This is a genomic window from Parvularcula dongshanensis (assembly GCF_014199615.1).
GTDB lineage: Bacteria > Pseudomonadota > Alphaproteobacteria > Caulobacterales > Parvularculaceae > Parvularcula > Parvularcula dongshanensis.
Genome location: NZ_JACHOB010000002.1, coordinates 164,640 through 218,985, shown reverse-complemented (window position 1 = coordinate 218,985; position 54,346 = coordinate 164,640). Strand labels below are relative to the sequence as shown.

Annotated in this window: 57 protein-coding genes, 1 tRNA gene and 1 pseudogene (2 of these 59 only partly in view); 34 read left to right on the top strand and 25 right to left on the bottom strand. The window is 69.7% G+C overall.

What is annotated here, in order from left to right; translation table 11 throughout:
- Positions 1 to 637, bottom strand: the 5' portion of a protein-coding gene (gene cysD, locus GGQ59_RS06750) for a sulfate adenylyltransferase subunit CysD (protein WP_183817020.1). The gene continues 269 nt to the left of window position 1, outside the view; 637 of the gene's 906 nt are visible here — the first part of the coding sequence; its start codon is at positions 635 to 637; its stop codon lies off the left edge, out of view.
- Positions 638 to 940: 303 nt separating this feature from the next.
- Between cysD and GGQ59_RS06745 the strand changes: the two genes are divergently transcribed.
- From GGQ59_RS06745 to GGQ59_RS06705, 9 genes are all read left to right on the top strand, one after another.
- Complete coding sequence (locus GGQ59_RS06745; RefSeq protein WP_183817019.1) at positions 941 to 1,675, top strand: helix-turn-helix domain-containing protein; 735 nt, start codon at positions 941 to 943, stop codon at positions 1,673 to 1,675.
- A 218-nt stretch (positions 1,676 to 1,893) separates the two neighbouring features.
- Entirely contained in the window at positions 1,894 to 2,652 is a 759-nt protein-coding gene (locus GGQ59_RS15405) for a response regulator (protein WP_183817018.1), read from the top strand.
- A gap of 75 nt (positions 2,653 to 2,727) precedes the next feature.
- Positions 2,728 to 2,934, top strand: coding sequence for a hypothetical protein (locus tag GGQ59_RS06735; RefSeq protein ID WP_183817017.1), 207 nt, complete (start codon positions 2,728 to 2,730; stop codon positions 2,932 to 2,934).
- Between the two features lie 4 nt (positions 2,935 to 2,938).
- Positions 2,939 to 4,099 carry an HWE histidine kinase domain-containing protein gene (locus GGQ59_RS06730; protein WP_183817016.1) on the top strand — a complete coding sequence of 387 codons (1,161 nt, stop codon included), beginning with the start codon at positions 2,939 to 2,941 and terminating at the stop codon, positions 4,097 to 4,099.
- A 29-nt stretch (positions 4,100 to 4,128) separates the two neighbouring features.
- A complete protein-coding gene (locus GGQ59_RS06725) occupies positions 4,129 to 4,467 on the top strand; it encodes an ElaB/YgaM/YqjD family protein (RefSeq protein ID WP_183817015.1) in 339 nt (112 codons plus the stop codon).
- Positions 4,468 to 4,473: 6 nt separating this feature from the next.
- Positions 4,474 to 4,941, top strand: a complete 468-nt coding sequence (locus GGQ59_RS06720) for a hypothetical protein (protein ID WP_183817014.1) — start codon at positions 4,474 to 4,476, stop codon at positions 4,939 to 4,941.
- 252 nt (positions 4,942 to 5,193) lie between these two features.
- Positions 5,194 to 5,712, top strand: a complete 519-nt coding sequence (locus GGQ59_RS06715; RefSeq protein ID WP_183817013.1) for an RNA polymerase sigma factor — start codon at positions 5,194 to 5,196, stop codon at positions 5,710 to 5,712.
- A 114-nt stretch (positions 5,713 to 5,826) separates the two neighbouring features.
- Entirely contained in the window at positions 5,827 to 6,108 is a 282-nt protein-coding gene (locus GGQ59_RS06710) for an anti-sigma factor (RefSeq protein ID WP_183817012.1), read from the top strand.
- An 89-nt stretch (positions 6,109 to 6,197) separates the two neighbouring features.
- A complete protein-coding gene (locus GGQ59_RS06705; RefSeq protein ID WP_183817011.1) occupies positions 6,198 to 6,905 on the top strand; it encodes an SIMPL domain-containing protein in 708 nt (235 codons plus the stop codon).
- 3 nt (positions 6,906 to 6,908) lie between these two features.
- On the opposite strand, the gene GGQ59_RS06700 is transcribed toward GGQ59_RS06705, so the two are convergent.
- A complete protein-coding gene (locus GGQ59_RS06700; protein WP_183817010.1) occupies positions 6,909 to 7,652 on the bottom strand; it encodes an enoyl-CoA hydratase-related protein in 744 nt (247 codons plus the stop codon).
- A 65-nt stretch (positions 7,653 to 7,717) separates the two neighbouring features.
- Between GGQ59_RS06700 and GGQ59_RS06695 the strand changes: the two genes are divergently transcribed.
- The 4 genes from GGQ59_RS06695 (at position 7,718) to galE (ending at position 11,668) form a co-directional block, all read left to right on the top strand.
- Positions 7,718 to 8,356, top strand: a complete 639-nt coding sequence (locus GGQ59_RS06695; RefSeq protein ID WP_183817009.1) for a glutathione S-transferase family protein — start codon at positions 7,718 to 7,720, stop codon at positions 8,354 to 8,356.
- A 22-nt stretch (positions 8,357 to 8,378) separates the two neighbouring features.
- Entirely contained in the window at positions 8,379 to 9,053 is a 675-nt protein-coding gene (locus GGQ59_RS06690; protein ID WP_183817008.1) for a DsbA family oxidoreductase, read from the top strand.
- 202 nt (positions 9,054 to 9,255) lie between these two features.
- Positions 9,256 to 10,617, top strand: coding sequence for an amino acid permease (locus GGQ59_RS06685; protein ID WP_343074297.1), 1,362 nt, complete (start codon positions 9,256 to 9,258; stop codon positions 10,615 to 10,617).
- A gap of 55 nt (positions 10,618 to 10,672) precedes the next feature.
- Positions 10,673 to 11,668, top strand: coding sequence for a UDP-glucose 4-epimerase GalE (gene galE, locus GGQ59_RS06680; RefSeq protein ID WP_183817007.1), 996 nt, complete (start codon positions 10,673 to 10,675; stop codon positions 11,666 to 11,668).
- A gap of 11 nt (positions 11,669 to 11,679) precedes the next feature.
- On the opposite strand, the pseudogene GGQ59_RS06675 reads toward galE, so the two are convergent.
- Both GGQ59_RS06675 and GGQ59_RS06670 read right to left on the bottom strand, forming a co-directional pair.
- A pseudogene (locus GGQ59_RS06675) lies at positions 11,680 to 12,729 on the bottom strand (homocysteine S-methyltransferase family protein); the annotation flags it as partial.
- Positions 12,730 to 12,789: 60 nt separating this feature from the next.
- Positions 12,790 to 13,404 carry a DUF4126 domain-containing protein gene (locus tag GGQ59_RS06670; protein ID WP_183817005.1) on the bottom strand — a complete coding sequence of 205 codons (615 nt, stop codon included), beginning with the start codon at positions 13,402 to 13,404 and terminating at the stop codon, positions 12,790 to 12,792.
- A 241-nt stretch (positions 13,405 to 13,645) separates the two neighbouring features.
- On the opposite strand from GGQ59_RS06670, the gene GGQ59_RS06665 reads away from it, so the two are divergent.
- The 9 genes from GGQ59_RS06665 to GGQ59_RS06625 all read left to right on the top strand — a co-directional run bounded on the left by GGQ59_RS06665 (position 13,646) and on the right by GGQ59_RS06625 (position 20,352).
- Positions 13,646 to 13,978: a hypothetical protein gene (locus GGQ59_RS06665; protein ID WP_183817004.1), complete on the top strand. Its 333-nt coding sequence runs from the start codon at positions 13,646 to 13,648 to the stop codon at positions 13,976 to 13,978.
- A 149-nt stretch (positions 13,979 to 14,127) separates the two neighbouring features.
- Positions 14,128 to 14,736 (top strand): superoxide dismutase, encoded by a 609-nt coding sequence (locus GGQ59_RS06660; RefSeq protein ID WP_183817003.1) that lies wholly within the window; start codon positions 14,128 to 14,130, stop codon positions 14,734 to 14,736.
- Between the two features lie 88 nt (positions 14,737 to 14,824).
- Positions 14,825 to 15,760: a hypothetical protein gene (locus GGQ59_RS06655; RefSeq protein WP_183817002.1), complete on the top strand. Its 936-nt coding sequence runs from the start codon at positions 14,825 to 14,827 to the stop codon at positions 15,758 to 15,760.
- Between the two features lie 10 nt (positions 15,761 to 15,770).
- The gene (locus GGQ59_RS06650; RefSeq protein ID WP_221400919.1) at positions 15,771 to 16,640 is read left to right on the top strand and encodes a glutaminyl-peptide cyclotransferase; all 870 of its coding nucleotides are present in this window, start codon (positions 15,771 to 15,773) and stop codon (positions 16,638 to 16,640) included.
- Positions 16,637 to 16,921, top strand: coding sequence for a hypothetical protein (locus tag GGQ59_RS06645; RefSeq protein ID WP_183817001.1), 285 nt, complete (start codon positions 16,637 to 16,639; stop codon positions 16,919 to 16,921). Before GGQ59_RS06650 ends, GGQ59_RS06645 begins: the two co-directional genes overlap by 4 nt.
- A 77-nt stretch (positions 16,922 to 16,998) precedes the next feature.
- Positions 16,999 to 18,414 carry an MATE family efflux transporter gene (locus tag GGQ59_RS06640; RefSeq protein WP_221400918.1) on the top strand — a complete coding sequence of 472 codons (1,416 nt, stop codon included), beginning with the start codon at positions 16,999 to 17,001 and terminating at the stop codon, positions 18,412 to 18,414.
- A tRNA-Gly gene (locus GGQ59_RS06635) sits at positions 18,405 to 18,479 on the top strand. The genes GGQ59_RS06640 and GGQ59_RS06635 overlap by 10 nt, the downstream gene beginning before the upstream one ends.
- 113 nt (positions 18,480 to 18,592) lie before the next feature.
- Positions 18,593 to 19,123, top strand: a complete 531-nt coding sequence (gene ppa / locus GGQ59_RS06630; RefSeq protein WP_183817000.1) for an inorganic diphosphatase — start codon at positions 18,593 to 18,595, stop codon at positions 19,121 to 19,123.
- Positions 19,120 to 20,352, top strand: a complete 1,233-nt coding sequence (locus GGQ59_RS06625) for a phospholipase D-like domain-containing protein (RefSeq protein WP_183816999.1) — start codon at positions 19,120 to 19,122, stop codon at positions 20,350 to 20,352. Before ppa ends, GGQ59_RS06625 begins: the two co-directional genes overlap by 4 nt.
- Positions 20,353 to 20,399: 47 nt before the next feature.
- Here the strand turns inward: GGQ59_RS06625 and GGQ59_RS06620 are convergent, their stop codons facing one another.
- Positions 20,400 to 21,029 carry a hypothetical protein gene (locus GGQ59_RS06620; RefSeq protein WP_183816998.1) on the bottom strand — a complete coding sequence of 210 codons (630 nt, stop codon included), beginning with the start codon at positions 21,027 to 21,029 and terminating at the stop codon, positions 20,400 to 20,402.
- Between the two features lie 209 nt (positions 21,030 to 21,238).
- On the opposite strand from GGQ59_RS06620, the gene gltX reads away from it, so the two are divergent.
- Positions 21,239 to 22,591, top strand: coding sequence for a glutamate--tRNA ligase (gene gltX / locus GGQ59_RS06615; protein WP_183816997.1), 1,353 nt, complete (start codon positions 21,239 to 21,241; stop codon positions 22,589 to 22,591).
- On the opposite strand, the gene mutL is transcribed toward gltX, so the two are convergent.
- From mutL to GGQ59_RS06580, 7 genes are all read right to left on the bottom strand, one after another.
- Positions 22,588 to 24,438: a DNA mismatch repair endonuclease MutL gene (gene mutL, locus GGQ59_RS06610; RefSeq protein ID WP_183816996.1), complete on the bottom strand. Its 1,851-nt coding sequence runs from the start codon at positions 24,436 to 24,438 to the stop codon at positions 22,588 to 22,590. The two genes, gltX and mutL, sit on opposite strands and share 4 nt — an antisense overlap.
- On the bottom strand, positions 24,438 to 24,998 hold the full coding sequence (locus GGQ59_RS06605; protein WP_183816995.1) for a DUF3035 domain-containing protein: 561 nt from the start codon (positions 24,996 to 24,998) through the stop codon (positions 24,438 to 24,440). The genes mutL and GGQ59_RS06605 overlap by 1 nt, the downstream gene beginning before the upstream one ends.
- Positions 24,999 to 25,050: 52 nt before the next feature.
- Complete coding sequence (gene lspA, locus GGQ59_RS06600; protein WP_343074282.1) at positions 25,051 to 25,599, bottom strand: signal peptidase II; 549 nt, start codon at positions 25,597 to 25,599, stop codon at positions 25,051 to 25,053.
- Positions 25,575 to 28,454 carry an isoleucine--tRNA ligase gene (ileS, locus tag GGQ59_RS06595; RefSeq protein WP_183816994.1) on the bottom strand — a complete coding sequence of 960 codons (2,880 nt, stop codon included), beginning with the start codon at positions 28,452 to 28,454 and terminating at the stop codon, positions 25,575 to 25,577. Before ileS ends, lspA begins: the two co-directional genes overlap by 25 nt.
- A gap of 82 nt (positions 28,455 to 28,536) precedes the next feature.
- Positions 28,537 to 28,893 (bottom strand): hypothetical protein, encoded by a 357-nt coding sequence (locus GGQ59_RS06590; protein WP_183816993.1) that lies wholly within the window; start codon positions 28,891 to 28,893, stop codon positions 28,537 to 28,539.
- Between the two features lie 73 nt (positions 28,894 to 28,966).
- Positions 28,967 to 29,914 carry a bifunctional riboflavin kinase/FAD synthetase gene (locus GGQ59_RS06585; RefSeq protein WP_221400917.1) on the bottom strand — a complete coding sequence of 316 codons (948 nt, stop codon included), beginning with the start codon at positions 29,912 to 29,914 and terminating at the stop codon, positions 28,967 to 28,969.
- Positions 29,911 to 30,768: a TIGR01459 family HAD-type hydrolase gene (locus GGQ59_RS06580; protein WP_183816992.1), complete on the bottom strand. Its 858-nt coding sequence runs from the start codon at positions 30,766 to 30,768 to the stop codon at positions 29,911 to 29,913. The genes GGQ59_RS06585 and GGQ59_RS06580 overlap by 4 nt, the downstream gene beginning before the upstream one ends.
- A 157-nt stretch (positions 30,769 to 30,925) precedes the next feature.
- Between GGQ59_RS06580 and GGQ59_RS06575 the strand changes: the two genes are divergently transcribed.
- The 3 genes from GGQ59_RS06575 to mtgA are packed head-to-tail and all read left to right on the top strand — an operon-like array spanning position 30,926 to position 33,295.
- Positions 30,926 to 31,615: a hypothetical protein gene (locus GGQ59_RS06575; RefSeq protein ID WP_183816991.1), complete on the top strand. Its 690-nt coding sequence runs from the start codon at positions 30,926 to 30,928 to the stop codon at positions 31,613 to 31,615.
- An 11-nt stretch (positions 31,616 to 31,626) separates the two neighbouring features.
- On the top strand, positions 31,627 to 32,562 hold the full coding sequence (locus GGQ59_RS06570) for a glycine--tRNA ligase subunit alpha (RefSeq protein WP_183816990.1): 936 nt from the start codon (positions 31,627 to 31,629) through the stop codon (positions 32,560 to 32,562).
- A gap of 4 nt (positions 32,563 to 32,566) precedes the next feature.
- The gene (gene mtgA / locus GGQ59_RS06565; RefSeq protein ID WP_246408512.1) at positions 32,567 to 33,295 is read left to right on the top strand and encodes a monofunctional biosynthetic peptidoglycan transglycosylase; all 729 of its coding nucleotides are present in this window, start codon (positions 32,567 to 32,569) and stop codon (positions 33,293 to 33,295) included.
- Here the strand turns inward: mtgA and GGQ59_RS06560 are convergent.
- The 9 genes from GGQ59_RS06560 to GGQ59_RS06520 all read right to left on the bottom strand — a co-directional run bounded on the left by GGQ59_RS06560 (position 33,284) and on the right by GGQ59_RS06520 (position 42,662).
- Positions 33,284 to 33,664, bottom strand: coding sequence for a response regulator (locus GGQ59_RS06560; protein ID WP_183816988.1), 381 nt, complete (start codon positions 33,662 to 33,664; stop codon positions 33,284 to 33,286). The two genes, mtgA and GGQ59_RS06560, sit on opposite strands and share 12 nt — an antisense overlap.
- Before the next feature lies 1 nt (position 33,665).
- On the bottom strand, positions 33,666 to 35,189 hold the full coding sequence (locus GGQ59_RS06555; protein WP_183816987.1) for a PAS domain-containing sensor histidine kinase: 1,524 nt from the start codon (positions 35,187 to 35,189) through the stop codon (positions 33,666 to 33,668).
- Positions 35,176 to 35,619 (bottom strand): MarR family transcriptional regulator, encoded by a 444-nt coding sequence (locus tag GGQ59_RS06550; protein ID WP_183816986.1) that lies wholly within the window; start codon positions 35,617 to 35,619, stop codon positions 35,176 to 35,178. Before GGQ59_RS06550 ends, GGQ59_RS06555 begins: the two co-directional genes overlap by 14 nt.
- A gap of 93 nt (positions 35,620 to 35,712) precedes the next feature.
- On the bottom strand, positions 35,713 to 37,578 hold the full coding sequence (gene mnmC2 / locus GGQ59_RS06545) for a tRNA (5-methylaminomethyl-2-thiouridine)(34)-methyltransferase MnmC2 (protein ID WP_183816985.1): 1,866 nt from the start codon (positions 37,576 to 37,578) through the stop codon (positions 35,713 to 35,715).
- Entirely contained in the window at positions 37,575 to 38,777 is a 1,203-nt protein-coding gene (locus GGQ59_RS06540) for a lytic murein transglycosylase (RefSeq protein ID WP_183816984.1), read from the bottom strand. Before GGQ59_RS06540 ends, mnmC2 begins: the two co-directional genes overlap by 4 nt.
- A 91-nt stretch (positions 38,778 to 38,868) precedes the next feature.
- Entirely contained in the window at positions 38,869 to 39,972 is a 1,104-nt protein-coding gene (locus GGQ59_RS06535; protein ID WP_183816983.1) for a serine hydrolase, read from the bottom strand.
- The gene (locus GGQ59_RS06530) at positions 39,969 to 41,453 is read right to left on the bottom strand and encodes an AMP nucleosidase (protein ID WP_183816982.1); all 1,485 of its coding nucleotides are present in this window, start codon (positions 41,451 to 41,453) and stop codon (positions 39,969 to 39,971) included. Before GGQ59_RS06530 ends, GGQ59_RS06535 begins: the two co-directional genes overlap by 4 nt.
- A 64-nt stretch (positions 41,454 to 41,517) precedes the next feature.
- Positions 41,518 to 41,685, bottom strand: coding sequence for a hypothetical protein (locus GGQ59_RS06525; protein ID WP_183816981.1), 168 nt, complete (start codon positions 41,683 to 41,685; stop codon positions 41,518 to 41,520).
- Positions 41,682 to 42,662, bottom strand: a complete 981-nt coding sequence (locus GGQ59_RS06520; protein ID WP_183816980.1) for an alpha/beta hydrolase — start codon at positions 42,660 to 42,662, stop codon at positions 41,682 to 41,684. Before GGQ59_RS06520 ends, GGQ59_RS06525 begins: the two co-directional genes overlap by 4 nt.
- A 124-nt stretch (positions 42,663 to 42,786) precedes the next feature.
- Between GGQ59_RS06520 and recQ the strand changes: the two genes are divergently transcribed.
- Positions 42,787 to 44,601 carry a DNA helicase RecQ gene (gene recQ, locus GGQ59_RS06515; protein WP_183816979.1) on the top strand — a complete coding sequence of 605 codons (1,815 nt, stop codon included), beginning with the start codon at positions 42,787 to 42,789 and terminating at the stop codon, positions 44,599 to 44,601.
- A gap of 62 nt (positions 44,602 to 44,663) precedes the next feature.
- The gene (locus GGQ59_RS06510) at positions 44,664 to 45,767 is read left to right on the top strand and encodes an ion channel (protein ID WP_183816978.1); all 1,104 of its coding nucleotides are present in this window, start codon (positions 44,664 to 44,666) and stop codon (positions 45,765 to 45,767) included.
- Between the two features lie 30 nt (positions 45,768 to 45,797).
- Here GGQ59_RS06510 and secA read toward each other — a convergent pair whose 3' ends face one another.
- On the bottom strand, positions 45,798 to 48,785 hold the full coding sequence (gene secA, locus GGQ59_RS06505; RefSeq protein WP_183816977.1) for a preprotein translocase subunit SecA: 2,988 nt from the start codon (positions 48,783 to 48,785) through the stop codon (positions 45,798 to 45,800).
- 246 nt (positions 48,786 to 49,031) lie between these two features.
- On the opposite strand from secA, the gene GGQ59_RS06500 reads away from it, so the two are divergent.
- On the top strand, positions 49,032 to 49,985 hold the full coding sequence (locus tag GGQ59_RS06500; RefSeq protein WP_183816976.1) for a peptidylprolyl isomerase: 954 nt from the start codon (positions 49,032 to 49,034) through the stop codon (positions 49,983 to 49,985).
- A complete protein-coding gene (locus GGQ59_RS06495) occupies positions 49,982 to 50,395 on the top strand; it encodes an NUDIX domain-containing protein (RefSeq protein ID WP_183816975.1) in 414 nt (137 codons plus the stop codon). The genes GGQ59_RS06500 and GGQ59_RS06495 overlap by 4 nt, the downstream gene beginning before the upstream one ends.
- Here GGQ59_RS06495 and GGQ59_RS06490 read toward each other — a convergent pair whose 3' ends face one another.
- Positions 50,396 to 51,154, bottom strand: coding sequence for a methyltransferase domain-containing protein (locus GGQ59_RS06490; RefSeq protein WP_221400916.1), 759 nt, complete (start codon positions 51,152 to 51,154; stop codon positions 50,396 to 50,398). It lies immediately after the preceding gene.
- Positions 51,155 to 51,221: 67 nt separating this feature from the next.
- Here GGQ59_RS06490 and GGQ59_RS06485 point away from each other — a divergent pair, with 67 nt between their 5' ends.
- From GGQ59_RS06485 to GGQ59_RS06470, 4 genes are read left to right on the top strand one after another with little or no spacing between them, the layout of a single operon-like run.
- The gene (locus GGQ59_RS06485) at positions 51,222 to 52,055 is read left to right on the top strand and encodes a ComF family protein (RefSeq protein ID WP_221400915.1); all 834 of its coding nucleotides are present in this window, start codon (positions 51,222 to 51,224) and stop codon (positions 52,053 to 52,055) included.
- A gap of 57 nt (positions 52,056 to 52,112) precedes the next feature.
- Entirely contained in the window at positions 52,113 to 52,370 is a 258-nt protein-coding gene (grxC, locus tag GGQ59_RS06480) for a glutaredoxin 3 (RefSeq protein ID WP_183816972.1), read from the top strand.
- A 3-nt stretch (positions 52,371 to 52,373) separates the two neighbouring features.
- Positions 52,374 to 53,207, top strand: coding sequence for a nitrilase-related carbon-nitrogen hydrolase (locus tag GGQ59_RS06475; protein WP_183816971.1), 834 nt, complete (start codon positions 52,374 to 52,376; stop codon positions 53,205 to 53,207).
- A complete protein-coding gene (locus GGQ59_RS06470) occupies positions 53,204 to 53,653 on the top strand; it encodes a DUF1178 family protein (RefSeq protein WP_183816970.1) in 450 nt (149 codons plus the stop codon). The genes GGQ59_RS06475 and GGQ59_RS06470 overlap by 4 nt, the downstream gene beginning before the upstream one ends.
- Before the next feature lie 12 nt (positions 53,654 to 53,665).
- On the opposite strand, the gene GGQ59_RS06465 is transcribed toward GGQ59_RS06470, so the two are convergent.
- Both GGQ59_RS06465 and GGQ59_RS06460 read right to left on the bottom strand, forming a co-directional pair.
- Positions 53,666 to 53,842, bottom strand: a complete 177-nt coding sequence (locus GGQ59_RS06465) for a DUF1328 domain-containing protein (protein WP_183816969.1) — start codon at positions 53,840 to 53,842, stop codon at positions 53,666 to 53,668.
- Positions 53,843 to 53,902: 60 nt separating this feature from the next.
- Positions 53,903 to 54,346, bottom strand: partial view of a serine hydrolase domain-containing protein gene (locus GGQ59_RS06460; RefSeq protein WP_183816968.1) — the final stretch only. The gene runs 810 nt beyond the window's last position; only the last 444 of its 1,254 coding nucleotides appear in the window; its start codon lies beyond the right edge, outside the window — the gene reads right to left on this strand; the stop codon is at positions 53,903 to 53,905.

Sequence of the window (54,346 nt, the reverse complement as noted above, 5' to 3'; positions counted from 1 at the left end):
CGGCCGCGAAGTAGAGGCCGGGGATCTCGATGTTCTCGCGGAAGATGTACTGCCAGATGTCGAGCTCGGTCCAGTTCGACAGCGGGAAGACCCGGATGGTCTCGCCCTTGTGGATCCGCGTGTTGTAGATGTTCCAGAGCTCGGGGCGCTGGTTCTTGGGATCCCAGCGGTGGCCGGGCGCGCGGAAGGAAAAGATGCGTTCCTTTGCGCGGGACTTCTCCTCGTCGCGCCGCGCGCCGCCGAAGGCCGCCTGGAAGCCGTGCTTGTCGAGCGCTTGCTTCAGCGCCTGCGTCTTCATGACGTCCGTGTGGTAGGCGGAGCCGTGCGTGAACGGGCCGACGCCTTGGCTCCGGCCCTCCTCGTTGATGTGCACGATCAGGTCGAGGCCGAGCTTCTTGGCCGTCTCGTCCCGGAACCGCACCATCTCCTGGAACTTCCAGGTCGTATCGACATGCATGAAGGGGAAGGGCGGCACGCTCGGATAGAACGCCTTGCGCGCGAGGTGCAGCATGACCGAGCTGTCCTTGCCGACCGAGTAGAGGAAGACGGGCTTGTCGACCTCTGCTGCGACCTCGCGGAAGATGTGGATGCTCTCCGCCTCCAGGCGGTCGAGGTGGGTCAGGGATCGATCCGACATAGTAAAGGGTCTCACGAGGGGAAGTTGATCGTAGGCTCACCCGACAGCATTCATGATGCGTGCCGCAAGCGCGAAGGCGAGGGCGCCTTAAGGCCTGCTCTCACGGCGTGACAAGGCGGCGCGCCGGGTAGGGTGGGCGCGGAACGCGGGATCGTGACCTGTGCCGTCGGGGCGCCGGACTCGCCAAAGACGGTCGGCGAGGGGGGCCAAGCTGTTGACGTAGAAGCGAGGTTCGGGGCAATTCGGCATTGCCCCGTTCGGGGCGGACCGCCTGCTTTCAGCCAATCGGAGCGAGGACGCCGCGTGAGCCCGACCGACGCTTTGTTCTCTCGCCTGGTCAGCGGCGCCTTGCTCGATGATGCGGCCGGCGCGGCGTTGGCCGGAATCGCCACGTCGGTGGAGCGTCACGAAGCCGGCGAGGTCGTGGTCGAGCGAGGGGCGCCGGCGCGCGGCGCCTTCGTCGTCGTCGATGGCTGGGCGAGCCGGTCGATCAGCCTGTCCGACGGCCGGCGGCAGATCGTCAACTTCATGCTGCCCGGCGACCTCTTCGACCTTCAAGTCTTCACCGGCCGCCCCGCCGACCATACGGTCACGGCGCTGACGCCGCTGACGACGGCGCAGCTAGACAAGACCGAGATGCTGAACCTCTTCCGAGGTGCCTCGCCGCTGGCGCTCGCCTTCTGGTGGGCCGCCGTGCAGGAGGAGGCGATCCTGCGAGAGCAGATCGTGCGCAACGGGCGGCGCTCGGCACGCGAACGGGTCGCCCACCTTCTTCTCGAGCTGTACGAGCGGCTGCGGGTCACGGGGCGGGCGAGCGACGATGCCTTCGTCCTGCCGATCGGCCAGTCCAGCCTCGCTGACGCGCTCGGCCTGTCCTACGTTCACGTCAGCAGGGTGCTCAGCCAACTCGAACGCAGCGGCCTCATCGAACGGCAGCGCATGCAGGTCAGGCTCGTCGACCGGCCGGCGTTGCAAGCACTGTGCGACTTTTCCACCCTCTACCTCGACGCGTGGGAACGGACAGCAAAACTTGGCTGAGGTGATCGAATCATGACGCCCTCGACTGTTCTTTTGAACAGGCACTTGTCGAGCCCACTCGACTCAGCGAAGTGAACTATGATGCTGAGTCGACAAGGACGCTGCGAGGGAAGGGGCGGAAGCCGTAGGCGGCTCTCTGCGCTGCCCCCTGTCAGCCGCATGTTTTGCTCTTTGAGCCGCGTGTCTATCTCAACTCGGCGACTAGAAGAGGCCCCCGCGTGAGCATCGCGACCCGCCCACCCCTCGGCGTTCTTCGCCAGTTCTCCCGTGCCGTGTTCGCGGACCGGCTGATCGGCGACGAGATGATGCGCCTCACCATGGCGCGGGTCGATGTCGATCCGCGCGCTTCGAGCGCCTCGGTCACCGACCTCATGAGCATCTTCCTCGCCGGTTGGCGGGCGCTCGCCCGCAAGGCCGCGGCGAGTGGCGGCCGTCCGTTCACCGACAGCGCGCTTCTGAACGCACTGCCGACGCCGCCGGACGACGACCGGCTCGTGCTGCTGCTCGTCGACGTCATGGGGTTCTCCGTGGCCGAGGCGGGACGCATCGTCGGCATCGCCGCGCCCGCCGAGGCGCTCCGCCGCGCGCGGGAGGCGCTCGTGGTGCACGGTGCGCCGAGGGCGGTAATCGTCGAGGACGAACCGCTCATCGCAGCCGATCTGCGCGGCATCCTGGAGCGGATGGGCGTCGATGTCGCGGGCGAAGCCAGGTCGGCGGACGAGGCGGTCCGGGCGGCGCGGGCAGCGCTCCCCGCCGTCATCCTCGCCGATTACAACCTCGACGGGCGGGCGACCGGCATCGATGCCGTGCTTCGAATCCACCAAGAACACGACTGCCCGGTCATCTTCATCACCGGCTATCCGGATCGCGTCCTCCAGGGCGAGGAAATCGAGCCGGACTTCGTTATTTCAAAGCCTTACACACCGGACAACGTTAGGGCTGCGGTCGTGCATTGCCTTGACGCCCGCCGGGCGTAGGAACACAAGCCGGGCCCTTAGCCGGTGCCCTGCGAACGGGCGGCAGGACAAGCAAGGACGGGATTAGAGCGCCTCATGGCATCGTCGAACGAGAAACGTCTCTCGAAGCTTCAGATCCTGGTCACGGATTCTGAGCTGACGAACATCGATGACTGGCGCTTCGACAACCGTGCGGACAACCGCTCCTCTGCCGTCCGCGAGTTGATCGCCCTCGGCCTCCTCTACTCCGAGCGGCACGCCGAGGACGCCTCCGAAGAGCTCGTGCGGCTTCGGACGGAGTAGGCGCATGGACGCCGCAGAGGGCCTCGGCTTCTCCGCGCTCGACACCGAGGGCGGGCGGACGGTTCTCCGTCCGGGGCTGCCGGGCCTGCCGGACCGCTTCGGCTTGCTGACCCTCATGCGCGGCCTCGAACCAGCCGCTCGGGCCTCCTTGGCCGTAGCCCTTCGAAGCCCCCGTCAGGGCCCCTTCGACGTTCGCTTCGTGCGGGCCGGAACGAGCTACGCCGCGCGGGTCGATCGTAAGGAGGGCGGTTTTCGGGGCGTGGCCTGGGTTGCGAACTCGGCCCTCCCGTCCTCGACCCTGCTCAGCCGCATGCCGCTGCCGATCGGCATCGCGGCTCGCGACGGCCGGATCCTGACGGCCGGGAAGGACGTCGTGCGCCGGCGCAACCTTCAGGCTATCTCTCCCGACTCGGCGCCGATGATCGAGGCGGCGTTGGGGACCGTCGATCAAGGACCGCAGACGGTCCGCCTGAGCGGCCATGACGAGCCGCGGCCCTGGCATGCGAGCTTGGTACTCGAGGCGCTTCCGGCGGAGCGGGTTCTCTTTTGTCTGATCGACGAGACGGCGCAGCGCGCGGCCTCGGATCGGGCCGATCAGGCGGTGAGGGAGCTCAACCACCGCATCCGCAACGCCATGTCGGTCATCACCGCGCTGATCAGCCTGTCCGCGCCTCACGCTGACAATGTGGGCGCGTTCGCCGCCGCGACGCTCGCGCGGATCGGCGCTCTCGACAAGGCCTACTCTTTGACCGGGGCCAACCCGCACGAACCTCACCGCTACCAGACGGAGGTATCGCTCGGCGCGCTTTGCCGCGCGATCGTCGGCGACGAGCAAGCCGGCGTGACGATCCACGACACCGACATCGCCGTCACGCCCGGTCAGGCGACCGCGATCGGGCTCATCCTGCACGAGCTCGCGACCAACGCGCGCCGCCACGGCACGCTGACCGCGCCCGGGGGCTGGTTGGAGGTCGCCTTCGACCGGACGGAGGACGGTTATCGCATTCGATGGACCGAGGGCGGCGCCAACCCGCCGGCAGAGGCGGAGGAGCGGTTCGGCCTGTCGATCGTGCGGGCCTTCTCGACCAACTACCTCAATGGCCGCACGGATTGGACTCCGACGGACGAAGGCCTCATCGTCACCATTCATGCAGCCGCGGACTAGCCTGCGAGCGCCAACCCAAGGAGCGACGGATGAGCACGACGAAGAAGGAACGCGAGGTCGACAACGAGGTCGCATCCGTTCTGCGCGAGCTGCGCCAGGACCTCGCCACGCTGAAGTCCGACGTGATGACGCTCAAATCGGATGGGGTCTCGCTGGGCCGCAGCTCGCTGCGGACGGCGCAGGAAACGGCGCAGGGCGCCGCTGACACGGCCCGGGACAGCTTCTCGCGGACCGTCCAGACGGTCGAGGACGACGTCGCCGCCATCGCGGCGGACCTGCAGGCACAGGTCCAGCGCAATCCCTACACGACGATCGGCATCGCCGTGCTGGGCGGCATGCTCCTCGGACACCTCTTCCGTCGCGACTGATCGGTGATGGGTCTTAGCGGCTTCGCGCTCCGCCTGCGTCTGATCTTGCGCCGGGCCGCTTTCGGCACGGCCGTCGGCCTCCTCTTCGGAGGGGCGCTCGCGCTGCTGATCGCGGCGGGGGTCGTGGCGGTTGCGGCCCGCTACGGCCTCGTCGCGGGTCTTCTTTCGGGCGCCGGCTTCCTCGTCTTTCTCGGCATCCTCGTTGCGATCGTGGGTCGCCCTCGGCGTGGGCTCGCGACCCCCGCCGCAGCTGTTGCCAGTGGTCCCGTGCCGCAGGCCCCGCCCGCGAGCCTCGCCGGCGGATTGTCAGCCGCTAGCGGCCTCCTGCCCAACGGCGCGAAGGAAGTCGTCGCGGGCGTCGTCGCGCGCCAGCTCACCATCAGACCGGGCCGCACCATCGGCGCCGCCCTGGCGGTCGGCGCCGCCATCACGCTGGTCGGCGCGATGCGTCGGCGCTCGCCGCCCCCTCGCTAACCTCCTCAAACTGCATTTTAGACGGATGCCACCGAGCGGCACGGGTGTGTCCTCGGCGACACACTCATGTCACTCCTATCCCTCCTCATAGGTATAGCAGTCATGAGTAGTTGGTAGAGTGATATAGTACTGTGGAGTAGATCGCGTAGGAACACGCTGATAACGGCATCGTTCCCAAGCTTCATACTAAAAACTTTGACCCTCTGTTTTTAGACGCTTAACGAAAGCGCACCGAACTCGACGGAGGATCATATGACCACCGGTGCGATCACGACGACCGAACTGAACGAGTGCTTGCCGGCACTTCACCGTTTCGCCTTCACGCTCACCCGTAACGAGGACCGTGCGAACGACCTCGTGCAAGACTGCGTCGAGCGCTGCCTGCGCAAGCAGCATCTGTTCGACGGCCAGAACCTCCGTTCCTGGATGTTCACGGTCTGCCGCCGCGTGTTCCTGAACCAAATTCGGCGCGACAAGGTCCGGGGCACGCCCGTGGACATGGACGACGCCCCCCAGGCCAAACTCTCGATCGACGCAGCACAGGAGGAAAAGATGCACTATCAGGATGTGGTCGAAGGCTTCCGTGACCTGCCGCACAACGACAAGGTCGTTCTCTCGCTCGTGGCGATCGAAGGCCTGAAGTACGAGGAGGCCGCCGAGCTTCTGGACGTGCCGGTCGGGACGGTCCGCTCGCGTCTTTCCAGGGCCCGCAGCCGCCTGCGCGAGGCGCTGGAACAAGGCGCCGTTCAGGAAGAGCGCCTGTCGGCCTGATCGCCGTGGCTCGGCCGACACAGGCCGGGTCCTTTCCGATCTCTTCCGCGCCGCAGCGATTGTGGCGCGGAACTCCTACGCCTCAGACGTGTCGGTTGGGACATGGAAGAGCGCATGGTTCATCTGATCACCGAGCAGGACATTCACGCCTATGTGGATGACGAGCTGACGCCCGCGCGTCGTCGCGCGGTCGAGGCTTTCCTTGCCGACCGCCACCTCTCTCTGGCTCAGGCGGTCACCTACCTCCGCACGACCTTCGACCTGCGCAGCCTGAAGCGGGAGATCTACGCCGACGACGCGCTTCGCGGCGAGGTCGAAGCCCTGCTGGCCCGTCGCCGGGCCAAGACGGGCGAAGAGGGCGCGGCGCCGCTGGAGAAGTCTCGCTCGTCGAGTTGATCGAGCGATGGCCTGCTGGCCTTGCCGTGGGCATTGCTCCCCCTCCGGCCGCTCGCCATTCTGCACCGGTTCGTCTCTGGAGCAGACTTATGAAGCGCGCGATTCCCCTCATTCCTTTGCTGCTATGCCTGCCGCTCGCCGCGCACGCGCAAGAGCCGGCACCGAGAACCCTCTCCGTTTCGGGCTTGGGCGAGGCGACGGGGACGCCGGACATGGCGACCTTGCGTTTCTCCGCGACGAGCAGGGCGGCCACCGCGGCGGAGGCACTCGCCGCCAACGCTCAGAAGATGACGGCGGTACGGGACCGTCTGCGGACCCTCAACATCGAGCCGCGCGACATGCAGACGTCCGGTCTGTCGCTGTCGCCCTACTACGAGCAGAACGACAATGGCCGCTTCGACCGCGCAGTGATCGCAGGCTATGAGGCGGCGAACGGTCTCACCATACGCCTTCGCGGGACGGAAGGGGCGGGCGATGTCATCGACGCCGCCGTACAGGCCGGTGCGAACGGGCTCGATTCCCTGTCCTTCGGCTTTCAGAACGCTGATTCGCTTCAGGACGACGCGCGGCGCGACGCCGTGCGCGACGCCCGCGCGAAGGCGGAGCTCCTCGCCGAGGAGGCGGGCGTCTCGCTGGGCCGCGTGCTGACGCTGACCGAGGCGGGGGGCGGGGGCGGGCCGCAGCCCTACTATGACGGGCGGATGATGCGCATGCAGGCCGAAGCTGCGCCGACACCGGTCGAGGCGGGCGAGCAGGCGGTGACCGCGAGCGTCCAGATCACCTACGAGCTGCGCTGAGCGTCAGCCTTTCGCCCCGGTCATGAAGGCGAGCTTCGCCTGCATCTCGTCGGATCGCAGGCACTCGCCGAACTGGCGCACCTCCTCGGTCATGTGCGCCATCAGGTCGTCCGGCTCGCGCATCAGCCGCTTCGTCCGCTTGACGACGTCCGGCGACAGGCGGGCGATCTGCTCTGCGGCTTCGAGCGCGCGGGGCAGGGCGCCCCCATCGTCGGTCACCGCGTTGCACAGGCCGACTTCGTAGGCGCGTTGCGCGCTCATCCCCCCTTGCAGGAAGAAGAGTTCGCTCGCGACTTGCCGCCCGTGACGGCGGGGCAGGAGGCGGCTCGCGCCGGCCTCCGGCACGACGCCGAGCTCGGTGAAGGGCATGCGCAGCGTCGCCGAGCGCGCCATGAAGACGAGGTCGGCATGAAGCAGGATCGTCGCGCCGATCCCGACGGCCCAGCCTTCGACCGCGACGATGACCGGCTTCTCCGCGGCGTGGATCGCCTTGATGAAGGCGAAGGCGGGCGGGTCTCCCTCGAACGACCCCGCGCCCAGGAAGTCGCGAAGGTCGTTGCCGGCCGTGAAGCTGCCGCCCTCGCCGTGAAGGACGAGCGCTCGGAGGCCGTCATCCGCCGCATACGCCTCGAACGCCTCGACGAGCGCGCCGTACATCGCGCCCGTGATCGCGTTCTTCTTCTCGGGGCGCGCGAAGGCGACGCGCAGGACCGCGCCCTCCTTGTGGGTCTCGATGTGTTCGGCCATGGCCGGATCCTCCCGTTTTACGCTAGCCAAGCCCGGACAGACGGAAGACGCAATCAGGAGGCGGCATGACCACGCTTGTCATCGGCAACAAAGCGCTCAGCTCCTGGTCCATGCGGCCCTGGGTGATGATGCGGACGCTCGGCCTCACCTTCGACGAGCGCCTGATCCGCCTCGACGAGCCGGAGACCCGCGCGTCGATCAAGGATGAAAGCCCGTCGGGCCTCGTGCCTTGCCTGATCGAGGAGGACGGCACGACGGTCTGGGACAGCCTCGCCATCCTCGAATACCTGAACGATACTCGTGGCGGCGTCTGGCCGGAGGATGGGGCGCTGCGCGTCCACGCCCGCTGCGCCAGCGCGGAGATGCATTCGGGCTTTTCGAGCCTGCGCGGAACCTGGCCGATGGACCTGACGACGGAGGGCGCGCGGCTCGCCGTGCCCTTCGGCGTGCGCCGCGACCTCGCCCGGATCTTCACGCTCTGGTCCGAAGCGCTTTCGCGTTCGGCGGGGCCGTTCCTGTACGGCGAGTTCTGCGGCGCCGACGCGATGTTCGCGCCGGTCGTCACGCGCATAAAGACTTACGGTCCCGTCGCCATGCCGAAGGCATGCGAGGACTACCTCGAAACCGTCTGGACCTGCCCGGCGGTGACCGAGTGGCGCGCCGGCGCGGCGAAAGAGATCGAAGCGGGCTGGTACCCGCGCTGAACCGCCGAGAACGAGGTTGCCGATGAGCGATACGGACACTGACGACGCGGACGAAGCCGTCCTGACGATCGACCTCGTCACGGACCCCGTCTGCCCGTGGTGCTATGTCGGCCACGTCGCGCTCGGCTGGCCGCTCATAGCGCTGTCGATGGAGGGACCGGTCGCGCTGCGCTACCGGCCCTACCGGCTCGCGCCCGACACGCCGCCGGGCGGCATGGACCGCAAGGCGGCGCTCAAGCGGAAGGTGCCCGACGCAGGCCAGCGCGCCGCGATGACCGAGGCCTTGAAGGAAGCGATGCGCGACGCGGGCGTCAGCTTCGACCCCGACCGGCCGGAGTGGCTGCCCGACACGCTCGACGCGCATCGCGTCATCCGCTGGGCGCACGAGGACAACCTCCAGCGCGACGTGGCGGGCGCGATCTTCGAGGCCTACTGGCAGCGCGGCGAGGACATCGGCGACCGGACCGTGCTGTCCCGGCTCGCGGGGCGCGCAGGCATGGACGCGGACGAGGTCGCGGCCCGCCTCGAGACCCAGGAAGACCGCACCGACGTCGCGGAGGAGGCGGCCGCCTTCCGCGCCGGCGGGGTCGGCGGCGTGCCCGCCTTCATCGTCAACGAAGAGGCCGGCTTCGAAGGCGCCCTGCCGCGCGCGCAGATGCTGGACGCCATCCGTCAGCTCGCGGCCGAGACGGGCTGACGAAAAGACGTCTTGCGCCGCAGCACGGAAGGCGCATTGTCACGGCCGAAGGCGCACGCGGCAGCACCGGCTTCGCGCGACGGCGTCAGCGCCCTTCCGAAGGCTCCCTGCGCATGCCGAACGCCCGCACGCCCCGCCGGGGCGCCGCTTCGTGAGTGAAATCGACGTCGGCGCCGCGCCGGTCCGCCTCTCACGCCTCCGCATCAGGACGGTCGAGCAGCTCGGCGGCACGGAGGAGGAGAAGCTTCCGCGCAGCCTCGGCGCCCTCGACCTCTCCCTCCTCGGGATCGGCTGCATCATCGGCACGGGTGTCTTCGTCCTGACGGGCGTCGCGGCGGCGCTCTACGCAGGGCCTGCCCTCATCGTGTCGTTCATCCTCGCGGGCACGGCCTGCGGCCTTGCGGCCCTCGTCTACGCCGAGCTGGCCGCGATGGTGCCGGTGGCGGGCAGCGCCTACACCTACACCTCCGCCACCATGGGCGAGGCGGCGGCCTGGATGGTGGGCTGGAACCTCATCCTCGAATACGCGGTCAGCGCGGGCGCCGTGGCCGCAGGATGGTCCGGCTACGTCACCGGCATCCTGGGGCAGGTGGGGCTGGACGTGCCAGAGCGCCTGCAGAGCGTGCCTTCGGAGGGCGGCCTGATCGACCTTCCGGCCGTCGCGATCGCGCTCTTCGTCACCTTCCTCCTCGCGAGCGGCGTGCGCCACGGCGCGCGGTTCAACGCCGTCCTCGTCGGCGTGAAGCTCTGCGCGATCTTCCTCTTCCTCGTCTTGGCGGGCCCGAAGGTCGATCCTGCGCTGTGGCACCCCTTCGCCCCCTTCGGCTGGCAGGGGATCGCGACCGGCGCAGCGATCATCTTCTTCGCCTATATCGGCTTCGACGCGGTCGCGACGGCGGCCGAGGAGACGCGGGATCCCCAGCGCAACCTGCCGATCGGCATCCTCGTCTCCCTCGGCGTCTGCACGCTCGCCTACCTCGCCGTGGCGGCCGTCCTGACAGGCGTCGTTCCCTACACGGCCCTCAACGTGAAGGAGCCGGTGGCCTTCGCGCTTCGGGAGATCGGCTACGGCTTCGGCGCCGCGGTCGTCGCGGTCGGCGCGATCGCGGGCATCACCACCGTGCTTCTGGTCCTCATCTTCGGCCAGGCACGGATCTTCTTCGTCATGGCGCGGGACGGCCTCCTGCCGGGCTGGCTCGCGAAGATCGACCCGCGTTCCGGGGCGCCGCGCACCGCGACGCTGATCACCGGTTGCGCGGTCGCCTTCGTCGCGGGCTTCTTCCCGCTGGGCGCGATCGCAGAGCTGTCGAACATCGGCACGCTCTTCGCCTTCGTGGCGGTCTCCGTCGGCGTCATGGTCCTGCGGCGGACGCGGCCCGACCTGAACCGGCCCTTCCGAACGCCGCTCGTATGGGTGACGGGTCCGCTCGCGGCGCTCGCCTGCCTCTACCTGATGGTCAGCCTGCCGCCGGCGACCTGGATCCGCTTCGTCGTCTGGTCGGCGATCGGCGCGGTGGTTTACCTCGCCTACGGCTACCGGCGCAGCCCGCTCCGCCCCGCCTGAGAAGACGGCTTGCGGCAGCGGGCTTGCAATCGGTAGCACCGCGCGAGGAGGACCGATGACCGACACCATCCTGATTACCGGCGGCGCCGGCTACATCGGCAGCCACGCCGCCTGGGCCTGCGCGGACCGTGGCTACAAGCTCGTCGTCCTCGACGACCTCTCGACGGGGCGCGAGGCCTCGGTGCCGGACGGGGCCGAGCTGGTCCTTGGCGACGTCGCGGACGAGGCGCTGGTCGCCCGCGTCCTGAAGGACCACAAGCCGCGCGCGGTCATGCACTTCGCCGGCCGCATCGTCGTGCCCGAGAGCGTCGCGGACCCGATCAAGTACTACCGCCAGAACACCTGCGCGACGCTCGGCCTCTTGGCGCAGCTCGTCGAGGCTGGCACCGAGGCCATGCTCTTCTCCTCGACCGCCGCCGTGTACGAGCCGCGCGAGGACGGCGCGCCGCTCGCCGAGGACGCGCCCAAGGTGCCGCTCAGCCCCTACGGCCAGTCCAAGCTGATGACCGAGGCGATGATGCGCGACGTCGGCCGCGCGCATGGCCTGTCGGCCGCGATCCTGCGCTACTTCAACGTCGCGGGGGCCGACCCCGAGGGCCGCACGGGCCAGTCGACGCCTGACGCGACGCACCTCATCAAGATCGCTTCGCAGGTCGCCGTCGGCCAGCGCGACAAGATGCAGCTCTTCGGCGACGACTATCCGACCCCGGACGGCACCTGCGTGCGCGACTACATCCACGTCACCGACCTCGCAGAAGCCCACGTCCTCGCGCTCGAGCACGTCCTCGCGAACCCCGGCCAGGTGACGATGAACTGCGGCTACGGCCGCGGCTCATCGGTGAAAGAGGTCATCCGCGCGGTCGAGCGGTGCACCAACGAGAAGCTTAACGTCGAGATCGCGCCCCGCCGCCCCGGCGACGCGCCCGCGCTCGTGGCGGACGTCAGCCGCATCCACGACACGCTCGACTGGACGCCGAAGCACGACGACCTCGAAGAGATGGCGCGCAGCGCCATGGCCTGGGAGCGAAAGCTGGCTGCCGAGCGCCGCTAGCCGGCCATCACGAAGGGTTCGAGTCCCGACAGGCGCATGGCGGGCTCGATCTCCGGCACCTGCCGCGGTGCCATGCCCTTCGTCGCCTCGGCGTAGGCGCGGATGTGGTCCGGCGTCGTGCCGCAGCACCCGCCGAGCACGTTGACGAGGCCGCTCTCGGCCCACTCGCGCAAGGGGGCGGTCATGCTCTCCGGCGTCTCGTCGTACTCGCCGAAGGCGTTGGGCAGGCCCGCGTTCGGATAGGCCGAGACGTACACGTCGCAGATCCGGGACAGCTCCTCGACGTAAGGCCGCATCAGGTCCGGGCCGAGCGCGCAGTTGACGCCGACCGAGAGCGGCTTCGCATGCCTGACGGAGTGCCAGAAGGCCGCCGCCGTCTGGCCGGACAGCGTGCGGCCCGATTGGTCCGTGATCGTCACCGACAGCATGATTGGCACGCGGCGGCCCGCGCCCTCGAAGGCGTCCTCGATGCCGAAGAGGGCGGCCTTGGCGTTCAGCGTGTCGAAGATCGTCTCGATGAGAAGCGCGTCGACGCCCCCCTCGATCAGGGCTTCGGCCGCCTCGCGATAGGCCGCGGCCAGGTCCTCGAACGTCGTGTTGCGCGCGCCGGGGTCGTTCACGTCCGGGCTGATCGAGGCCGTGCGGTTCGTAGGGCCGATCGCGCCGGCGACGAAGCGCGGCTTCTCGGGCGTCGCGTGCCGGTCCGCCGCCTCCCGCGCCAGCCGCGCGCCTTCGCGGTTCATCTCGACCGCCAGCGTCTCCATGCCGTAGTCGGCCTGCGCGATCGTCGTCGAACTGAACGTGTTCGTCTCGATGATGTCGGCGCCCGCCTCCAGGTAGGCCTCGTGGATGCCCGTGATCACGTCGGGCCGCGTCAGGTTCAGGAGGTCGTTGTTGCCGCCGACGTCCTGCGGCCAATCCGCGAACCGCTCGCCGCGATAGTCCGCCTCGCCGAGCTTGTGCTTCTGGATCATCGTCCCCGCGGCGCCGTCGAGGATCAGGATACGCTCGCCGAGCGCCGTGCGCAGGGCGGCTTCGCGGTCGGTGGGGGCAGGGGACATGACGAGGCTCCGGTTTGGCCGGTGATATAAACAGCCGTTTATACGATGGCTAGGGCGCCGTCAGGGTCGCACCGTCCCGGAAGGCCTGCGGAGGCGGCGGCGCAGCGCAGCTCTGACGCCGCCCGCTGCCTTCAGCCGTCTGAAGAGCCGCCGGAGGAAGAGGAAGAGAAGGACGAGGAAGACCGGCACCAGGAGGGGTACGAGCGCGGCGAGAACGAGCGTCGTGCCCGCGAACGCGTCCTCCTGCAAAGACAGGACGGGGTTCGCGACGCCCCCCGTGCTTGCAGTGGACGCGCCGCGCGCCGCCGCCTTGGTCGCCGCGATCGAGCCCGTCACGGGCACGGCGAGGACGGCGGCCAGGAGGCTGAACTCAGGGCCGAGCCCGCTCGTCGCGGCGAGCACCGCCAGCGCACCGGCCGCCGGACGGACGACGAGGCCGACAGCGTCGAGCACGTTGTCGATGAGCGGCACCTTGTCGGCGAGGATCTCCAATAGACAGGCCGTCCCGAGGATCCACAGCGCCGTGTCCGAAGCCAGCCAATCGTACGACTCGCTCATCGGCAAGGCGAGGCCGCTTCGCTGGAGAAGCGCGAGGCCCGCGAGCGGCAGGAAGGCGCGAAATCCGGACGCCGCGGCGATGGCGAGGCCGATGCAGGCGACGGTCAGCACGTCCATTCCGCGCTCCTAGGGATCCGCGACGAAGAGAAGCAGGCCAGCCCTCATGGGGCAACGCGTCCTGCGCTTTCCGGCCACTGCCGCTGCGAAAAGGTGAACGTCCGGCCGTTGCAGCGCAGTCACGGTGAGGAAGCGTTAACCGTTGGCGGTGAAGATCACTGCACCTCGTACTTGTCACCGTCCCGTCATGGGACGAAGTCGCCTCACATCGGTGTGAGGGTGCACCTGCGAAGAGCGTGTCATGGAACAGACTTTTATCTCCTACGTGACGACGGATACCCGGTTCTGGCTGGCCAGCAACCTCGCGATCCTGCGCTCGCTCGCCATCCCGGCGGCGTTCGCGGGCGGCGGCTTCTTCTTCGTCGCAGGACAGGCGGCGGTTCTACCGTTCGCGCTCGGTCTGTTCTTGTGGCTGCTCCTCGACTGGGCCTTCCTGGTCGTCCGCATGGCGCGGCGCATCGCCCTCGGCGCCGAGGAGCCCAACGACCTTCTGGACCGCACGGTGCTCGGCAATGCGCGGCACCTCTACACCGCCTACTTCAAAGGGCCGATGCCCCGCCTGCGCACGGCCTGAGCGTCCGGCGCAGCCCCAAACGAAACGATCCTTCTTCGCGTCTGTTCCCGAAGTGCCGGGCGCAGGCGACGAGGCCGCGTGCCGGTGCTACCCCCGCGCCGGGCGCGCCTGATGCGCGGCTTCCGGCGCCCGCAAGAAGGAGAATTTCCATGAGCTTCACCCTGCCGAGCCTTCCTTACAGCGAAGGCGCGCTCGCCGACCGCGGCATGTGCCAGGAGACCCTCGAGCTTCACCACGGCAAGCACCACAAAGCCTATGTCGACAAGCTCAACGGCTTCGTGGACGAGAACGACGAGCTGAAGGGCAAGTCGCTCGAAGAGATCATCCTGTGGTCCAAGGACGACGCGTCGCGCGCCGGCGTCTTCAACAATGCCGGCCAGCACTGGAACCACATCCACTTCTGGCAGGCGCTGAGCCCGTCGGGCGGCACCATGCCGGACAAGCTCAAGTCCAAGATCGAAGAGGACTTCGGTAGCGTCGAGGCCTTCCGCGACAGCTTCTCGAAGGACGCGGCGGCGCAGTTCGGCTCCGGCTGGGCGTGGCTGATCGTCGGGTCCGACGGCAAGCTCAAGACCACGAAGACGCCGAACGGCTCGAACCCCGTCGCGACCGGCGAGGGCACGCCGATCCTCGGCCTCGACGTGTGGGAGCACGCCTACTACCTCGACTTCCGCAACGCGCGGCCGGGCTACGTCTCGAACTTCCTGGACAAGCTCGCGAACTACGAGTTCGCCGAGGCGAACCTCGCCTCCGCGTGAGGTAAGCGGCCCGCCCGCAGCGGCGGGCCGAACGCTCAGGGCCTTGTACGTGTTGTCCGATTACGGATTCCACACGAACGAGGCTCTCATGAAGACCCAGCTTCTCTCCGCCGCCGCCCTCTTCGCGCTCGCCGCTTGCGGCGGTCAGGTCACCGATGGCGGCACCGGCTCCGACACGGACTTCGACGCGATCGAGGCGCAGAACGCCACCGAAGCGCGGCCCGAGGCCGAGCAGATCGCGAGCGCGGACGACATCGGTCAGCCCGCGCAGGAAGGGCCCGGCCAGGTCCAGCCCGGCGAGCTTCGGGCCGAAGACTACCCCGAGACCGGCGAGGAGATGACCCGCAACCCGATCGAGCCGGGCAATGAGGAGCCGGGCGGCAAGGACATGATGCTCGCTTCGGAGTACGAGGCGATGGGCCTGGATGCGCCCCAAGGGCAGCGTGCCGACCTCGAGGCGGCCAGAGAGCAGGCGACGGGGCCGATCGTCTCCTATGACGGCCGCAGCTACCTCGCCTACTCGGGCGTCAACGCCAGTGGCCTGATCGGCGAGGATGCCTACGGTCAGGACGGCGAGGCCGAGGGCGAGATCGACGACCTCGTCCTGTCCGAGGACGGCCGCTTCGACCGCCTGGTCATCGGCGGCGACGCCTACGGCGCGGACGCGGTCAGCTTCACCACCGACCCGGCGCGTGACCCGCGCCTGCGCGCCGAGGTGACCGGAGAGCCGAGCGAGTTCGACGAGGACGCGCTGTCGCAAAACGCGATCCTGGTCTCCGAGCTTCTCGAACAACCGATCGCCCTTGGCGACGAGCCCGACGCGATCGCCGTCGCCGACGTCATCATGGGAGAGAACGGTACGGCGCAGAACATCGCCGTCGAGTACAATGGCGACTCCCGCATCGTGCCCTTCGGCGCCGTGAAGGTCGCCGAGGGCGACGGCGGCCGCTACCTCGACATGAGCGCCGAGGACCTACAGGCGCTCGAACCCTACGTCGGCGAGCCCGCCTACGAAGCCCAGTAAGCGTGTCTTGGTGAGAAGAGCCGGATATGCGAGCGTGACGCCCGTGATTCCGCTGCTCTTCCTCCTCCTCGCCTGCGCCGAGCCGGGCGCCTCTCCTGCCGCGCAGGGGCAAGCGCAGGTGCAGGCGCCTTCCGAGGCCTCGGAGAGCGCCGCGCCCGCTCCGCAGCAACGGCCGGACCTCTACGACGTGACCGTCGTGCGGCGCTATCCACACGACACGAACGCCTTCACGCAGGGCCTCTTCTTCGCCAACGGCACGCTCTACGAGAGCACCGGGCAGAAGGGCGCCTCGCGCATCAAACGCCTCAACCTCAAGACCGGCAAGGCGGTCGCCGAGGCGGCGCTGCCCGACGAGGTCTTCGGCGAAGGCGCGACCGTCGTCGGCGACCGGATCGTCAGCCTCACCTGGCGCGCCGGCCAGGGTTTCGTCCACGACCTCGAAACGTTGAAGCGAACGGCGACCTTCGCGATCGAGGGGGAGGGGTGGGGGCTGACCTATGATCCCGACACGGACCGCCTCATCCTCAGCGACGGGACGCCGGAGCTGCGCTTCCTCGACCCCGAGACCTACGAGGAGACGGGCCGCCGCGCGGTCAGTCTCGGGGGCCGCCCCGTCGCCGACCTCAACGAGCTCGAATGGGTGGACGGCGAGGTCTGGGCGAACGTCTGGCAGCAGGACGTGATCGTCCGCATCGACCCCGAGACCGGCATCGTCACGGGGCTGATCGACGTTCAGCCACTCTTCCCGGCGAACCGGCGCGCAGAGCCCTATGACGACGTCCCCAACGGCATCGCCTACGAGCCCCGAACGGGCCGCCTGTTCCTGACCGGCAAGCGTTGGCCGGACATCTTCGAGGTCACGCTGGAGCCCCGTTCATGAGCGAGGAGGAGCGCCGGGCGGACTCGCGGCGGCTCGGGTGGCGCGCCGCGCTGATCAGCGCGGGCCTCCTGCTCCTCGTGCTGATCGTCTTTCCGCTCTTCGTTCACCTCGACTGGTTCGACTTCCGGTTTCGGGTGAAGGGGCTTCTGATCCTCGGCATGGTCGCGACGATCGTGCTCGCCGCCGCGCTCATGGCGGTCAGCTTCCACTCCGCGCGAAGCGGCATCGACGAGGAGTCGGGCGTCCTCCCCGACGATGCCGCGGGCGGGAAGACAGAGTAGCGAACTCGGTTCGACGAAGGCGCGCTGCGCCCTAGCTGGCTCTTGTGCGGCCTGACTGGCCTTTTGCGAGGCGGTTGATGGCGAGCAATCGAGACCTGACCTCCGGTCCCGTCGCGTCCGGCCTCGCGCGGCTCGCCCTGCCGATGGTTCTCGGGGTAGGCGCGACGCTCTCCGTCAGCCTCGCGGACGCCTACTTCCTCGGCCGCCTCGGCACGGCGGCGCTGGCGGCGATCAGCTTCACCTTTCCCGTCGTCCTGACGGTGACGAGCCTCGCCATCGGCCTGTCGGCAGGCGCCGCCTCCGTCCTCAGCCGGGCGATCGGCGCGGGGCGGGGGGAGGCGGACGCAGCGCGCCTCGCCACCGACGCGCTCTTGCTCGCGCTCCTCGTCATCCTGCCTGCGGGCGTGATCGGCTTCGTCACGGTCGAGCCGGTCTTCCGCCTCCTCGGCGCCGATGGCGAAGTCTTGGCCGCGCTCATCCCTTACATGCGGGTCTGGTACGCGAGCCTGCCCTTCCTCGCCGTGCCGATCGTGGCGAGCGGCATTCTGCGCGCGAACGGCGACGCGGTCGCGCCGAGCGCGATCATGATCACCATCGCGGTCCTCAACCTCGCGCTCGATCCGATCCTCATCTTCGGCCTCGGGCCCGCACCGGAACTCGGCGTCGAAGGCGCAGGATGGGCGAGCCTCGCGGCCCGGATCGTCGGCACCGTCGCGACCCTCCTGGTTCTCAGGTTCCGCGAACGCCTGCTCACCTTCTCGCTGCCGATCGGCCGGAACCTTCTCGCCTCTTGGCGTAGCATCCTGAAGGTCGCGGGCCCCGCGTCCCTTTCCAACGTCGTGAACCCGCTGGGCATCTCCGTCGTCACCGCCTTCCTCGCGGGCTACGGCAACGAGGTGGTCGCAGCCTTCGGCGTGGCGACGCGGATCGAGTCGCTCGCTTCGATCCCGCTTCTGGCGCTGTCAGGTTCGATCGGACCGGTCGCGGGGCAGAACTGGGGCAAGGGGCGCAAGGACCGGACGCGCCGCTCGATGCAGCTCTCCTACGCCTTTTCCTGCCTCTGGGCGGCCGTCGTCGCCGCCGTCTTCTGGACGGCGGCAGGACCGATCGTCTCGGTGTTCGGGGAGAGCGGCCCGGTACAGGACAGCGCGGCCTCCTACCTTCGCATCGTCGGCCTGTCCCTGTTCGGCTACGGCGTCGTGATCACGGCGAGCGCCGCCTACAACGCGACCGACCGGGCGAGGGGCGGGCTGGTCTTCACCCTGCTGCGCTCGGCCGTGCTCTACGTGCCGCTCGCAGGCCTCGCCGCTCTGCTTGGCCCGGCCTGGTTCGTCTTCGCCGCCATCGCCGCCGCGAACGTCGTCTCCGGCCTCGCCGTCTGGTTCGTTTCGCTCGCTCGCGCGTCCGGGGGCTGCGAGGACAAATTCCCCCTTGCGCGGCTCGTTCCGATGCGCTTGAAAGCGGCCTCGCCGTTACGGCGTGAGCGGGCGTAGCTCAGGGGTAGAGCATCACCTTGCCAAGGTGAGGGTCGGGCGTTCGAATCGCCTCGCCCGCTCCATTTTTCCTTCACGTGCAGGATACACTCCCCCACTGGGGGTGGCGGTACGGCTCTTGCTGCCGCAAGGGGTGCGGCGTAGCAGACACGCCCCGTTTTCACGCACGAGACGAAGAATGAACATCGACGCCATCCCTGCGGGCCGCGACGTGCCCACCGACATCAACGTCATCATCGAGGTTCCCCTCGGCGGTGAGCCGATCAAGTACGAGGTCGACAAAGCGTCGGGCGCGATGTTCGTGGACCGCTTCCTCTACACCGCCATGCGCTACCCCTGTAACTACGGCTACGTGCCGCACACGCTGGCGGGCGACGGCGATCCGATGGACGTGATGTGCCTGGGCAACCGTCCCCTCGTTCCCGGCGCGGTGCTCCGCTGCCGTCCGATCGGCGTCCTGATCATGGAGGACGAAGCGGGCCTCGACGAGAAGATCCTCGCCGCGCCGCACCCCAAGCTGACGCGCTACTACGACAACATCGACACCTACGAGAACGTCCAGCCCATCCTGCTCGAGCGGATCTGGCACTTCTTCGATCACTACAAGGACCTCGAACCCAACAAGTGGGTCAAGGTCGTCGAGTGGCAGGGCAAGGACGTCGCGGAGCGCCTGATCCGCGAGAGCGTAGAGGCCTGCAAGCGCGGGTGACGGGGGAGGCGGTCCTTCCCGAACGGGCGCCGCGAAGCGCGCTCGACGGCGCTCGCGCGCCGTCCGCCCCCGCCGGGGCGACCGACCGCCTGCGCATCGGTCTCGAGACGGTGGTGGGAACCCCCTTCGTTCCCGGTACCCGGATCGAGACGCTGGTGAACGGGGACGAGATCTTCCCCGCCATGCTCGATGCGATTCGGCACGCGCGCGAACGCATCGAGTTCCTGACCTTCGTCTACTGGCAGGGCGACATCGCCGAGGCGTTCGTCGAGGCGTTCATCGAACGCAAGAGGGCGGGGGTCGAAGTCCTCGTCATGCTGGACGGCTTCGGCGGAAGGCTGATCCGCGGCGACCTCATCGAGAAGATGAAGGACGAAGGGATCGAGGTCCGCTGGTTCCGGCCGCTCGCGACCTGGCACGTCTGGCGTACGGACAACCGGACGCACCGAAAGCTCCTGATCGTCGACGGCACGGTCGGCTTCACCGGCGGCGTCGGCATCGCCGAGGAGTGGGAGGGCGATGCCAGGAACCCGGGCGAGTGGCGCGACAACCACTACCGAGTCGAGGGTCCCGCCGTCCTCTCGCTGCGCGCCGCCTTCTTCGACAACTGGATCGACAGCGCGCTCAGCATCGAGCCGCTGACGACCCACCTCGCGACGCCTCATCCCGAGGCGGGACCGCTCCTCGTGCAGTCCGTCGTGTCGACCGCGACGATCGGGTGGTCGGCGATCGCGCGCCTGCACGAAGGGATGGTCCTGCTCGCGGAGAAGCGCATCCGGATCGCGACCCCGTACTTCGCGCCGCGCGAGGCGGAGACCCAGCGTCTGGTCGAGGCGCTCAAGCGCGGCGTCGAGGTCGAGGTCATCATGCCGGGCCCGCACATCGACAAGCGGGTGTCCGAACTCGCTTCGGCGAGCGCCATCAGCCGCCTCTTGGCGGCGGGGGCGAAGCTCTGGCGGTACCAGCCGACCATGTTCCACCATAAGCTCGTCACCATCGACGGTCGGCTCGCCTCGATAGGCTCGGCGAACTTCAACATGCGCTCGCAGTTCAAGGACGACGAGTTGGCGCTGAACGTGCTCGACGACGACTTCACGGCGGAAGCCGACGCGATCTTCGAGCGGGACCTGGAGCACTGCGCGCCCCTGGACCTTTACCACTGGCGGCGGCGCGGCGCGCTGCGCAAGGCCCGCGAGGTCGCCTCGCGGATCATCCGGCACGAGGTCTGACCCGAGGTCGAGGCCCCTCCGCGACAGTCGGAGGGGCCTCTTTCGCCTTACACGGCTTTCTTCCGGCGGAGCGCCATGCCGCCCAGGGCGACCGGGGCGAAGAGCAGGGCCGCCGCAGGGACAGGCACCGCGCTCGCATCGAAGCTGTTCAGCGCCAGCACCTCGGTGACGTCGGGCGAGAGCCCGAGCGAGGACAGAAGGACGTCCCCGAACACGGTCGTACCCGGACCGATGCCGAAGTCGGAGAGGTCGAAGCCGTAGACGTAGGTCGTCGCGAGGTCGATCACCCCCACCCCGAGCGCGAGGCCGAGAAAGTCGCCGGCTTGCGTCTGTCCGCCGACCGTTGCCGACATGCGTTCGGGCAGGATCGACAAACCATCGTCGACGAAGACGAACTCTTCGAAGACGAGGAGGTCGTAGCCATCGCCGTTGAAGAGCACGTTGTCCGTGAAGCCGACGGACAAGTCGGTGCCCGGGTAGACCGGTTCGGACGTCGTCAGGTCGAGATCGACGACGTCGGAAGCGTCCCTGTCCGATCCGACGAAGGCCGCCGTGTTGGCGAACTGGCTATCGTCGATCGTCAGGATACCGAGGTCGAGCTTGAGCGTGACCTCCGCTGCCTGCGCCATACCGATCATTCCGCACACCGCCGCCGTGGCGGTCAGGATCTTCTTCATGGTCGTCATCCTTGGTTCTCACCGTGCCCCAGCGGCACGAACCGAAGGTTGCAACAAAGAATCCACACAACCTGAGGAAGGGGCGGGCATGTGCGCAGTCAAGCGTTCGCGATCGGCGTCCCGGCTCGGCCGAAGAGGCCGGCGCTCATTTGACCGTTCGCTCTTCGCGCTCCTAAAGGCAGGCGCTGTTCCAACCGCAAGAGCGCTCCATGTCCGTCCTCGTCCGCTTCGCTCCGTCTCCGACCGGCCGCCTCCACGTCGGCAACGTCCGCGCGGCGCTCTTCAACTGGCTCTTCGCGCACAAGGAGGGCGGCAAGTTCCTCCTGCGCTCGGACGACACCGACCTCGAGCGCAGCACCAAGGCGTTCGAGGATGCGATCCAGGAGGACCTCGCCTGGCTCGGCCTGACTCATGACGAGTTCGCGCGGCAGTCCGAGCGCTTCTCGGTCTACGATGCTGTCTCCGAAGGCCTCAAGGAGCGCGGGCTCCTCTACCCCTGCTACGAGACGGCGGAGGAGCTGGACCGCAAGCGCAAGCTTCAGCGGGCCCGCGGCCTGCCGCCGGTCTACGACCGCGCCGCGCTGAACCTCACCGAGACCGAGATGAAGCGCCTGGAGGACGAGGGCCGGACGCCCCATTGGCGCTTCAAGCTGGCGCAGGCGCCGGTCGCATGGGACGACATGATCCGCGGCCAGGTCACGCTCGACACGGCGACGATCTCAGATCCCGTCCTGATCCGGGAGGACGGCCAGTACCTCTACACGCTGCCCTCCTGCATCGACGACGTCGACTTCGAAGTGACGCACATCATCCGGGGCGAGGACCACGTCACCAACACCGCAGCTCAGATTGAGGTCTTCCGCGCCATCCACGAGGTGAGGGGCGGCGGCGAGATGCCGGTCTTCGGCCACCACTCGCTCCTCGTCGGCAAGGACGGGGAGGGGCTGTCCAAGCGCCTCGGCTCCCTCGCCATCGGGCAGATGCGCGAGGACGGGATCGAGCCGCAGGCGATCACGAGCCTCCTTGCGCGCCTCGGGACCTCCGACCCGGTCGAGCCGGTGATCGACATGGAAGTGCTCGCGCAGGGCTTCGACGTGGACCGCATCGGCCGGGCGCCGGCCCGTTTCGACATGGACGAGCTGCGCGCGGTCAACGCCAAGGTGCTGCATCTGATGCCCTATGAGCGGGAGCAGGAGCGCCTCGAAGGAATGGGCGTCTCCGAAGCCCTCTGGACGGTCGTGCGCGGCAACCTCGAGACGCTGGCGGATGCAGCTGGCTGGAAGGACGTCACCGAAGGCCAAATCACGCCCGACATCGCCGAGGAGGACCGTGAGTTCTGCGCCGCTGCGGCCGAGCACGTGCCCGCGGGCGACCTTACGGCCGAGGACTGGTCCGCCTTCGTCGGCGCCGTGAAGGGGGCGACGGGCCGGAAGGGCAAGGGGCTCTTCATGCCGCTGAGGAAGGCGCTGACGGGCAGGAGCTCGGGCCCCGAGATGGCCGACCTCTTTCCCCTCATCGGCTCCGAGAAGGCGAAAGCCCGGCTCTCTGGCGAGGCCGCCTAGCGGCGGCCGAACAGCCGTTCGATGTCGGAGAGCTTGAGCTCGACATAGGTCGGGCGGCCGTGATTGCATTGGCCGGAGTGGGGCGTCGCCTCCATCTGGCGAAGAAGGGCGTTCATCTCCTCGCCGTTCAGGCGCCGCCCCGCGCGGACCGAGCCCCGGCAGGCCATGTTGCCGCAGACCTCGCCGAGGCGCTCTTTCAGCGTCAGCGACTCCTCTAGGCCGGTAATGTCGGCGGCGAGGTCGCGGACGAGGCCTTGTACGTCGCAATCGCCCAAGAGCGCGGGCGTCTCGCGGACGAGGACCGCCCCCTCGCCGAAGGCCTCGAGGAGGAGGCCCATCTCGGCCAGCTCCTCGGCGCGCTGCGACAGCGCTTCGACCTCGTCCTGGGCGAGGTCGACGACCTCGGGGATCAAGAGGCCTTGGCGCGGCACGCCGCCCGCCGCCATCGCGGTCTTCATCCGCTCGTAGACGAGGCGTTCATGCGCCGCGTGCTGATCGACGATGACGAGGCCGTCCCGCGTCTGCGCGACGATGTAGGTCTCGTGAACCTGCGCCCGCGCCGCGCCGAGGGGGTAGTCGGGCGGCGGGCTCTGCGCCTCGGGCTCGCGTTCGGTCCTCGCCGTCGGCGCGGCGGCGTCCGATGGCGCGAAGGCCGACTGTACTTCGGCGAACTGTTCCGGCGTCCCCCGCCTGACGAAGGACCGGTCCACCGTCTGCGGACGGTAGGCGTAGGGCGCCGAGCTGCCCTCGGGCCGGGCGGCGCCCAGTGCGGCGCTCGCGACCGTCGTGGACGCCCTGTGCCCGGCTTCTGCGAGGGCGTGCTTGAGGGCGGAGACGAGGAGGCCTCTGACGGCGCCAGAGTCCCGGAACCGCACCTCGGTCTTGGCCGGGTGGACGTTCACGTCGACCGCGCGGGCGGGCAGGTCCAAGAAGAGCGCGACCATGGGGTGCCTGTCCCGCGCCAAGAAGTCGGCATAGGCGCCCCTGACCGCGCCGACGATCAGCTTGTCACGGACGGGCCGTCCGTTGACGAACAAGTACTGCCGGTCGGGCAGGCCGCGGTTGAAGGTCGGGAGCCCCGCGAAGCCCGTAAGCCGCGCGTCTTCCCTCGGCGCATCGAGCGTGACCGCGTTGCGGCCGAACTCCGCGCCCATGATCGCGGCGAGCCTGCGAAGGTGGCCCTCCTCGCCCGGCGGCTCGGCGGCGTAGGCGAAGCGTCGCCGCCCGTCCGCCTCGAGCGCGAAGGCGACGTCTGGGCGCGCCATGGCGAGGCGCTTGAGGACGTCCTGCGCCGCCGTCGTCTCGGCGCGCTCGCCCTTGAGGAAGTTCAGGCGCGCGGGCGTCGCGTAGAAGAGGTCGCGGACCTCGACCGTCGTGCCCGTCCCGGGGAAGGGGGCGGGCGAGGGCGGGCGCGCCTCGCCGCCGTCGCAGCGCAGGGTCCAGGCGTCCTCGCCCGCGGCGCGCGTCGTGATCGACAGCCGTGCGACCGAGGCGATGGACGGCAACGCCTCGCCGCGAAAGCCGAGCGTGTCGATGCAGAGAAGGTCGTAGTCGCCCGCGTCGTCGGGCGTCAGCTTGGACGTCGCGTGCCGTTCGATCGACAGGGCCAGGGCCTCGCGGTCCATGCCGCAGCCATCGTCGGTAACGCGGATCAGGGATCGGCCGCCATCCTCGATCGCGACCTCGATCCGGGTCGCCCCGGCATCGAGCGCGTTCTCGACCAGCTCCTTGAGGGCGCTCGCGGGCCGCTCGACCACCTCGCCGGCGGCGATGCGGTTGACCGCGCCGGGGGGAAGCCTGCGGATGACCGGGCGGCGGGCGCGGGCCGCTTCCGCCCGCGCCGTCACTAGTTGACGCCGGGCAGGTTCAGGACGCCGCGGTCGTCCTTCGCGATCGTCACCTGGCCGCCGCCCGTGACGGACTCGATCGAACGGCGGCGTTCTGCCATCCAGGCGCCTTCGTCCTCGACGCGGAGCGGCGCGGCCGAATCGTCGATCTCGCCCTTATTGGTGTGCCAGAACAGGATCTGGTTGGCGAGGCTCTCGTTCTTGGACGCGCGTCCCCCGTTCTCGGCGGCGAGGATCGCGCGGATGTTCGAATCGACGTCGAGGGCGCCCGCGTTCTGAATGAGGGCGAGTTCGCCCTGCGAAGGCGGCGCGGCGGACGCGTCGCCGATCAGCAGCTCGCGCGCCCGGTCCGTGGTCGACTTCTCCTCGGGCCGCGTCTCGCCGGGCTTGGGCGGACGCAGCGCGTAGTCCGGCGGCACGGTCAGGGGCGCCTTGGTCGTGATCGCGAACTCGTCGGGCGGGTTCTTGCCCGCGCCGACGGCCTTGCCGAGCGAAGCGCAGGACGAGGTGAACAGCAGCGTGCCAAGGCAAAGCGCGGCGAGGCGAAGGGTAGGGGTCATGCGAGTCTCCACGGGGGCCGCTTCTAGCGTGCGAGCTTGTCCGCCGAAACCCTCACGCGTCTGTGGTTTCGGTAAGCTCGCGCTTCGGCGCGACGAAGAGCGCATCGTAGACGAGGCAAGCGACGCCGACGTTGATCGCCGCGTCCGCGACGTTGAAGACGAACGGGAAGTGCAGGCCCGAGAAGTCGAGGAAGTCGACCACGTAGCCGTAGAGAACCCGGTCGTAGACGTTCCCGAGCGCCCCGCCGACGATGAACCCGCCGCCGATCGCGGCGACGCGCCTATGCAGCGTGCCGAGCCAGCGGACGACATAGGCAGCCACGACCACCGCGAGGACCGAGAGGAGCACGCGGCTCGCGAGCCCGCCGGCGAAGAGGCCGAAGCTGACGCCCGTGTTCTCGACGTAGGTCAGGTCGAAGATGCCGCTGATCTCGATCCTGTTGCCGAAGCGATCGGGCAACCGGATGCCGTAGAGGATCCAGTGCTTGGTCAGCTGGTCGAGCACGATCACGCCGAGGGCCACGAGGAGCCCCAGCCGGAAGAAGGGGTTCGGCCGCGCTGCCCGCCACCACGCCCTCACGGCGAGACCACCCCATGGCACCGGCCGCACAAATGGCTCGGCGGGGCGACGTCCTCGAGGACGCGCCAGCAGCGCGCGCACTTCTCGCCCTTGGCGGTGTCGAGCGAGACGGCGACGCCCTCGGCCTCGTCGAGGCGGAAGGCGCCCGCGGGCGCGGGGCCGTCCGACAGGGCGGCGTCCGACACGATGAAGAGCGTCGCGATGTCCTGATGGCCGAGCGCGGCGCGGGTCTGGGGATCCTCGACCGTCACCATCACCGCCGCCTCCAGGCTGGCGCCGATCTTCTTCTCGCGCCGCGCGACCTCGAGCGCGCCGTTGACGACGCGGCGGACCGTCCGGATGCGCTCCCACCGCTCGGCGAGCTCGTCGTCGCGCCAGGCGGGGTCGGGGACCAAGAAGCGCTGCAGGTGAACCGAGCCTGCCTCCGCCTCCTCGGGGTGACGTACCAGGAAGGCTTCCTCCGCCGTGAACGGACAGATGGGCGCGAGCCAGCGGATGACGTTCTCGAACAGGCGGGACATCGTGCCCCGCGCGGCTCTGCGGACGGGGTCGTCCTTCGCGTCGCAGTAAAGGGAGTCCTTGCGGACGTCGAAGTAGAAGGCCGAGAGGTCCTGCGCGCAGAAGTCCGACAGGGCGCGCCAGGCCGCCTTGAAATCGAAGCCCTCATAGGCCTCGCGCACCTGCGCCTCGACCGCGTCCAGGCGGTGAAGGACGTAGCGCTCGAGCCCGGGCAGCTTGGCGTGCGGCAGGGCCTCGCTCTCGTCGTAGCCGTCGAGCGCTGCGAGCATGTAGCGAAGCGAGTTTCGCATCTTCCGGTACGCATCGACCGCGGAGCCGACGATCTCGTCCGAGATCCGCATGTCCTCGGCGCTGTCCGCGCTCGCCGCCCAGATGCGCAGGATGTCCGCGCCGTACTTTTGGGTGATCTCCTCGGGCAGGATGACGTTGCCGAGCGACTTCGACATCTTCCGGCCCTGCCCGTCGAGGACGAAGCCGTGGGTGAGGACGGCGTTGTAGGGCGCCCGCCCGCGCGTGCCGCAGCTTTCCAGAAGCGAAGACTGGAACCAGCCACGGTGCTGGTCCGATCCTTCGAGGTAGAGGTCGGCCGGCCAGGAGAGGCTCTTCCGCGCTTCGAGGACGAAGGCGTGGGTGCTGCCGGAGTCGAACCAGACGTCGAGGATGTCCTCGACCTTCTCGTAAGCGCTGGCGTCGTGCGCGTCGCCGAGGAACGCCTCCTTGGGCGTATCGAACCAGGCATCGGCGCCGCGCTCGCGGATCGCCTTCAGGACGCGCGCGTTGACGCGCGGATCGATCAGCGGCTTGCCGTCCTGATCCACGAAGAGCGTGATCGGCACGCCCCAGGCGCGCTGGCGCGAGACGAGCCAGTCGGGCCGCCCCTCGACCATGGCGCGGATGCGCTTCTGGCCCGAGGCAGGGAAGAAGCGGGTCTCGGTGACGGCCTTGAGCGCGCGGTCGCGGAGCCCGCCTTCGCCGATGGCGCCCAGCGGGATGAACCATTGCGGCGTGTTGCGGAACAGGACCGGCGCCTTGGACCGCCAGCTATGCGGGTAGGAGTGGGCGAGCCGCCCCCGCGCGAAGAGCGCGCCGCGTTCCATCAGCGCGGCGATGACCGCCTTGTTCGCGCCGCCGTCGCGTCCCGTCTTCTTGCCGGAGGTGACGAAGACCTGCTCGCCGGTGAAGCCGGGCGCTTCGTCCGTGTAGGTGCCGGTCTCGTCCACCGTGTAGGGAACGTCCGACAGCGGCAGGCCGTGCTCGAGCCAGCAGAAGTAGTCCTCCTGGCCGTGGCTGGGCGCGGTGTGGACGAAGCCGGTGCCCGCCTCGTCGGTGACGTGGTCGCCCGTCAGGAGGGGGACGGCGAAGCCGTAGGCGTCCGCGAAGCCCTTGAGCGGATGGTCGAGCGTCGCGTCCTTGAGGAGCGCCGTCGGCACGTCGCGCACGCGGCGCCACTGCTCGATGAAGCCCGCCTCGCGGACGTCCTCGGCGAGCGCGTCGGCGAGGAGTAGCTTGTCGCCCGCCTTCGTCCAAGGCTCGAAGCCCAGGTCGTCGCGCACCTTCTCGACCTCGTAGAGGCCGTAGGAGAGGGTCGGCCCGTAGGCGACGGCCCTGTTGCCGGGGATCGTCCAGGGCGTCGTCGTCCAGATGACGACCTTCGCGTCCTCGAGACCCTCGGGCGCGTCCCTGAAGCCGAAGCGGACCCAGATCGTCGTCGAGGTGTGCTCGTGATACTCGATCTCGGCCTCTGCGAGCGCGGTCTGCTCGACCGGCGACCACATGACGGGCTTCGAGCCTCTATAGACCTGCCCCTTCTCGGCGAAGCGCAGGAACTCGGCGACGATCGCCGCCTCCGAGGAGAACGCCATGGTCGTGTAGGGATCGCCCCAATCGCCCTCGATGCCGAGGCGGCGGAACTCCTCGGACTGGATGCCGACCCACTCGCGCGCGTAGTCGCGGCAGGCCGTGCGGAACTCCGAGGAGGGCACCTCCGCCTTGGTCCGCCCGCGCTCCTTGAACGCCTTCTCGACCTGCCACTCGATCGGCAGGCCGTGGCAGTCCCAGCCGGGCACGTAAGGCGCGTCGAACCCCGACATCTGGCGGGAGCGCACGACGATGTCCTTGAGCACCTTGTTGAGCGCGTGGCCCATGTGAAGGTGGCCGTTCGCGTAAGGGGGGCCGTCATGGAGGGTGAAGGTCGGCTGGCCCTTGGCGTCCTCGCGCAGGCGCTCATACAGCTTCATCTCGCGCCAGCGCGCGAGGATCTCAGGCTCCTTCTTCGGCAGGCCGGCCCGCATGGGGAAGTCCGTCTGCGGCAGGAAGAGCGTGTCGCGGTAGTCTGGCGTGGCGGTGTCGTCGGGCATGAGAAGCGCTAGGGTCCGTGTCGAACGGCCCGTCTATACGCAACCGCCCGGCGTTCCTAGACGCGCGGGCGAACCTTGCCGCCTAGTAGCGGGCGAGGTGGAGCCCGTGCCGCCCCTCGCGGCAGGTGTAGTCGCGCAGGCGGGGCGAGCGCGCGCCGCGGGCGATCTCGACGGTCAGGTCCACGATCCAGCCCTCGCTGCCCGGCCAGGCCCGGTTGACCGAGCCGAGCGTGACGCTGTCGGCGCCCTTGCCCGTCAGGCGGTCCTGCACGCGCGCGAAGCAGGTCTCGACGGCCGAGCTGCGCCCGTCCTTCACCGCGGCCTCGGGGACGGCGTAGCCCGACGAGACGGCGGTGACCGCCGGCGCCGCGACGGCGTTGGCGGCGAGCATCAAGCCTGCGCCGATGACCGCGGCCGCGATCGGATAAGTCCTGCCCATGATAGTCCTCCCTGCCCCGGAGGCATGACACGCGAATGGGGCGTCAGTTGGGAGAAACGTATTTAAGGTCGCGTTAACGCGCCTCGCCGAGCGCCTTCTTCGCCGCGTCCGCGTCCGACGCGATCTGCGCCTTGAGGGCTTCGACACCGTCGAAGGGCCGCTCCGGACGAAGGAAGGCGCGAAGCGCGACCTCGACCGTCCGCCCGTAAAGGTCGCCTTCGAAGCCGAAGAGGTGCGCTTCCAGCCGCTCGGTTTGTCCGTCCACGGTCGGACGAACGCCGATGTTGGCGACCCCGTCATAGGCCGCGCCGTCCACCGCTGCCGTGACGGCGTAGGCGCCGTAGGCGGGGCGGACCACGTCGCCGAGCTCGAGGTTCAAGGTCGGAAAGCCGAGTTCCCGCGCCAGCCGCCGTCCTTCGAGGACGGTGCCCCGCACGGCGAAGGGGCGGCCCATCACGGCCTGCGCGCCTTCGGGGTCGCCGTCGCGCAGCGCCTTTCGCGCGGCGGTCGAGGACCACTTCACGGCGTCCTCGCCGCGAAGGCCGATGGTCTCGACGAGGAGGCCCGCCGCCGCCCCGCGCTCGGCGAGGAGGGCGGCATCGCCCGCCCGCTTCGCGCCGAAGCGGAAGTCCTCGCCGACCACGACGCCGCGAAGGCCGAGAACGCCCGCGAGGACCTCGTCGACGAACGCCTCGGGCGAGAGGGACCGCAGGGCTTCGTTGAACGGCAGGGCGAACACGCGCTCGCAGCCGAGCGCCGCGAGGATGTCCGACTTCTGCGCGAGCGTCGTCAGGAGGAAGGGCGGCGCGTCGGGCTGGAAGACCCGGCGGGGGTGCGGCTCGAAGGTGACCGCGGCGAGGGGCGCGCCGGCAGCCTTCGCCAAGCCCTCGGCGCTGGCGAGCAGCGCTTGGTGTCCCTTGTGCACGCCGTCGAGGTTCCCCAGCACCGCGACGTAGCCGCGGTTCTCGGGCGAAAGGGCGCAGGCGAGCGGCGCTCGCAGGAGGCGCCCGTTCTCGCTCACCAGCGAAGTCCGTCCATGCCGTAGGCGGCGGTCACGTCGTGCGCGTCGAGGATGGCCGCGAGGCGGCCCTCGTCGAGCTTGCCGTTCCGGCCTCGCGCCTCCTCCGAGAAGATGCCGTCGGCGACGAAGACGGCGTCGAGGCCCTCTCGGTTCGCGCCGCGAAGGTCCGTCTCGGGCCCGTCGCCGACGACGAGCGGGCGGTCCGCCGCGCGGCCCGAAGCGAGCGCTGCCTCGCGCGCCATCCGGTAGATCGGCGCGTGCGGCTTGCCCGCGAGGATCACCTCGCCGCCGAGGCTCTCATAGAGGTCGCCGAGCGCGCCGGCGCAGTAGATCAGGCGGTCGCCGTAGCGGACGACCTTGTCGGGGTTCGCGCAGACCATGGGCAGCTTTCGCGACGCGGCCTTCTCGAGCATGCCGCGATAGTCTTCGGGCGTCTCGTTGAGGTCGTCCATCGGCCCGGTGCACAGGATCGCGCCCGCCTCTTCGAAGGACACGAAGTCGGCGCGCACCGCGTCGAACAGGCCGTCATCCTTGGCCGGGCCGAGCCGGAAGAAGGGCAGGTCCGCGCGCCGCTCGACCTCGGCGCGGGTCGCATCGCCGGAAGTGACGATGGCGTCGTAGGCGCTTCGGGGCAGGCCCAGCCGGTCGAGCTGGGCCGGAATGACGTCGGACAGGCGGGGCGCGTTGGTGATGATGACCACCGGTCCGCGCTCGTCACGCCACCGGCTCAGCGCGTCGGCAGCGCCGGGAAAGAGGTCGTGACCGTTGTGGATCACGCCCCAGGCGTCGCAGAACAGGGCATCGTAGCCGGCCTCGGCCTCCGACAGGCCTTCGATCACGCGGGTTTGGCTCATGCTCGCCCGTTAGGGACTCTCAAACATCGCGGCAAGCGCGCGGAAGGGGGTGCGGCCCGCCCCCGGCGCATGCTATGGCCGCCGCCCGGGCAGGGACGGGAACGCTAGTGACAGGCGAGACGCGCGCGAAGCGCCAGGAGCGGGGGACCAAGACCGCATGATCGCCGCGCTCCTCCTCGCTGCGACGGCGCCGTTGGCCGACATCCGCGTCGGCACGGAGGACGGCATCGCCAGAGTGGTTCTCGTCTGCAGCGCGCCCTGCAGCGCCGAGCCCGCAGCGGATGGCGGCTTTCTGCTGACGGGCGTCGACGACTCTCTGAGCGTGGACTTTGAGGACGATCCTTCCTCGCTTCGGCGGATCAGCGTCACGGCTGAAAGGAGCGGGTCTCGCCTCGACATCGAGACCCGGACGCCGCCCCGCGCCGTCGAAGCCACGCTGTGCGGTCCGCAATCGCTCTGCTTCGACCTCGACCTTCGCGAGGTTCACGCCGCCCCCGCCGACACCGTGGGCGCGCTCGACGCCGCCCTCGGACGTCTCGCCGCCGAGGGACCGCCGGTGACCCTCGCCTCGGCCCTCGAATCGCTCGGCGGCCAGGCGATCGACAAGAAGGCCTGCACGGCGGCGGAGGCGCGGCTCGAGGTCGACGCTTGGGCGCTCGACGCCTTCCGGATGGTCGCCTTCTGCCGGGCGGTCGCCGGAAACCTCTCCGAGGCGGACGGCCTCCTCGCCCGGCTCGAGGCCTTCGCGCCCGACCCCTTGGTCACGCGGGCCCGCGCCCTGATCAAGGAGCGCGTCGGCGAGCCGGGCCGTCCGGCCCAGCTTGCCGGTGGCGGGCCCCGCCGCTAACCGCCCTCGTCATGAGCACGACCCCAAAGACGCCGGCGGCCCCCTCCTTCCAAGAGCTGATCTTGCGCCTTCAGCGCTATTGGGCCGACCAGGGATGCGTCGTCCTGCAGCCCTACGACCTCGAGATGGGCGCGGGGACGTTCCACCCCGCGACGACGCTGCGGTCCTTGGGCGAGAAGCCCTGGCGCGCGGCCTACGTCCAGCCTTGCAGGCGGCCGGGCGACGGCCGTTACGGCGCGAACCCCAACCGCTTCCAGCACTACTACCAGTTCCAGGTCGTCCTGAAGCCGAGCCCCGAGGACATCCAGGACCTCTACCTCGGCAGCCTCGATGCCATCGGCATCGACAGGAAGCTCCACGACATCCGCTTCGTCGAGGACGACTGGGAGAGCCCGACGCTCGGCGCCTGGGGCCTTGGCTGGGAGGTCTGGTGCGACGGCATGGAGGTGACGCAGTTCACCTACTTCCAGCAGGTCGGCGGCTTCGACTGCAAGCCCGTCACGGGCGAGCTGACCTACGGCCTAGAGCGCCTCGCCATGTACGTTCAGGGCACGGACAACGGTTACGATCTCGACTACAACGGGCAGGGCGTGACCTATGGCGACGTCTTCCACCAGCAGGAAGTCGAGTTCTCGGGGTTCAACTTCGAGCTCGCCGACACGGACGTGCTGCTGGACCAGTTCCGCGAGGCGGAGGCCGCCTGCGCCGCGATCCTGCAGCGCGGACGCGACGAGGGTCGCAGCTTCGCGCTTCCGGCCTACGACCAGTGCATCAAGGCTTCCCACCTCTTCAACCTGCTCGACGCCCGCGGCGTGATCTCGGTCGCCGAGCGGCAGTCCTACATTCTGCGCGTACGCAAGCTCGCCAGGATGTGCTGCGAGGCGTGGCTCGACAGCCCGCAGGGCCGGGGCCCCAATGCCGGCATCGCGCACGCCGAGGCGGGCTGAGCCATTGGCGAAGCGGGGCAGGGGGCGGCGCGGGCGCCGAGGGTCGCCCGTCTGGCGGGTTCTGAAGGGCGTTCTGCTCTTCGGCGTCGCCGCGATCGTCCTGTCGGTCCTGTGGGTCGCCGCGCACGCGTTCATCCCCGTCGGCCCGACCTCGTTGATGATGCTCCGTGCCCATCAGGGCCAGACGATCGAACGGCGATGGGTCCGGATCGAGGACGTCTCGCCCTACCTGGTCACGGCGGTCATCGCGGCTGAGGACACGAAGTTCTGCGCGCATCCCGGCTTCGACGTCGAGAACATCAAGAAGGCGATCGAAGAGGCGAAGGCCGGCCGGCGCATGCGCGGCGCGTCGACGCTTTCCCAACAGACGGCGAAGAACGTGTTCTTGTGGCCGGGCCGGGGCTGGGTCCGGAAGGGCCTCGAGGTCTGGTTCACCGGCCTGGAGGAACTCTTCTGGTCCAAGCGCCGGATCTTGGAAGTCTACCTCAACGTCGCCGAGTGGGGCGACGGTAACTTCGGTGCGGAGGCCGCGGCGAAGGCACGCTTCGGCAAGACGGCCCGCGAGCTGAACAAGGGCGAGGCGGCGCTCCTCGCCGCGGTCCTGCCGAACCCGGCGAAGTGGCGGGTCGACCCGCCGGGCCCCTACGTCCGTTCGCGTGCCGGAACGCTCCGCGCGCGCATGGATACGGTCCGCGCGCAAGGGCTCGATGGTTGCGTCCTCTCAGAGCTCTGAGCTCTTCTTTCCGAGCGTCGCCCGAACGGCGTTCAGCAACTCTTCGTCCTCGAAGGGTTTGTAGAGCACCGCGACAGCGCCGAGCGCGTCCGCCTTCGCCGTGACGCTCTCGAGGCTCCGCCCCGGCCCGCCCCCCGACATGACGATGAACGGGGCGCCGGACCGGGCCACCTCGGCCGCGAAGTCGAGCCCGTCCTCGCCGTCCATCCACACGTCCAGGATGCACAACGCCGTGTCGTCCGCCATCAACGCCTCGCGGGCCGCCGCGACCGTGCTCGCCCCCGTAGCGGCGTAGCCGGCGCGCTCGAGGACGAAGCGGACCGACTCTCCCACCGCCGGATCGTCGTCGACCACCAGAATGGCACTCATCTCACACCTCTCCTCGTTCCTCCCAGCGCTTCGGGCTCCCTTTCGGAACCCATATCGAAAAGGTGGACCCCTCGCCCGGGGCGCTGTCAACGGAAACGGTGCCGCCCCAACCCGTAACCAGGCCGAGGACGACGGGCAGGCCCAGCCCCGTGCCGCGTCCGGCGCTCTTCGTCGTGAAGAAGGGCTCGAAGGTATGCGTGGCGGTCGCCACGTCCATGCCTTCGCCCTCGTCGATGACGGCGACGAGGGCGAAGGGGCCGCTCGCCGTCGGCTGCACGAGGAGGTTCGCCGGCAAGGGTGCCTCGTCCTCCACCCGGATCAGGATGCGGCCCTTATGTGCCTGAGCCTCGGCCGCGTTGTTGAGCAGGTTGAGGAGCACTTGGCGGAACTCGGTCGCGACGAGGACGGCGGAGACCGCCCCCTCGGGCGGGTCGACGGCATAGGTCAGGCCACGCGGCGCGAGGTCTCGCGCCGTCTCCACCACCTCGTGCAGGAAGGGCCGCAGATCCTGCACCTTGCGCGGCTCGGCCTCGCCCCTCGCCATGAGGAGAGTACGCCGTAGGATATCGCCGGCGCTGCGTACCGCGTCGGCGATACGGCCCGCCAGGACGCCTCGGTCGACCTGGTCGGGGTCCTTGGCGAGCGCCCTCGCATAGACGCCGGCGGGGTGGAGGATGTTCGAGAGCTCGTGGGCCAGCGCGCCGGCGAAGTCGTTCAGCGCGCCGACCTTCTGCGTCTCGGCGAGGGTGCGTGCGAAGCGCTCCCGTTCTTGGGCGAGTGCCGCCTCGGCGCTGCGGTCGACGGCGATGATGAGGTAACGCCGAAGGTCTCCCCCATGCCCCAGGATCGGCCGGGTGAAGAGAAGCCAGCTAGTGCCTGCCAGGGGACCGATCGTGATGTCGAGCGGCCAGGCGTCGAGCGCCTCGCGGCGATCGAGGGCCCGGCGGATCGCGTCGGCGACCGCCTCGCCGGGCTTCGAGACGAGGACGTCGCCGGGCCCCTTGTTCAAGAAGGCCGTCCGCGGCAGGCCCAACCGCCTGGGCAGGTAGTCGTTGATGTAGGCGATCCGGCCGTCCGGTCCCTGGAGCGTCACGGAGAGCGGCAAACGATCGAGGATGGTGCGGAGCGTCGCTTCGGACTCTTCGAGGGCCCGGTCGGCCTCGATGAGATCGGAGTGGTCGTTCGCGATCAGGACGACGCGCGTGTCGCTGAGTGGTTTGGCCGTCCCTTCGAAGAACTTCGTCTCGCCGTCGGGCAGCCGCCAGCGGACCCAGCCGCGCCAGACCTGCCCGCCCCCGACGAGGTCTCGCCAGAGGGCGCCGCGCACCGCTTGGACCACCGCCTCGGAAGCGTCGAGCGTGAACCACGCCGCCTTAGAGGGCACGGCGTCCGGCGGAAGCTGGGTCTCGGCGAGGAAGGCCGGGGAGGCGGAGAGAAGGCGGCCCTCGCGGTCCGTCACCGCGTAGCCGATGCCCGCGTCGTCGAAGGCGCTCAAGATGTCGGCCGTCTGGTCAGACCGCTCCATTCCGGGCTTCCGTCATCGCGACCTGCACCTTGTCGAGCAGATCGCCGAGAAGGGCCAGCTCGTCGGACTCCAGCACCGAGAGGGCCGCGACGACGTCGAGCAGCGGGTCGCGCTGGAGGGCCGCTTGGCCAGCCTTTGTGAGGGAGAAGAGCACCGAGCGGCCATCGTGCCGGGCGGGCTCGCCGCGAATGAGTCCGCGGTCGAGGAGGGACTTCGCGGTCCTCGAGGCAGAGCCGGTCGTGTTGCCGAGGTAGCGAGACAAACCCATGACGGTCGACGCCCGCCGTCCCGCCCTTTGAAAGTACCGAAGGGCCGACCACTGCACGGCGTGCAGGTCATCGACCTCTCTCTTTTCGAGCACCTGCCGCGACAGCTGCGTCAAGATCTGCGCTACGCCTTGAGCCTGGCGCTCCTTGCCATCGACTTCCACGAACTCTCCCCTTCTTCGCCACGATCTAGCACGATCTGCTGTCAGGGGCAGGGGGAGGCGAACAAAGGTTTGACGAAGGCTACGAATAGGCACTCAGCCTCGTTCCGCATCACCTCGCTTCATGCGCCGCATGAGAAAGCGCGCGGGGTGCACACCGCTCGCCTCGCCCGCATCAAGGGGCGACGGTCCGCCCGTGATCAGGGCGCTGAGATGAGCGGCCAGCAGCGGCGCAGCCGACAGGCCTCGGCTGCCGAGGCCGCTCAGGACGAAGAGCCCCTCGGCGTAGGGCGGATCGGCATCGCCGACGCGGCCCGTGCGCAGGCCCTCGAACCGCTCGGCAAAGAGGGTGCGATCGAAGAGGGGCCCGGCGACGGGGTGGCGATCCGGCGTGACCGCGCGCTGCGAGGCGACCGCCGCCCGCCATCCGCTCGGGCGGCTGCCGAGCAGCGCCTCGCCGCGCGCCTCGTTCTCTTCGGTCGCGTCGGCGGACGGGGCCGGTCTCGCCCCGATCCGGCCGGGCGCGTAGGTCGCGCCGACCGCGACGCCGTCCTCATAGGGGGCGGCGTAGCCCCTTCCGGAGAGGACCCGGGCCGGGGCGGGGCCGCCGAAAAGGTCGATCTGCCCGTCCGAGGCGGAAAGTTCCGTATGCAACCCGCCGAGAGCCGCGGCGTCGGGACCGCACGCAACGACCGCGGCCGCGAAGGGCCCGTCTGCGCCGACGCGCCAGCCTCCCGCGCCGGCGGATAGCGTTCCTGTCCGTTCGAGGAGCGGGGTGTCCCCGATCAGTGCTCTGACGACCATGGCCGGCCGCAAGGCCGCAGCGCCATCCGCGCGGAGCCCTTCTCGTTCCAGGCGCAGCATCGCTTCCGGCCACAAGCCGGTCGCGATCGTCTTCGCCGCGCGGGCATCGTCCGCGGCGATGTCCGCCCCCCGCGTCGACAGAGCAGCGCTCGCCGCGTCCTCGTAGAGCGACAGGGCGTAGCGGTAGGCGTCGCGATAGAAGCGCGCCGCCCACCCGCCGCCCGCCTCCAAACGGGGCGTGACGAGCCCGACGGGGTTGCCCGACGCGCCCGAGGCGGCGCCGTTCGGATCGAAGAGGACGACCTCCCGCCCCGCCCGCCGAAGGTGCCAGGCGAGAGAGGCCCCCGCGATGCCCGCGCCGAGGATCGCGACGGGCCCTTCCGGCGCGGGGACGCCGAGCAGCGGGGTGAGGCGCAGGGGTGCGGGCACCGACTCCTCGCTCGGGCGGCGGAGAAGGCGGGCCCGGGTCATCTCGCGCTTGCGGCCGAAGCCGGGCGTCTTCTCGGTGTCGAAGCCCGCCGCCTGCAGCCCCCGCCGAACCGCCCCCGCCACGGTGAAGGTCGCAGCCGTCGCGCCGATGGCCGAACGGGCGCCGACGAGGCGCATGACCGCCTCCGACCACATGTCCGGGTTTCGCGAGGGCGCGAAGCCGTCGAGGAACCAGGCGTCGGCGCGCAGGAGCGCGCTCTGCAAGGAAGGCCGCACCTCTCCGAAGGAAAGGACGAGGTCGACCGCTTCGATGCGTAGCGCCGCCTGGCCGGGCACGGGGTCCGGATAGGCGGCAGCCAGAGCCCTCAGGACCGGCGCGGCTTCCGCCCAGCGCTCGGCCGCCTCTTCGGCGAGCGACCGGAACCGTTCGCGCGGAACCGGAAATCCTTCGACGGACCAGATGGCGAGCCTGCCGCGATCATGGTCCCGCCGGTAGAAGGCGAGGAGCGCGGCGGCGACGTTGAGGCCGGTGCCGAAGCCGAGTTCGCCGATGGTGAAGGTCTGACCTTCCCGCAGCGCCGCGAAGCGGCGGGGCAGGTCGTTGCCCTCGACGAAGACGTGCCAGGCTTCGGCGAAGCCGTCCGCGGCCGAGTAGTAGACGTCGCCGAAGCGCGATGAGCGCGGGGTGCCGTCCTCGACGGTGAGGTCGGCGGAGGGAAGGCTCGTCACGCCTCGAGGAGGCGTGCCAGCACCACGGCGGAGGCGTAGCCGTCGGCCGGCATGCCTTGATCCTTCTGCCAGGCGCGGAGCGCGGCGCGCGTGCCCGCGCCGACGATGCCGTCGACGGGACCGGGCGCGTAGCCCTTCTCGGACAGCGCCTGCTGCAGGGACTTGCGCTCGGCGAGGGTCAGCGGCCGGTCGTCGCGCGGCCAGTCCTGGGCGAGGCTCGTGTCGCGGCCCGCGACGGCGTCCGAGAGGAAGGAGACGCCGAGCGCGTAGGCGGTCGAGTTGTTGTAGCGCAGGATGGCGCGGAAGTTGTTGGTGATCGCGAAGGCGGGGCCGCGGGCGCCGGCGGGCAGGATGATCGAGATGCGCTCGTTGAGGTCGATGCGTTCGGAGACCGATCCCTTCGCCGCCTCGACGCCGAGCGCGAGCCAGTCGCCTGCGGTCCGCGCGTGCTTGGCGTCGGCATGGGCGAAGTCGAAGCCCGCGGGCAGCTTCACCTCGAAGCCCCAGGGCACGCCCTCGCGCCAGCCCGACTGCGCCAAGTAGTGCGCGGTCGAAGCGAAGACGTCGCCTCTGTCGGACCAGAGGTCCTTGTGCCCGTCGCCGTCATGGTCGACCGCATGCTCGATGTAGGTCGTGGGAATGAACTGCGTCTGTCCCATCGCGCCCGCCCAGGAGCCCTTGAGCTCGTCCCGGTCCGCCGCGCCCGACTGAAGAATCTTGAGGGCGGCGATCAGCTGCGTCCGGCCGAAGGACTGGCGGCGCCCCTGAAACCCGAGCGTGGCGAGGGCGGAGACGATGTCGTGGTCGCCCATGATGCGTCCATAGCTCGACTCCATGCCCCAGATCGCGACGACCACCTCGGCGGCGACGCCGTACTCGTCCTCGATCTTGGAAAGGAGCGCCTTCTCCGCCGCGTAGCCTTCCTGGCCGCCCTTGATCCGGGCGGCGGAGGTCGCGCCGTCGACATAGGCCCACATCGGGCGGTTGAACTCGGGTTGGTTGTCGTTGCGCTCGAGGATGACGGCCAGCGGCTGCGCCGTCGCCATCTCGCGGTCGTAAAGCGTAGGATCGACGCCCGCCGCGGCGGCGTCGATGCGGAACTGCTGGCGGAAGGTGTCGAAGTCGCTGTCGGCCTGTGCCCTGGCGGTAACCAGACCGAGCGCGAGAACGCTGATCGTGGCGGCGAGACGCTTCCTCATCCTATCGCCCTGTCTTGTTGCGAAGTTAACTCGTGCCCGAAACAAGGCTAACGGTTGGTTAGCGAAGACGCCAAATGACCGTTGTGCAGGGTTACCGAAGCGCCATGGTCACGGCCCTCAGGAGGGCGGTGGCGCGCGGATCGCCGACCAGGTGCGGCGACATCTTGTTGGGCACGTAGGCGAAGGACAACCCGCGGGCGGGGTCCGCCATGACGCAGGATCCGCCGAAGCCGTAATGGCCGACGGCGGTGGGGGAGCCGCCGAAGACGCCGAGCGTTTCCCGCATGACCCCGGCGCCCCAGGAAAGCTCGAAGGGCAGGACGCGGTCGGGACCGTGGACGCGCTCGGCGAGAGCGGCGCGCAGCGCCTCGTCCGTCGCGAACGGCTTCCCGCCCATTCGTCCGGTCGCGAAGACCTGCATCACCTCGGCGAGGCCGCGCGCGGTCGCGTGCATGTTCGACGCCGGGATCTCGGCGGCGAGCCAGGCGTCCCGATCGACGCCGGCGGGCGAGGACCAGGGCTCCAGGAAGGCGGCGCGGGTCTCGGGCGTGATCTCGCCGAGGTCGGGCGCCCGAGGCGGCTTCATCATCCGCGCGACGCGGCCGGCCGCCTCGCCGCGCACGCTGCAATGAACCTCGAGGCCGAGGGTGCGCAGGTGCTCGCCGATCGTGCGGCCCGTGGCGCGGCGCAGGACCTCGCCGGCGATGAAGCCGAAGGTCTGGGGGCCGTAGCCGCTCGCCGTGCCGGGCGGCCACATCGGTTCCATCTCGGCGAGGGCGGCGCAGGTGTCGTCCCAATCGAGCCAGATCGAGGGGTCCTTCGGCGCGGCGAAGCCGGGCAGTCCGGACTGATGGGAGAGCGCCTGGACGAGGGTGACGCTCTGCTTTCCGGCCCCGCCGAACTCGGGCCAGACCTCGCTGACGGGTGCGGCGTAATCGAGCGCGCCCTGCGAGACCGCGCCGAGGATCGCGGCGGAAAGGACCGCCTTGCCCGAGGAGTAGACGCAGGCGAGCGTGTCCTCCTCCCAAGGCGTCGTCTTCTGGCGGTCCTGATGGCCGCCCCACAGGTCCACGACTGGCTCGCCATCCACGATGACGCAGACGCCGGCGCCGAGGTCGTCTCCCGCCGCGAGGCTCGCTTCGAAGGCGTCGCGGACCCCTTCGAAGCGCGGATCCGTATGGCCGTGGGCGCTCACCGGAAGGGCGGCTCGTCGAAGCTGCGCAGCTTGCGGCTGTGAAGCGCGGAGGCCCCGTCGCGGCGAAGCATCTCGAGCGCCTCGATGCCGATCTTCATGTGCTCGCCGATGGCCCGCTCGTAGAAGCGGTTCGCGGCCCCGGGCAGCTTGATCTCGCCGTGCAGCGGCTTGTCCGAGACGCAGAGGAGCGTGCCGTAAGGTACGCGGAAGCGGTAGCCGTTCGCGGCCACCGTCGCGCTCTCCATGTCGATGGCGATGGCCCGGGCGTGGCCGAGCGTCCTGGCCTCGCGTTCGAAGCGCAGCTCCCAGTTCCGGTCGTCATGCGTGACGACCGTGCCCGTCCGTAGGCGGTGCTTGAGCGCCTTCGGCCCGTCGCCCGTGACCGTGCCCGCCGCCGCGGTCAGCGCGAGCTGGACCTCTGCGATGGCCGGGATCGGGATGTCCGGCGGCAGGTCGCGGTCGAGGACGTGGTCGCGCCGCAGGTAGGCGTGGGCGAGCACGTAGTCGCCGAGCCTTTGGGAGTGCCTGAGCCCACCGCAATGGCCGATCATGATCCAGCACTGCGGGCGGAGGACGGCGAGGTGGTCCGTGATCGTCTTCGCGTTGGACGGCCCGACGCCGATGTTGACGAGGGTGATCCCCTGACCGCCCGGCGCCGTCAGGTGGTAGGCCGGCATCTGGTGGCGCCGCCACGGGCTCGACTGGACCTTGCGGACCGCATCCTTGGTGTCCGCCGAGACCCGCGTGCCGCCCGGCGCGACGAGCTCCTTGTAGTCCGCGCCGACGCCGTTCTTCGACTGAAGCCGCTCGACCGCCAGCTCCACGAACTCGTCCATGTATCGGTGATAGTTCGTGAACAGAATGAACTGCTGGAAGTCTTCGGGCTCGGTCCCCGTATAGTGGCGCAGGCGCTGCAGCGAGTAGTCCGTGCGCAGCGCGGGAAAGAGCGCCAGCGGCTTGGGCTGCGGCTCGTCCACGGCGAGGAGCGAGGTCGTCGCCCAGTCCCCATTGGCGATCCCGTCGTCGATGGAGGCGAGGTCCGGCGTCGGGAAGATCCGCGCGAGCTCGGAGGGCGGCACGGCCTCGACGTCGACCCCGCTCGCCGATTCGAGGACGTAAGGGTAGGGAATGTCTTCCCGGGACGGGCCGACGGACACTTCGACTTCGTACCGGCCCATCAGCATGCCGATCTGCTCGCACAAATAGTCCCTGAACAAGGCGGGCCGGGCGATGTTGGTCTGATAGGTGCCGGGCGATTCGAACTTGCCGAAGGCCGAGGAAAGCGGCGGCACGGCGGTGCCGGGCGCGTACTCCATGCGAAGCGCGGGGTAGGCGAAGTCGAACGGGGCGGGGGCCGGCTGGGTGCCGTCCCGGACGAAAGCCTCGAAGGCGCGGCGCAGCCGTCCGGCGCTCGCCTCGTAGCGCGTGATCAGCGCTTCGACGGCCTCGTCCGGCGTTTTGACGGTCGTCCAGTCCGACATGAAACCTCTCTTCGCGGTCCCGCGGCATCGCAGATGCGGGCGGCGGTTTCAACGCAGGAGGTGCTCAGGGCGTCCAGACCGGCCCCTCGGGCAGCCTGTCGAGGTCGGCTTTGTCCTCCTCGGCGAGGATCCGCCGGATGGTCCGCAGGATCTCTTCGATGGGGGGCTCCTCGAGGGTGCGCCCGTCTCCCGGCGAGCGCTTCTTCGGCGCGGACTGGTCCGCCTCGTTCATTCCAGCTTCTCTGCGAGCCACTGCGCCATCTTCAGGTTCGCCGCCGTCGCGATCGGCAGGTCCGGCAGCGCGTTGAAGGCGTGGATCCCGCCCGGATAGATCGCGAGTTCGGCCTCGTTCCCCGCCGTCGTCCAACGGGACGCCATGAACAGCGTGTCGTCGATCAGCGGGTCGAGCGTGCCGCAGGTGAAGAGGGCGGGGCAGAGACCCGAGACGTCGGCGTAGAGGGGCGAGAGGTCGGGGTCGCGCTTATCCATTTGAGAGAACTGCGCGGCCGGCAGCAGCTGCTCGCCGAACCACGCCATGATCGGCCCCGAGATGATTAGGTTCCGGTCGCCCCAACGCTTGGCGGACGGGGTCAGCGCCATGTCGTAGACGCCGTAGACGAGGTTCGCGCCCGAGAAGGGCGTAAGGCCGTGCCGGTGCTTCAGCCGCAGCAGGGTCACCGCCGACAGATGCGCGCCCGCGCTCTCTCCGCCGATGAGCAGCCTGTCCGTCCCGAACAGGTCCGCCGCGGCGCCCTGCGCCAGCCACAGCGCCGCCGCCTCGCAGTCGTCGGCGGGGGCGGGCCAGCGGTTCTCGGGCGCGAGGCGGTACTCGACCGAGACGACGCCGATCCGAAGCCCCTGCGCCATCATGGCGAGACCCTGGTCCTGGCTGTCGGCGGTGCCGATGACGTGCCCGCCGCCGTGAATGTGCAGGTAGACGCCGCGAAGCGCGCCGTCGGGACGGAAGACCCTGACCGGCACGTCGAGGCCGAGCGCGCTCGCCGTCTCCCACCGCGCCATCTCGTGGGCGGGCTGCTTGCCGAGGAGACCCTGACCGTCGCCGCGCGTCGCCCGCACCGTCTCGGGGCCGAGCTCGATGATGGTGGGCTGCTCCTTCAGGATCGCCTCGACCCGCTCGTTCGTCGCGCGGGTCTCCGGCGCGATCGCGTCCTCGGTGAAGAGCGCCGGGTCGATCGTGATGGGGGCCATTCGCGAATCCTCCTAGGCGGCTCAGACGATGTAGCGATCAGGTCCGTAAGACCCTAACGCCCTTCACACTTGCGGCGGGCGCGCCGGTCTGATTCACCCGCCCTCCGGGCAGAAGGAGCAGAGGATGGGGCAGGCGGCGATGGCTGAGACGGCGCAGACCGGAAAGCTCGCCGCGCTCGAAGCCGCCTTCGGCTTCGGTGCCTTCCGTCCCGGCCAGGAGGCCATCGTCGACTGCCTCCTCGAAGGGCGCGACGTCCTCGCCGTCATGCCGACGGGCGCGGGCAAGTCGCTCTGCTTCCAGCTTCCGGCGGTCATGTCGGAAGGCTTCGCGGTCGTCGTCAGCCCGCTCATCGCGCTGATGGAGAACCAGGTCGCGCTCCTGCGGTCCTTCGGGATCGAGGCCGGCATGATTCACTCCGGCAGAGACCGGACAGAGAGCGTCGCCGACTGGAAGGGCGCGCTCGAGGGCCGGGTGAAGCTCCTTTACATGAGCCCCGAGCGCCTCGCGACGCAGAGGATGCAGGACGCGCTCGCCAAGGCGCCCGTCTCGATGTTCGTGATCGACGAGGCGCACTGCATCAGCCAGTGGGGCCATGACTTCCGGCCCGAATACATGGCGCTCGGCGAGCTCAAGAAGATCCATCCCGGCGTGCCGGTCGCGGCGTTCACGGCGACGGCGGACGACCAGACCCGGTCGGACATGGTCGACCGCATCTTCCACGGCGACGTCCAGGTCTTCATCGGCGGCTTCGACCGGCCGAACATCGCCGTCACCGTCGAGGAGAAGTCCCGCGCGGACGCCCGCGTGGTGGAACTCGTCGGCGAGCGGCGCGGCGCCCAGGGGATCGTCTACTGCCTCTCGCGCAAGGGGACGGAGGCCGTCGCTGAGAAGCTGCAGGAGGCGGGGCACAACGCCGTCGCCTATCACGCGGGGCTGTCGGACGAGGACCGGGGGCAGATCCTCGACCGCTTCATCTCGGAAGCGGACCTCGTCGTCTGCGCGACGATCGCCTTCGGCATGGGGATCGACAAGCCGGACATCCGCTACGTCATCCACCGCGACCTGCCCTCGAGCCCCGAGGCCTACTATCAGGAGATCGGCCGGGCGGGGCGGGACGGACAGCCCGCGGAGGCGATCCTCCTCTTCGGCTATGGCGACCTCAAGTTCCGCCGCAAGATGATCGACGAGTCGGGCGCGCCCGAAGCGGTCAAGCGGGCCGAGCGGCGAAAGCTCGACGCCCTCATCGCCTATTGCGACGCGCATGAGTGCCGGCGGAACGTGCTCCTCGCCTATTTCGGCGAGCGGCACTCCGAGCCTTGCGGGAACTGCGACGTCTGCCGCGAGCCGCCGGAGGCCGTGGACGGGACGGAGGCGGCGGACCTCATCCTCACCGCCGCCGCGCAGACGGGCGAAGTCTACGGGCAGAACCACCTGATCGACATCGTGCGGGGCGAGGAGACCGAGAAGGTCCTCAAAGCCCGCCACGACGACCTCGCCGTCTTCGGACGCGGGGCGAAGCGAACGGGCGCCCAGTGGCGCGGCGTCGTCCGGCAGCTCTTCGCGCAAGGGCTCATCGACGTCGCGGGCGAGTACTCCTCCGTCGTCCTGACCCCGGCGGGCAAGGAGGTCGTGCGCGGCGAGCGCGAAGTCGCCCTCAAGAAGGATCGCCCGACGAAGAAGACCGCGCGGGCGCAGCGCACCGCCGCCCAGATGCCCGACGACGTCAACCGCGAGCTCCTCCAGCGCCTCAAGGACAAGCGCCTCGAGCTCGCCAAGGCCCGCGGCGCCCCGGCCTTCACCGTCTTCTCGGACCGCACCCTCATCGACATGGCCGTGCGCCAGCCCACGACCAAGGAGGAGCTTCTGTCCGTCTACGGCGTCGGCATGCGCAAGGCGGAGGAGTACGCCGAGCACTTCCTGCCGGTGATCGCGGGGTAGGGGCAGGCTCTCAGTCGCAGCCGCGATAGGAACCAGGCGGCGGCTGCGCCCATTACCTGCCCATGCCGCGCAGATCCTTCCTCTTCGCCCTCGCGGCGGCGCTCGGCGTCGCCCTGTCCGTCCTCGTGCCCGCCGCGGCGCAGAGCCTCGTGCCTGCCGCAGGGCCGGTCGTGCGGAGCGACGCGCCCTTGCGCGTCGGCATCGTAGAGCGGCCCCCCTTCGCGTCCAAGGACGAGAGCGGCAGCTGGCAGGGGCTCGCGGTCAACCTCTGGCGCACGGGCGCGGAGAAGATGGACGCGGACTACGCCTTCGTGGAGCTTTCGGAGGGCGAGATCGCCGACGCCGTCTCGTCCGGCCGTGTCGACGTCGCGCTGCCGGTCTATGCGAGCGAGGAGCAGGCGGCAAAGGCCGACCTCGTCTTTCCCTTCTACACCGCGACCCTCGGCATCGCGGAGCGCCGCTCGTCGGGCGTCGTGAAGACGGCGACGAGCCTCTTCTCCTGGCAGTTCCTTCGCATCATCCTCTACCTCTCGGCGCTCCTCCTCGTCGTCGGCGCGCTCATCTGGCTCCTCGAGCGGCGCGGCAACGAGGAGCAGTTCGCGCGCTCTCCGGTCAGGGGCCTCGGCGACGGCTTCTGGTGGGCGGGCGTGACGCTCACCACCATCGGCTATGGCGACAAGGCGCCCGCGACGCTGCCCGGCCGGGCCGTCGCCATGCTGTGGATGCTGATCGGCCTCGCGGTCAGCGCGTCGCTGACGGCCGCCGTCGTCTCGGCCGCGGGAACGAGCTCAGGCCCGCCCGACGACGTCGCGGCCTATATTGGCGACAAGAGCGTCGGCATCGTGGAGGGGTCGACCAGCGCTGCCTACCTGCGCAGCAGCGGCGTCGAGCCGAAGGGCTACGCGAACTTGAGCGAGGGCCTGAACGCCGTCGCGGACGGAGAGATCGACCTCTTCGCCCACGCCGCGCCCGCGCTCCTCTCGGCGAAGGAGAAGGAGAGCCTGAACGTCCGCGTCACCCGAACGCTCGCCGACCCGATCTTCGTCACCATGGCGCTGCCGGAGGGGTCGGCCCTGGCCGAGCCGCTGGAGCGCTACGTCATCGAGCGGACGACGAGCCAAGCTTGGTGGCAGCACGCCGACAGGTGGATTCCCGAGCGGCGGTAGGACGGTCTTGGAAGGACCGCCCTAAGAACCTCACTCCGCCGCCTGGCTCGCCTCGCTGCCGTGGCAGTGCTTGAACTTCCGGCCCGAGCCGCAGGGGCAGGGGGCGTTGCGGCTGACGCGGCCCCAGGTGCCGGGGTCGTCCGCGCGGACCTGCTGCTGCATGCGCTGGGCCCGGATCGAGGAGGCGCCCGCCGACTGGCCGTAGCTTCGGCGGGGGGCGTCGGGGTTTCCGTGGCCCGCGTCGTTCTCGCCGGTCGTCGCATCGACGTGGACGGCCTTCATCTTCGAAGGGTCGAGCTGTCCGCGCGCCTGAAGCTCCTGGATCAGGCGGCGCGCCTCTTCGATGTCGAGCTTCGGCCGCCCGCCGGGTGCGCCCGGCATGCCGCCCTCCGCGCCCGCAGGCTCCTGGCGGCGGACCTGCACGTGGTACAGGGCTTTGGTCACGTCGCGGCGCAGGCCGTCGAGCAGGAGCTCGAAGAGGCCGAAGGCCTCGGTCTTGAACTCGTTGAGGGGGTCGCGCTGCCCCATGCCGCGCAGGCCGACGACCGAGCGCAGGTGGTCGAGCTGCTGCAGGTGCTCGCGCCAGTTCCGGTCGATCGTCTGCAGGAGGAGCTGCTTCTCGATGCGTTGGCTGAGATCCTCGCCGAACTCCTCGCGCCGCTCCGCGGCCCGCGCTTCGGCCGCTTCCTTGATCCGGTCCTGGATCTCGGTGTCGGCGACGCCTTCCTCTTCGGCCCACTCTTCCATCGGCAGGTCGATGCCGAAGACCTCGCGGACCTCTTCGCGCAGGCCCACCATGTCCCAGCGCTCGGCGTAGGACTTCGCGGGCACGTGGGTCGCGACCATGTCCTCGATCAGCGTCTCGCGCATGTCCGCGACGATGTCGTCCACGCGCTCCGCCGACATGAAGTCGATGCGCTGCTCGAAGATCGCCTTGCGCTGGTCGTTCATGACGTCGTCGTATTTGAGGACGTTCTTGCGCATGTCGAAGTTGCGCTGCTCGATCTTCTTCTGCGCGTTCTCGACGGCCTTGGTGAACCAGGGGTGCTCGATCGACTCGTCGGGCTGAATGCCGAAGCGCTTCAGCATCTTCTCCATCCCCGTACCGAAGATCCGCATCAGGTCGTCTTCGAGGCTGAGGAAGAACTTCGTCGTCCCGGGGTCGCCCTGACGGCCTGAGCGGCCGCGGAGCTGGTTGTCGATCCTCCGGCTCTCGTGCCGCTCTGTCGCGAGGACGTAGAGGCCGCCCGCCTTGAGCGCGATCTTCTTCTGCTCGCGGATGCGCGCCTCGATCTCGGCGCGCTTGGAAGCGATCGTCTCGGCGTCGTCCTCGTCGGAGAGGTGGGTCATGATCTCCATGTCCACCGAGCCGCCGAGCTGAATGTCGGTGCCGCGCCCCGCCATGTTGGTCGCGATCGTCACGGCGCCGGGCTCGCCGGCCCGGGCGACGATCTCCGCCTCCTGCTCGTGGAAGCGGGCGTTCAGCACGTTGTGCGGGACGGGGATCGGACGGCGCGCGATCGCCTCCATCTCGTCGGCGAGCTTCGCCAGGCGCTCTCTTTCGTCCGCGTTCTTCTTGTTGTCCTTGAGGTCGTCCATCTGCTTGCGCAGGACGCCCGCGCTCTCGCGCCAGAACTTCTTGTCGGAGAGGAGGCGGGAGAGGTGCTCGGACTTCTCGATCGACACCGTGCCGACGAGGACGGGCTGGTTGCGAAGGTGGCAGTCCGCGATCTGCCGCGCGATGGCGTGGTACTTCTCGCGCGCGCCCAGATACAGCTCGTCGTCGAGGTCTTCCCGCGCGATCGGCTTGTTGGTCGGGATCTCGAGGACGTTGAGCTTGTAGATGTCGGCGAACTCGCCCTCCTCGGTGAGGGCCGTGCCGGTCATGCCCGACAGCTTCTCGTAGAGGCGGAAGTAGTTCTGGAAGGTGATGGACGCGAGCGTGACGTTCTCCGGCTGGATCTTCGCGCCTTCCTTCGCCTCGACCGCCTGGTGCAGGCCGTCGGACCAGCGGCGGCCCTCCATCATCCGGCCGGTGAACTCGTCGATGATGACGACCTTGTCGTCCTTGAGGATGTAGTCCTTGTCGCGCTGGAACAGCTTGTGGGCGCGCAGCGCGTTCTGGAGGTGGTGGACGATCGAGACGTTCTGCGCGTCGTAGAGCTGATCGCCTTCGATCATCTCCTTCTCCTGCAGAAGGTTCTCGATGAACTCGTTGCCTTCCTCGGTGAACTGCGCGGAGCGCTGCTTCTCGTCGACCTCGTAGTGCTCTTCGGAGAGGTGCGGGATCAACGCGTCGATCGCGACGTAGAGCTCGGACTTGTCCTCGGTCGGCCCCGAGATGATGAGCGGCGTCCGCGCCTCGTCGATCAGGATCGAATCGACCTCGTCGATCAGCGCGTAGGCATGGCCGCGCTGGACCATGTCCTCGATGCGCTGCTTCATGTTGTCGCGAAGGTAGTCGAAGCCCAGCTCGTTGTTCGTCGCGTAGGTGATGTCGCAGGCATAGGCCGCGCGCCGCTCGGCGTCGCCGAGCTCGTTGAAGATGATCCCGGTCGTCAGGCCGAGGGCGCCGTAGACCTTGCCCATCCACTCCGCGTCGCGCTTGGCGAGGTAGTCGTTGACCGTGACGACGTGGACGCCGCGGCCGGTCAGCGCGTTGAGGTAGGCGGGCAGCGTCGCGACCAGCGTCTTGCCCTCGCCGGTCTTCATCTCGGCGATGTTCCCGCCATGCATGGCCATGCCGCCGATCAGCTGCACGTCGTAGGGCCGCATGCCGAGCGCGCGGTCGGCCGCCTCGCGGACGAGGGCGAAGGCTTCGATCAGAAGGTCGTCCAGCGTCTCGCCCTCTTGGAAGCGGCGCTTGAACTCCTCGGTCTTGTCCTTGATGCCCTGGTCGGACAGGGCCTTCATCTCGTCCTCCAACTCCCCGATCTTCTTGGCTTTTCGGTACATCGGCTTGAGCCGACGGTCGTTTGCGGACCCGAAGAGGCGGGAAGCGAAAGAGGTGTTTGCCATTATGTGAATGCCTTCGAGGCTGTCCGGGGGCGGGGGAGGCGCGCCCCTTGCAAGCCCCCGGCCGAAGCCTCTGCCGGGCCCGGCCAAGCTGCGGGCAGGCGCAGCGTCACCCCCGTTTCCCGAGAGGGGAATCCGAGGTGGCGGTCAGATAGGAAAGGGCCGGGGGACTGTCAAACGACAGCCGAGTCAGAAACGCTTGGGGGCCGGGGGGCCGTGAGCTAGGGAGGCCTTCGGGTTGAGGCGGTGATGACCGAGCAGCATCCGAGAACACAGAGCGCCGGTGGGATAGCCTTCTTGGGCCGCCTGCCGCTTCGCGCGGAGGGCCGCGTCTTGGGCGCCGGCCTCCTCGCCCTCGTCGTCGCGGGGGCGCTCGCCTACGGCGCGACGGGCGGGAACGTCCTTCCGCTTCGCGGGCCTGCGCCCGCCCTGAGCGAAGCGACGCCGGAGGACCCCGTTCTCGTCGCCGTCGGCGCCGTGCCGATTCGCCTTTCCGACGCGCGCGCGCAGGCCGGGCCCGAGGGGCGCGACGCGAGCCCGACCGCGCTCTTGCGCGAAGGCTACGTCGAGGATGCGGCCGAACAACTCACCCTCGCCATGGCGGCCGAGGCCGACGGCCTCGACCAGGCGCTCGAGGTCCGCGCGGCCCTGGCGCTCGCGCGGCGCCGGGTGCTTGCCGAGGCCTATCTCGACCTCGCCGTGCAGGAAGCGGCTTCCGACGAGAAGGTCCGCGCGGCCTACGACGCCGAGGTCGCGGCGCTGGACGGCGAGCAGCGCGTCGCCGCCGCGCACATCCTCGTCTCCAGCGAGGAGGAGGCCGCGGACCTTCGCGCCCGGATCGAGCGGGGGGCGAGCTTCTCCGAACTCGCCCAGCGCCAATCCCTCGACATGGACACGCGCGGCGAGGGCGGCAGCTTCGGCATGGTTCCGCTCGCCGATCTGCCGGGCGCGGTCCGCGACGCCGCCCAGTCCCTGCCGATCGGTGCCGTCTCGGACCCGATCGAGGGCGAGGGCGGCTGGCACCTGGTCCGCATAGACGCCCGCAACGCCGTCCGCATTCCGCCCTTCGAGGAGCGCGCGCCCGAGATCGCCGCCCGCCTGCGCGAGCAGGCGATGCGCCGCGCCGCCGAGACCGCGCGCCTCAAGGCGCAGATCACGCGCGTGGCGGGGGACGAGGTGCGAGAGGCCCGGGCGGGCCAGTGACGCCGATCCCGCCGCTCCTCGTCGTCTGCGCCGCGCTGATCGACGCCGATGGCCGCGTGCTCCTGACGCGGATTCCCGACGGCAAGCCCTATGCGGGGGCCTGGGAGTTTCCCGGCGGCAAGGTCGAGCCCGGGGAGGCGCCCGAATCGGCGCTTATCCGAGAACTCGAAGAGGAGCTCGGCATCGCGACCGAGGAGAGCTGCCTCGCCCCGCTCGCCTTCGGCACGGACACGAGCGGGGGGCGCTCGCTCGTCCTCCTGGCCTATGCCTGCCGGAAATGGCGGGGCTTCCCCGCCCCGCGCGAAGGTCAGACGCTGTCCTGGACCCTGCCCGGCAAGCTCCTCGGCCACGACACGCCGCCCGCCGACAAGCCGATCGCGGCCGCCGTGCGGGACCTTCTGACCGGCTGATCAGTGCCCCTTTACGGCCTCGGCCAGCGAGGCCCTCGCGCTGCCGGGCTTCAGCGGCTTGGGCTGGCTTTCGTGCGGCGCCCAACCCGTCAGCGCGACGAGGTCGAAACTGGCCGGCACGCCGTCCTCGTCCGCGAGCCCCGCATAGGCCGTCATCGCTGCTGCCAGCACGTCGCGGCGCAGGGCGCCCTTCGGTCCCGCAGCGAGCGTGCTCGTCTCTCCCATGGCGCGGAGGTCCGCGAGGAGCCTGAGCGGATCGCCGTATCGCACCGGCACGTTGACGGTATCCGCGACCGGCAGGGCGAAACCGGTGCGCTGAAGCAGACCCCCGCCGTCCCTGACCGCGACCATCGGCGAGACGCGCGGGGCGACCCGGCCCGTCACCCCGGCTTCGGCGGCCTGCAGAACCCCCCGCAGCTCGTGCAGCGTCCTCTCTCCGGGGAAGAGCGCGACGAGGAGACCGTCGGGCTTCAGGACCCGCCGCGCCTCCAGCAGCGCGCGCGGCAGGTCGTCCGCGGCGTGGAGCGAGAAGACGGAGGCGACGAGGTCGAAGCTTCGGTCTTCGAAGGGCAGGGCCTCCGGTGCCGCCTCGACGGGATCGGGCGCGCCGAGCGCGCGCAGGAGGCGCGCCGACTCCCCCGCCACCACGGCCTCGCCCACCCCGGCAGCAGGGGTCAGCGCCTCGAGGACGGCCGGCGCTCCGGGCCCGTAGAGGAGGGCGCGCGGAAAGTCCTTCAGCACCGTTTCGAGTCGGTCCACGACTTCTTCGGCGGCGCGCCTATGAAGGAAGTCGGCGCCGGCTACGCTCGATGCGGCGCGGCCGAGCTTGGCGCGACGGGCGCTGGCGGAGAAGATCGAGGGGCGGGGCGAAGACATGGAGAGGCCGGAGGCAGCGTACCCGCCACATGGCCCTGCCAGAGCGTTCGGCCAAGCCGGTCGGCGTCTCCTCGACCTCGTCTACCCGCCCGTCTGCCCGCTGACAGGCGAGGCGGTGACGAGCCACGGGGCCTTCTCGGCGGCCGCCTGGGCGCGGGCGGAGATGATCGCACCGCCCTGGTGCGATGCCTGCGGCCTGCCCTTCGCCCTGACCGATCCGGCCGCGCCGCTCTGCATGGCTTGCGCCGCGACGACCGGCTTCCCGGGGCGGCTGACGGGCAAGGGCCGGCTCGACCGCCTCCGCTGCGCCCTGCGCTACGACGAGGAGAGCGCGCCGCTCATCCTCGCGCTCAAATACGGCGACCGGCACGATGGCGTACCGGCCCTGGCTCGCCTCCTCGCCCGCTGCGGGGAGGAGCTTCTGACGACGGGGGTGACGCTCGTTCCCGTGCCGCTCCATCGGCGCCGTCTCGCCGCGCGGCGCTACAATCAGGCGGCCCTGCTGACGGGCGCTCTTTCGAAGCTCACCGGCCTGCCGCACGACGCCCGCCTCCTTGCCCGGTTGAAAGCGACACCGAAGCAGAAGGGCCTGAGCCCCGCCGCCCGCCGCCGGAACGTCGCGGGTGCCTTCGCGGCGCGGCGCGGCGCCGAGGCGGGGCGCTTCGTCCTCGTCGACGACGTCCTGACTTCCGGTGCGACGCTTCTTTCCTGCGCCCGGGCGCTCAGGCGGGCCGGCGCAGCTGAGGTGACGGCCCTGACCCTCGCGAGGGTGGTCCGCGGCTGAACGCCTCGCTACGCACGGTGTTCGCGCCTCGAACCCCCTTAACGCAAAGGACCGCGCATGAAGCCCGTCACCCTCTACACCAAGGCGTTCTGCCCTTACTGCGCCCGTGCCGAGAAGCTGCTGAAACAAAAAGGCGTGGACTTCACCGACATCCCCGCCGCCTTCGACCGCGAGAAGAAGGCCGAGATGGTGCAGCGCTCGGGTGGCCGGGCGACCTTCCCGCAGATCTTCATCGGCGACACGCATGTGGGCGGGTACGACGACCTCTACGCGTTGGACCAAGCGGGCAAGCTCGACCCGATGCTGGCGGACTGACCCGTGCGAACGGCCCTCGTCCAGATGCGCTCCGGGCTCGACCCGGCCGCCAATGCGCGCGACGTCGAGCGCTGCGTCCGCGACGCCGCGAAGCAGGGGGCGTCCCTCGTCGCGACGCCCGAGATGACGCTCGTCGTCGACAAACGGCCCCGCCGCCTCTTCGAGACGCTGCCCGTCGGAGAGCCGGAGGCGGTCGCCCGCTTCGAAGCGCTCGCGCGCGAGCTCGGCATCCACCTCCTGATCGGCTCGGTCGCGGTGGTGCTGAACGCCGAGCCGGGACAGAGGCAGGCGGCGAACCGCTCGATCCTCTTCGGCCCGAACGGCCGGATCGCGCACTACGACAAGGTCCACCTCTTCGACGTGGACTTGCCGACGGGGGAGAGCTGGAAGGAGTCCTCGACCTACGCGCCGGGGGCGGAGGCCGTGATCGCGCATGCGGGCGAGGCCGTGCTCGGGCTCTCGATCTGCTACGACCTGCGCTTCCCCGCCCTCTACCGGCGGCTCGCCCGGAGCGGCGCCAACGTCCTCTGCGTACCCGCCGCGTTCACGGTGCCGACGGGGCAGGCGCATTGGGAGGTCCTCCTGCGCGCGCGCGCGATCGAGACGGGGTCCTTCGTCCTCGCCCCGGCGCAAGGCGGCGAGCACGAGGACGGCCGGGTCACCTACGGGCACAGCCTCGTGGTCGACCCCTGGGGCACGGTGATCGCACGCAAGGAGGACGACGAGCCGGGGCTCCTCTTCGCCGATCTCGACCTGTCGCGCGTCGGCGACACCAGGGCCCGTATCCCCGCCCTGCAGCTTGAAACGGCACCGATCCTGCGCACCTATAAGGCATGATCAAATACGCCCTGAAGTGTGACGACGCGCACCGGTTCGAGGGGTGGTTCTCGAACAGCGCCGACTACGACGCGCAGGCGCAGAAGGGCCTCCTGGCCTGTCCGGTCTGCGGCTCGTCCGAGGTCGGCAAGGCGCTGATGGCGCCCTACGTCGCGACCAGCCGCCGCTCCGAGGCCGCCGCGGAAGAGCGCCTCTCCGTCGTCAGGCAGGCGATCAACGAGAGCGCACGGAAGGCCCGCGACTACGTCCACAAGAACTTCGAGGGCGTCGGCAAGCGCTTCCCCGAGGAGGCGCGCAAGATCCACTACGGCGAGGCGAAGGACCGCCCCATCTACGGGGAGGCGACGCCGGACGAGGCGAAGGCCCTGGTCGAGGAGGGCGTCACCATCGCCCCCCTCCCGCAGCCCGAGCCGACGCCCGACGAGGTCAAGAAGAAGCTCAACTGAGCCGCCCCTCGCTCAGGCCGCCGCGACCCCGAGCGCGACCAGGCAGAAGATGATCAGCGCGAGCACGAGGAAGATCGCGAAGATGATCCGCGCGATGTTCGCGGCGCCCCGCGCGATGCCGGTGAAGCCGAGCGCGCCGGCGATGACGGCGATCACGACGCAGAGAATGGCGAAGCCGAGTAGTCCCATAGGTCCCTCCTATATCGAGAGCGCCAACAGGACGCGTGCCCCGGCCGTTCCCTCCGCGTCTCAGTCCGCCCCGTAGACCGCCTTGCGGAACGCCTTCTGCGGCGTGTCGTCGAAGGGCACGATCTGGTAGAAGATCAGCGCCGTGAGGTCGTTGGCGGGGTCCACCCAGAAGAGCGTGCTCGCGTAGCCGTCCCAGGTGAACTCGCCGATCGCGCCGACGTTCTCGTCGGGGCTCGCGGGCGGCGCCGTGCGCACCGCGAAGTCGATGCCGAAGCCGACCTGTCCCTTGTTCGGCAGGAAGTGCGTGTCGGTCAAACCATCCGGCAGGGCGTCCGTCGCCATCAGCTCGACCGTCTCGGGCTTCAGGATCGTGACCTCCTCGAACGTGCCCTCGCCGAGCAGCATCCGGGCGAAGCGGGAGTAGTCGCGGATGGTCGAGACGAGGCCCCAACTTCCCGGCGTCAGCGCGTGCTCGGAGAGGTTGAAGGCGAGAGAGGCTTCGCC

Excerpts from the sequence above, each read along its gene's own strand:
- GGQ59_RS06735 (WP_183817017.1), top strand. The coding sequence starts at position 2,728 with ATGGCATCGTCGAACGAGAAACGTCTCTCGAAGCTTCAGATCCTGGTC.
- GGQ59_RS06730 (WP_183817016.1), top strand. The coding sequence starts at position 2,939 with ATGGACGCCGCAGAGGGCCTCGGCTTCTCCGCGCTCGACACCGAGGGC.
- GGQ59_RS06725 (WP_183817015.1), top strand. The coding sequence starts at position 4,129 with ATGAGCACGACGAAGAAGGAACGCGAGGTCGACAACGAGGTCGCATCC.
- GGQ59_RS06720 (WP_183817014.1), top strand. The coding sequence starts at position 4,474 with ATGGGTCTTAGCGGCTTCGCGCTCCGCCTGCGTCTGATCTTGCGCCGG.
- GGQ59_RS06715 (WP_183817013.1), top strand. The coding sequence starts at position 5,194 with ATGACCACCGGTGCGATCACGACGACCGAACTGAACGAGTGCTTGCCG.
- GGQ59_RS06710 (WP_183817012.1), top strand. The coding sequence starts at position 5,827 with ATGGTTCATCTGATCACCGAGCAGGACATTCACGCCTATGTGGATGAC.
- GGQ59_RS06705 (WP_183817011.1), top strand. The coding sequence starts at position 6,198 with ATGAAGCGCGCGATTCCCCTCATTCCTTTGCTGCTATGCCTGCCGCTC.
- GGQ59_RS06700 (WP_183817010.1), bottom strand. The coding sequence starts at position 7,652 with ATGGCCGAACACATCGAGACCCACAAGGAGGGCGCGGTCCTGCGCGTC.
- GGQ59_RS06695 (WP_183817009.1), top strand. The coding sequence starts at position 7,718 with ATGACCACGCTTGTCATCGGCAACAAAGCGCTCAGCTCCTGGTCCATG.
- GGQ59_RS06690 (WP_183817008.1), top strand. The coding sequence starts at position 8,379 with ATGAGCGATACGGACACTGACGACGCGGACGAAGCCGTCCTGACGATC.
- galE (WP_183817007.1), top strand. The coding sequence starts at position 10,673 with ATGACCGACACCATCCTGATTACCGGCGGCGCCGGCTACATCGGCAGC.
- GGQ59_RS06670 (WP_183817005.1), bottom strand. The coding sequence starts at position 13,404 with ATGGACGTGCTGACCGTCGCCTGCATCGGCCTCGCCATCGCCGCGGCG.
- GGQ59_RS06665 (WP_183817004.1), top strand. The coding sequence starts at position 13,646 with ATGGAACAGACTTTTATCTCCTACGTGACGACGGATACCCGGTTCTGG.
- GGQ59_RS06660 (WP_183817003.1), top strand. The coding sequence starts at position 14,128 with ATGAGCTTCACCCTGCCGAGCCTTCCTTACAGCGAAGGCGCGCTCGCC.
- GGQ59_RS06655 (WP_183817002.1), top strand. The coding sequence starts at position 14,825 with ATGAAGACCCAGCTTCTCTCCGCCGCCGCCCTCTTCGCGCTCGCCGCT.
- GGQ59_RS06645 (WP_183817001.1), top strand. The coding sequence starts at position 16,637 with ATGAGCGAGGAGGAGCGCCGGGCGGACTCGCGGCGGCTCGGGTGGCGC.
- GGQ59_RS06640 (WP_221400918.1), top strand. The coding sequence starts at position 16,999 with ATGGCGAGCAATCGAGACCTGACCTCCGGTCCCGTCGCGTCCGGCCTC.
- ppa (WP_183817000.1), top strand. The coding sequence starts at position 18,593 with ATGAACATCGACGCCATCCCTGCGGGCCGCGACGTGCCCACCGACATC.
- GGQ59_RS06620 (WP_183816998.1), bottom strand. The coding sequence starts at position 21,029 with ATGAAGAAGATCCTGACCGCCACGGCGGCGGTGTGCGGAATGATCGGT.
- gltX (WP_183816997.1), top strand. The coding sequence starts at position 21,239 with ATGTCCGTCCTCGTCCGCTTCGCTCCGTCTCCGACCGGCCGCCTCCAC.
- GGQ59_RS06605 (WP_183816995.1), bottom strand. The coding sequence starts at position 24,998 with ATGACCCCTACCCTTCGCCTCGCCGCGCTTTGCCTTGGCACGCTGCTG.
- ileS (WP_183816994.1), bottom strand. The coding sequence starts at position 28,454 with ATGCCCGACGACACCGCCACGCCAGACTACCGCGACACGCTCTTCCTG.
- GGQ59_RS06590 (WP_183816993.1), bottom strand. The coding sequence starts at position 28,893 with ATGGGCAGGACTTATCCGATCGCGGCCGCGGTCATCGGCGCAGGCTTG.
- GGQ59_RS06580 (WP_183816992.1), bottom strand. The coding sequence starts at position 30,768 with ATGAGCCAAACCCGCGTGATCGAAGGCCTGTCGGAGGCCGAGGCCGGC.
- GGQ59_RS06575 (WP_183816991.1), top strand. The coding sequence starts at position 30,926 with ATGATCGCCGCGCTCCTCCTCGCTGCGACGGCGCCGTTGGCCGACATC.
- GGQ59_RS06570 (WP_183816990.1), top strand. The coding sequence starts at position 31,627 with ATGAGCACGACCCCAAAGACGCCGGCGGCCCCCTCCTTCCAAGAGCTG.
- GGQ59_RS06560 (WP_183816988.1), bottom strand. The coding sequence starts at position 33,664 with ATGAGTGCCATTCTGGTGGTCGACGACGATCCGGCGGTGGGAGAGTCG.
- GGQ59_RS06555 (WP_183816987.1), bottom strand. The coding sequence starts at position 35,189 with ATGGAGCGGTCTGACCAGACGGCCGACATCTTGAGCGCCTTCGACGAC.
- GGQ59_RS06540 (WP_183816984.1), bottom strand. The coding sequence starts at position 38,777 with ATGAGGAAGCGTCTCGCCGCCACGATCAGCGTTCTCGCGCTCGGTCTG.
- GGQ59_RS06530 (WP_183816982.1), bottom strand. The coding sequence starts at position 41,453 with ATGTCGGACTGGACGACCGTCAAAACGCCGGACGAGGCCGTCGAAGCG.
- GGQ59_RS06525 (WP_183816981.1), bottom strand. The coding sequence starts at position 41,685 with ATGAACGAGGCGGACCAGTCCGCGCCGAAGAAGCGCTCGCCGGGAGAC.
- GGQ59_RS06520 (WP_183816980.1), bottom strand. The coding sequence starts at position 42,662 with ATGGCCCCCATCACGATCGACCCGGCGCTCTTCACCGAGGACGCGATC.
- recQ (WP_183816979.1), top strand. The coding sequence starts at position 42,787 with ATGGGGCAGGCGGCGATGGCTGAGACGGCGCAGACCGGAAAGCTCGCC.
- GGQ59_RS06510 (WP_183816978.1), top strand. The coding sequence starts at position 44,664 with ATGCCGCGCAGATCCTTCCTCTTCGCCCTCGCGGCGGCGCTCGGCGTC.
- secA (WP_183816977.1), bottom strand. The coding sequence starts at position 48,785 with ATGGCAAACACCTCTTTCGCTTCCCGCCTCTTCGGGTCCGCAAACGAC.
- GGQ59_RS06500 (WP_183816976.1), top strand. The coding sequence starts at position 49,032 with ATGACCGAGCAGCATCCGAGAACACAGAGCGCCGGTGGGATAGCCTTC.
- grxC (WP_183816972.1), top strand. The coding sequence starts at position 52,113 with ATGAAGCCCGTCACCCTCTACACCAAGGCGTTCTGCCCTTACTGCGCC.
- GGQ59_RS06470 (WP_183816970.1), top strand. The coding sequence starts at position 53,204 with ATGATCAAATACGCCCTGAAGTGTGACGACGCGCACCGGTTCGAGGGG.
- GGQ59_RS06465 (WP_183816969.1), bottom strand. The coding sequence starts at position 53,842 with ATGGGACTACTCGGCTTCGCCATTCTCTGCGTCGTGATCGCCGTCATC.